This is a genomic window from Rossellomorea sp. ABR4_004, from assembly GCF_056159585.1.
This window is the reverse complement of the sequence record NZ_JBSWVM010000002.1, coordinates 113924-171594: the sequence shown is the minus strand read 5'-3', so window position 1 is coordinate 171594 and position 57671 is coordinate 113924. Positions and strand designations below refer to the sequence as shown.

Genomic DNA, 57671 nt, shown 5'->3' with positions numbered 1-57671 from the left:
TGTTTTTCTTATTGAGTAGATAATATCCAGATACAGCATAATGTAGACCGGTGCTTAAGAAATGGAGGGCTCACCATCACCAATCTTAATACATTATTTCGCAAAAGAATACATTATCCAACCCAAGCGAAAATAACCTTTCAACAATTAGATACCATTTTAGAAGAAACAGCTAAAAGCATCCCATTCGAAAATCTATGTGTTATCGAAAATAGATTCAACGATCTTACCAAAGAGAATCTAATGAATAAAATGCTCGTGAAGAACGAAGGTGGTCTATGTTATGAACTCAATTCATTATTTTATTTATTTTTAATCGAAAATCATTTCGATGCGGTTCTTGCTCGTGGAGTTGTTTACAATCAAGATAAAGAGCAGTACCAGACGATAGGAAGAACCCATGTAGTCATTTTAGTCTCTCATGAAGATACAACATATGTGGTTGATACGGGTTTTGGAGGAAATCTCCCGTTAAAACCAGTACCATTATCTGGAGAAGCGGTTGTCTCTTCAAATGGGGAGTTTAGAGTTAAAGAGCTCGACAGCGCACATGGAGATTATATCTTTGAAATGAAATTAAAGCATAAGCATTCGGAATGGAGAACAGGATATGCTTTCGATTCAGGTGATCACATAAAGGATGTCACTCAATTGAATGACATTCAAACGATTATTGCTAAACATTCAGATTCCCCTTTTAACAAGCATCCATTGCTGACAAGAAGGACTGATGACGGGAATGTAACGTTAACCGCTACGTCCTTTACACATTGGAAGGATGGAGAGCTGACAAAAGAGGAAATCGATCATGAGGGCTATAAAAAATTTCTTAACATCTGGTTTAAGTAATAAGCATAAAAAAAGACTCAGAAAAAAATCTGAGTCAATATTTTTACTTCCCGAGTATTTCCATGACGCCTTTATATATTAGGAAAAGAGAGAATATGAGAATTGCTAATATGCCAATGACGTCCGTTACCGGGGCAATGCTCGCTAGAAATGTCCCTGCTAAAGGAGCTTTCAACAATGCAAACCCGGATAAAATACTCGCTACTAACAAAAGAATAAAACGATCCATTCTGTCATACCTCCTCTCAGGGGTAGTATATGTCGGAGGGAAGGGGAAGTTGAACCCAAGATTCGCGAAGTTGCCTAATGGGCAAATTGACTATTTACACAGGCATAATGGAGACGATCTGTTGAATCCTTACGTAAACTATAGAGTCACCAGCTTTTAGGGAAATATGATCTGGTTGAACTTCAATCAAGTCACCTCGAATCGTGTCATTCGTTGTCTCCACAATGAGCATTTTCCCCATAACCGATTGCAGTCTACTGACGACGAATGGATCAATCAACGTGGTATACGAAGTGTTTACATTCATGCCCTGGTTACGATCATAAGGCTGATAATATCTATACATGAAGCACTCTCCTTCAAGATGAAGTTATTAAGGTATCCATTCATTTGTATGTAGGATGGGTGGTTTATAGTATTATTCAAAGCAGAAAGGAATGAACCCTGATGAAATGAGGGTTCATTCCTTTAAATTCTGGCATGATCTTTAGTTCAATCCTAATTCCTCTAAAATCGAATCCAACGTTTTTCCGTCGGCTGATTCAACTGGAGCAGGGGCATCCTTAACATGCTCATTCTGTAACAGATAGTTCTCTTGAACAAACTTCATGTCGTTCGCATCCACCACTTCATCGAAATTGATGTCGGCAGCACGATCATTTGTATTCCAGGCATCCTGAATGGCGATGGCATCATGGATGTCGATGACATTATCCTGGTTGACGTCTCCACCAACGGGTTTCATATTGCTCACTCTATGATATTTTCCGTAGAGTTTTTCATTGTACTCATAGCCGATTTGCTCATTATTCTTCTTGGTTAAGAAGTGACCAGGAAGTGTTACCGTTATCTCATAAGGGTCTTTGTTTAATGGAAGTTTCTCAATGGAGTACTCCCCATTATCCGTGATAGAAGATGGAATAAAGACGTCCCCGGTTGAGTTTTTGAATTCTACGTTTGCCCCTGCTTTTGTCCAATCCTTCTTGGCATTGTAGCCATTTCCGCTATCGAATCCTTCAGGGCTAATGAATCCCTTTATTGAATTAAAGTCAGGATTTACAGTGAATCCAGCACCAGCATGCAATAGGTTCATTGTTTCATTGTTAGAATTTGTAATGGTTACTGTTGGATCCAGAACGTCTTGTTTAGTGAACACTTCATCTTGAAGCTTTACTTGCACATCAACAATTGTACTATGATCAAATGATTGAACAGGTTCGTTGAACGTTACTTTGATTTGATTTCCTTCAAGTGTCAAGGACGCTTTATCTGAAAATTTCCCGGATAGTTTGGCGTCGATCACTTCAGGATTTTTTCCGTAGTAATCTTCAAATGTCCAGGTGGCTTCCTTAGCATCCTCAACATTATCAAGTACCAAAGCTGCCTTTACGGTTTCACCTGTTACAACGGTATCGACATCGGTTTGCAGGTAGGCATTCGGTGTACCTTCTTTAATGAAGAAATAGTTCTTCTCAGGAGTGTTGTTTCCTGCCATATCATACCCCTTCATTCTAAAGTTAAGAGCTTCCACGTTCTCATTCATCGCAATTTCTTCTACAAACTTACCGTTTTCATCCATATAAAGCGGGGAAGATGGGAACGGTGAATTCCAATAATAAATCATAAAGTTTTTGGATTGATCTGCGTCGACTCCTGCTGCTTGCATATCTTCAATAAGTGGATCTGTAATTTCAATCTCAAATGGATACGTTTCCTGACCTGGTTGATATTCAAGGAACGGGGAATCACCATCCAGGGAACTCTTGAATGTAGGACCCTCAATATCGATATAGAAATGCTCTGTTTTTGTTTTTACTTTGCCTTTTGGATCTGTCATCGCATATTTGATTTTATAGTGTCCAGGTTTGGCGATGGTCATTTCTTCTGAAACCGGATTCTTCTGATCACCTGTAAATGCGTAATAGCTTCCTTGGAATACTCTTAATAAATAGTTGTTATCGATCAGGGCATTCTCCAGATCAAGTGTACCGATCAGCCCCAAATCTTCCCCTGTTTCCCCATCCTGTAGGATAATGTCCATACTTTTCATCGGTGAACTCAGATTGAATTCAGCCATTGCCCATGGGTAGCGGAAAGGATCATATCCATGTGTATAATGAGAAGGGGAAAAGGCAGGTGATAATAATTCAAGTGTATTAAAGCCTTCTTCCGTCCTCTTCACACTAAATGGCACTCGATAACTTTCTGATGGATCATGACTGTTTGTAACTACCAGATACCCTTCATATATCCCCTTCGCAGCGGTTTTCGGCATCGTAAGGAATAGGTTTGAGGTCTTTTTCTTACCTCCATTTACCTTGATGGACTTATCAGTCGTTACTTGAACTCCATTTTCTTTAAGGCTAAGGGTTCCTTCCTGTACATTTTCTTCAAATGTTATGTCAAAGGTTTTCTTTTCATCGCTATTGTTGGTGATTTCAAAGCTTTTTTGAACGCGGAGGTGAGCGCCTTCAGCCACTACCTGATTACCAAAGCTCAATCCCCCAGTTGGATTATCGATTGCAATCAGTTCTTCGCCGCTAGGTAGCAACGTTTCATCTTTTATTTGGATCTTTGTCTGACTGTGAAGGGCCTGATATGGATCCACTCTTCCTGCACCAACCTCAAATACGCTGTAATCACCCTTCAAAGGATCAGATGAGTTCATGAGAATGGTTTTAATATCAGCAGGCTCGAGATCCGGATTTTCTCCTAAAAGTAAAGCTGCAACTCCCGCTGTGAAAGGAGAAGCCATTGAGGTCCCTGATAATCTTGAGTAAGCATACTGATAGTCATCGGTGTTTTCAGGATCGATCATAAAAGAAGGGAAAGTCGATAGAACGCTGACACCGGGAGCTACCACTTCAGGTTTCATATCCAAGCTCTTGTTGACGGGACCTCTTGAACTGAAATCGGCTAACTGGTCGCCATCTGTAAAGCTTTCTTCTAAATTCGTAAACGTGAAGCTTGATGTGCCACTGGCGATCGCTGCTTTTAATTCTTCACCGGCAGCCATTGTCATCGAGAAGGCCGGGATATAGTGGGTTGATTCACCAAGATTATATCCTACATGCCCTTCAGCATTGTTATACATGATCACGGCTTTGGCACCATGTTCCTTAGCAAATTTCACTTTGTCATTCAGTGCGAAATTTCCTCGCTGAACAAAGGCAATCTTTCCTTCAACATTTTTATTCTCATAGTCTTCTTCATACCCAAGACCAACATCTACTAATTCCAGTGATTGATCTTCGAGACTAGTGAAGGTGTGAGAGAATCCTCTAGCCATACTCACAATGCCGGTTGACCAGCCGTTTGTCGTTTGACCGGTAAAAGTGGTTTGGGAAACAGGGACATCACTCGCCCCGACTGTCAAAGCCAGAGCAGCTGTTCCAGGAGAACCAAGGGTAAAGTCATTTGGTCCTGAATTCCCTGCTGAAACAACGGCCGTCACACCATTTAATACGGCATAGTTAAGGGCGGTACTTGTAGGATAATAAGGATCATTGACACCTGCTCCCAATGATAGGTTGATGACATCCATACCATCTTGAACCGATTTCTCAATTCCTGCAAGGACGTCTTCAGTATAACCACTCCCGTAAGGACCAAGGACACGATATACATATAGGTCTGCATCCGGAGCAACACCTTCTACAGATACTTCACTATCATTTTCGTTTTGTCCTACGATGGTTCCGGATACATGAGTACCATGAGAAGTATAATAGGAACTTCCCGTATAACTGAACTCCGGTTCACTCGTACTCTCCCAATCTTCATACGTTGCTTCCATTGGATCCGCATCATCGTCAACAAAATCATATCCGCCTTTGTAGGCATCTTTTAAGTCAGGATGGTTATAATCAACGCCTGTGTCAATAACGCCAATTTTTATGCCGTCTCCTGTTATTCCTTCCTTATGTAATTCATCCACTTTTAAATAAGGAATGCTTTCAACAGATGTTGTGATTTCACGGTCAACATCATTTGGAAGGTCTTGTTGAACCGGATCGACTGTATAGGTCTGGTTTTTAAATACAGCTTTGACTGCTTCTGAGTTAAGCAGCAGTTCGACTTGGTTGGCTGGAAGGGTCATCGCCACACCGTTATATGCTTCTTTATAGGTTTGGGTGATTTTCGGCTCTATCTTTTTCCCTCTTCCAAGACTAGGTGATAGATGTTTCGCAACATCTTCTTTAAAAATCTTATGTTCTTTCTCCACCTTGGCTCTGGCGTCTTTTTTCTTTACTGTTTTTCCTTTTACTGCAGCCTCTAGTACAGCTACATGCCCAGGCTTGGATTGGAATTGGACGATAACCGAAATCTCTTCACTGGATGTCAATTCATTCGGTTGAAATCCTTGGAGACCCTCTGTGTTATTTAACGCAAGTTGATGCAGGGCTAGTCTCTGCTTTTCAGTCAAAGAAGATAAGATCGTTTCTGCTTTCCAATCCGCAGCGGTAGCTGTTGGAGAGGAGTAGCTCGATACAGGGGATAAGAGTAATCCAGTGGATAATGCAATGACAGCTGATTTCTTTGCTATGGAAGATCCATTCATCATTTCTACCTCTTTTCTGTAGTGGTTAGTGAGATAATTCTAAAGATTATTACAATTTTCATTGTAAATTCAATTTGGTCATGTTTGTATGGGGGTTTATTTAGGGACTATCTAACTACTGATTGGAGTTGAACGATTATTTATCTTCTGATTTTGAGAAGGGTGGTGGGAGGAAAGTTGTGAAAAAATGACGTTGGGTTGGGGTTGTAATTTGAACCAAACAACTAGAGTGACTTTACAATCAATGCGAAATCGGCCAAAAAAAAATGACAAAAGGAAAACTCCTTTTATCATTTGTAGCGGTATTACTCTAATTCATAATAACTGATTTCTTTTGACATCTTATCGGAAGCAAGTCTGAATCCTTTCTCTGTTTGCCCGGTTTTCACATAATATAAAAATAGTTGTCTTTCATAATGCTGATACATCAACTGGCTCCCCGTTTTTTCGAAGTGGGGGAGAGCTGTATGTTCAATATACTCATATAGTTCTTTTTCATCCTCATTTATGGTAAGTAAGTAAATCTCAAAGAATACATAGCTTGGATCCTGATGCTGAGTGGCCATATTCAATCCTTTTGTCGATAAGTGATTGAGTTCACGGGAAGATAGTAGACTCCCTTTCATGCAAGCAAGTATATATCCACTGAGCGTAACTAAATAATGTGATGCCGGCGTTTCGTCGTTGATAAGATTTAATGCTTCTTCATAGGATGCCTTTGATTCAGAATATCGTTTTCTCCTAAAATATTCGAATCCAAGATTATTATGTATCTTATGCGCCCGATCGTTTGAATTGACTGATTCACAGACTCTGAGGAGCTTATCATACTGTTGTTCTGTTTCTTCCATATCAAAGGGTTCCTTGGCATTCAATTGGATTAAAATTAAGGTTTCTGAATCGATGACCCTAAGGATATTCAATGTTTTCTGGAAAAATTGCAAAGCTTTTTGCCCATAATAATAGGCAAAGGTGTTTGAATGAATGGAATGATATGCTAATGCCAAATGAAAATAATATTCGGAGTTGGGATATTCATCGTCAATCTGTTTCAATACACTTATGCAAGTATTAAATTGTCTTGTTGAATGATAGTAGATCCCTTTGACATGAAGCAATAAATTTTGTTCGAAAGGGGATAGAGAATAGTTTTTATTTTCGAACATGCCCAGGATTTCCTTGGCTTTTCCATGCTTGTTCAAAAATAAATAATATCTTGCCAGGAAAAGGTTGTATTGAATGATGAAGTCAGATAAAAACCTTAAAGGTTCCTTTTCAATTTCCCCTTTAAGTTGATGGATGTCATTGGTTCGAATCATAATAATCGCATCGTTCCATTCTGATAGTTTTGCTTGTAAGGAATGATAGCGGGAACATTCAACATCCATATTGATTCCAAGCTTCCTGGCAAGTAAATCAGTAATTTCACTTGAATACTCCGTGATGCCTCTTTCGATTTTACTAAGATGTGTGGTGGAACAGATACCCTGAGCAAGCTGTTCCTGTGTCAATCCTGAATCTTCTCGATGAAATTTAATTAATTTACCTTCAATCATAGTACACCCCGAGTGAACAGTTTATTTATCATTATAGGGAAATATCTTTGTTTGTTCTATAGATGGGGGACAAGACGGAGGTCTGAAGGCAAAAACATCCAAATCCAATGGAATCTGCGTTTCTAAACTGATTTTCTCTCTTGTTCATCCAAATCAGTCTGCACTTCTTTCACCAATTGAGGAGAATCTTGTATGATCTTCCCGATATAAATGAAACCAGCCACGGTAATCCCGGTCATGATCCAGCTGAAGGCTTGGCGGAGAATGATCCCTTTATCGAATGCTTCAACCCCGTACTCCAGGATAAGCCATGCATTAACAATTGCCAGAATCCCGCTTCTTAAGGCAAAACACAGGGTGATTATTTGAAAGATTCGAAAGAGAGGCTTTTTGTAGTAGAGTCGCTTACTAAAGGTCCGGTCGTATCCTTGAAGCTCTGCGAAGTCAAGTCCAAAGAAAAGGGAAATCGGTTTTCTGAACAACATGGTGATGAAGAAAAAAAGACTTAAAGCAGCGGCATAGTATACATTATTCCATAGGAGTTGGATGGAGGAACCAGCCAGTACGTCAATCAGAGTACCGACAATCAATGTGACTAAAATGAACAAGCCAAACGTATTTACTTTCTTCATTTCGATAAATCGATAAACCGTATAGATGATTCCTGGAACAGAGGAAAGGAGCATGGCATAGTAATCTCCAATGTAATCCCTCATTATGTTCCATACGAAAAGAGGTAGTGCTACATAAATCAACAAGTCCAATAAGACAAAATTTCTTTTCAACTTTATCCCTCTTCCTTTTTTTTACTGTTACTATTCATACGGACAAAAAGGGGAAGAAGTTTCACAATATGAATAATCTTTCCAAATGCGTACCAATTCTCATTTGAAAGTTAGAAGATAATTTCTTTTAAAACACTCAGAGCTTAGAAAACTCTGAGCATTATTGTTATATGAGTTAGTCAGTGACTCAGATATTGTTTATAAAATAAGCGCGCGATTCTTTCTATGCTCTTTCCGCAACGGAGCCGTTTTGAATAGTCTCGTTTCTTCTTCCGTTTGAGGAATGACCTTTGGTACCGGCTTCGGTTTTCCATCTTCATCAACGGCGACCATAGTCAGGAATGATTCCGTTGTAAGGGTTTTGACACTCGTTACGAGATTCGTAGAGTACACCTTTACATACACTTCCATTGATGTCCTGCCTGTAGAAGTGACGTATGCCTCAAGGCTTAGAGCATCGCCGACGGTGGCGGATGATAAGAAGTCGACGGAGTCAATCGAGGCCGTGACGACGACTGAACTGGAATGTTTCATGGCGGATAGGGCCGCAATCTCATCAATATAGGATAAAACCTTTCCACCAAAGATGGTCTGCATATGATTGGTGTCAGGCGGCAATACCAATTTTGTTTGGATGGTTCGTGAACGTTCGACTGAATAGGCTTGTTCCATTTTCTCATCTCCCTTGTTGTATTATGAAACAAAAAAGCATCTTCTTTTGAAAAGAAGATGCGGCTATTCCTGGTAAACGTTCTGAGGACTGTGATTCCTCTTGTGACGTCTCATTAGCGCAACACCCTCCTATCTCCCGTAGGAACTCTGTGTTCTTCTCAATTGGCAGGTCTCCTGGCTCAGCGTCAGCGATTTCGTATTCCTTCCCATTTCAGTTCGAAACAGTGGATCCATACGAATTCTCAGCTTTACAGTGGCGGGACCGCGTTGGACTTTCACCAACTTCCCTTTTAAGAAAATGAACTAAAGGTCATCTTCACCAATGAGCAATGGTTAAATTGTGAACGCTTATATTTTATCATAACCCTTAGTGAGTGAGGAGAAGGATTATGGTAAAATTTATAAACAAGTGCTCTTCAAAAAGGTAGTGAGGTCTGAAAAATGCAACAAGACAAAATACAAAGAAATCAAATCGATAAAGTAGTAGAGTATATCGATCAACATCTAAGCGAAGATTTATCCTTAGAACAGTTAGCCAAAGTATCAACCTATTCCCCTTATCACTTTCAGCGGGTGTTTAAAGGGTTGATCGGTGAAACACCGGCAGGTTATGTGAAAAGAATGCGCTTGGAAAATGCAGCACATATGCTCATTTACGAGCCACAGCTTCCTATCACACAAATTGCGTTCATATGTGGTTTTTCATCGTTATCCTATTTCACCTATTCTTTTCATGCTTACTTTAAAGCGAGCCCCAAAAGCTGGAGGGGAGGTGCCTACTTAGATCGCTTTCCACGTGAATATTTAAATAGCAAGAAATCTAAACCTTTCAGCACAAAAGTGAAAGAATTCCATCAGGAAGAATCCTATAATGAGTTTAAATGGCTGGATTTATCAAAAGTGAAGATTGCTTATTTTCCAGAGTGTTCAACCGTCAATCGATATCATATGGGCTCCTATATCGAAGGCATTCCAGAAACCTGGCAGGACCTATATCGTTGGGGAAATGCAAGAAGTTTATTTGAGGAGAGTCCTTTAATATTCGGTATACCAAAGAGCAATCCTTATATTACCCCTCCTGAAAAAAGCAGGTATGAATGCCGCATGGCAATCAAGGGTCTGGACTACGTAATAGATGACGAAGAAGTATTTTGTTTTCGTGGTGGAAAGCATGTGGTGTATGAATTCGACGAACCTGTAGACTATCAGGAAAGAGGCAGATTAATCGAGTGCTATTCAGAGCTATATAGTTATTGGCTGCCCCAAAGTGGATACAGGTATCTGGGGAACCCGGTAGAACTAGTAGTGATTGACAAGGTGGCGGGAACTCTCGAAATTGGTTGCAAGATTAAAGCGATCGCTTTAGCCATTGAACCGAATTAATGGAGGAATAGGAATGGTATTAGATCTGAATTTGCCCGCACTTTTAGCTGGCGCAGTGTTGTATATGGTATACGGTGGAATTTATTATTCGATTCTACTAGGGAAGAAAGACCAAGGGGGAACGGGCCCTATTAAGTACATAGTTGCAGTATTGGTAGCAGTTGTCAGCTCGTTCCTGGTAGGATTTCTCGTTCAAAAGACCGGAGCAGGTGGAATAGCTGGAGGAGCTTTGGTTGGTGGAAGCATTGGACTGCTTATTACTTTCGTTTATTTGAAAAATACTTTATTTGGACTACTGTCAAAACGTATGTTTTTTATCGCAATAGGAGATCATCTTGTTATCTTTACCGGACTCGGGGCAGTACATGGACTGTTCTTATAGCTTGAATGCTTGAACCATTTACAGGTTCAGGCTTTTTTATATAAAATAGGGAATTCGCCCAATTTATTGAAACTTTTCGTAATCTTTTCCGTAGATAGTATTGTAGCTAGCACTTTTATTTTAAATTAAATCAGATTTCATGCTGGTTTAAACAAAATGTCGAGAGGGGTTGTCAGAATGCTAGGATCATTAAGTATTATCGGATTTTTCATGTTCCTTATTCCTGTTCTGGTTATCGCAGCGATTGCAGGAATTGCCTATTATTTCTGGATGAGATTTCGTTATCGGACAGCGAGATCGAACCAGGCACTGATCATTACCGGACCTAAACTGGGGGATCCTGAGAAGGAAACGAATATTTTCACCGACCAGGAAGGGCGTTCAATGAAAATCATCAGAGGTGGGGGGTACAGATTAAGACGTTTCCAAACATCCACACCTGTTAATCTTACATCCTTCCAATTAAAGCTATCGACACCGAGAGTATACACAAATGGCGGAGTACCGATCGTTGCAGACGCAGTGGCAATGGTGAAGGTGGCCGATACATTAAACGGGATTGCGAACTATGCCGAGCAGTTCCTTGGTAAGGATCAAAAAGAAATTGAAGATGAAATCATCGAGGTACTGGGAAGTAATCTTCGTGCGATACTTTCAAAAATGACTGTTGAAGACATTAACAGCAACCGTGAAAAATTTAACGCAGACGTATCAGAAATTGCCCAGAAGCAGCTGGATCTCATGGGCTTCAAAATTACGTCACTCGGGTTAACTGACATAAGAGATGCAGACGAAGAAAATGGATACTTAAAAAATCTTGGTCGTCCACGTATCGCCGAGGTTCGCAAGCAAGCTGAAATTGCAGAAGCAAACACCGAGCGTGAAACCCGTATTCACCGGGCCCAAACCGATCAGGAAGCGAAAGAGGAAGAATATAAGCGTCAAATTACCATTGCCCAATCGAAAAAAGAGAAGGACATCAAAGACGCTGCCTTCAAAGAAGAGACAGAGCGGGCAAGAGCAAAGTCCGAGCAGTCCTATGAGTTGGAAAAAGCCAAACTTACCAAGGAAGTGAAAGAAGAAGAGTTAACCCTTCAATTCCTTGAGCGTGAACGTGCCGTTAAGCTTGAAGCAGAAGAATCAAAAGTTCGTAAAACGAAAGCAGATGCCGAATACTACGAAACCACCCGTAAAGCGGAAGCCGAAGCGCGCAAGGCTGAAATTGACGGGGAAGCGAAAGCCAAGATCCGTAGAGAAGAAGGTTCTGCCGAAGCCGATGTTATCAGAGAACGTGGTAAGGCGGAAGCTGAATCCCGTAAGCTGCTGGCAGAAGCAATGGAGAAACATGGCGATGTCATCATTACCGAGAAATTAATTGAAATGCTGCCCGTTTTCGCAGAGAAAATTGCCCAGCCTCTTAACAATATTGACTCTGTTAAGATCATTGATTCCGGTAATGGCCAGGGAGTTCCTTCCTTTGGGAAAAGCATCACCAGAACGATGCTTGACATGCAGGAACCGTTAAGGGAAATGACTGGCATCGATGTAGGTGAACTACTGAAGTCATATGCAAACAGAAGCCAGGAGAGACCTTATCAACCTGCGATTTCGGAGTCAGCAGACAAGGAAGTTGCTGTTACGACTGAAGAAAAAGAGTTACAAGAAGAAAGTAAATAATGAGAAAAGAGATGTCTCAACAATGGAGACATCTCTTTTCTTTTGTAGTCTAATCGATTCCAATAAAGGAGTGCCAGAAACGGAATGCTCTATCTGAACCTGGCACCTATTGAATGAATGTACCTGGTACATAGTGTTAGTGTTGTTTGGGGTTCAGCTGCTGAATATCATGGAAAAATCAGCAGCTGAATATAGGAAGATTATTAACAGTTGAAATCAACGGGGAATTTGCCTGTTAAAATTCTTGAAAAGTTCAACAGTCAAATATCCGAAGAAATTAAGCAGTCAAATAAACTGCAATATTCAACCGCCAAACAACCCCCTCAACCCTCTACCCCAACCTCAATATGCCTCGAACCCTTAACATCAAACAGTCCTAAATCTGTCAGCTTCAACTCAGGGATCACAGGCAAAGTGAGAAAAGAGAGAGTCAGAAATGGATTAAAGTCCCCAGAGAATCCTAACTGTACAAACGCATTTTTCAACTCGTGGAGCTCTGATACCACTTCTTCAAATCCCTGATCGGACATCAACCCTGCAATCGGTAATGGAAGAGAAGCGATGATATTTCCGTCGCTCACCATCACCAGGCCGCCATTCATATCGTTAAGCGCACCGATGGCATGGAGGATATCACGATCATTTGTACCAGTTGCGACAATATTATGGGAATCATGAGCAATGGTGGTAGCGATGGCTCCCTTTTTCAATCCGAATCCTTTCACAATGCCCAAGCCAATATTCCCTGTCCCGTTATGTCTTTCAACGACAGCCATTTTAAGTTGATCTTGTTGAATAGAAGGGATAAAGAATTCATTTTCTACTTGAACCCTTTCAATCTGTTTATTGGTTCTAAGGTGGTTAGGGATGATTTCGATAATATGTGCTTCTTCTGTAACGCCCATTTTAATTTGGAGATGTTTTTCAGTTAGTTCCGGAATATGAACAGTTGAAGTGAGAGATGGTTTTGGCGCCTGTTTTACGATTGAGTCGCCGACAAACTGACCATGTGCAGCTACCTGTTTCCCTTCTTTCTACACCTCTGATATAGAGAGCGTTTTAATATCATCCAGGAAGACAAAATCCGCATCGTATCCAGGTGCAATTGCGCCTTTAGTGTGTAACCCATAACATTCAGCAGCATTCAAAGAGGCGATGCTAATCGCCAATAGAGGGTCGAGCCCTTCTTTGATTGCTAAGCGGATATTGTGATCGATGCTGCCTTCCTCGATTAAGTCATCCAAGTGCTTATCATCTGTACAGAATAGACAGCGACGGGCATTTCTTTCGTTAACAACTCCAATAAGTGATTTTAAATCTTTGGCCACGGATCCTTCACGAATGAGAAGGTACATCCCCCGGCGAATTCGTTCCAATGCTTCAGGGACTGTGGTGCATTCATGGTCGGTTCGAATACCTGCGGATTTATAAACATTGATCGCATTCGTATCAAGCCCTGCTAAATGTCCGTCTATATTGTGACTATACTGTGAAGTGACTGTGATTTTATCAACAATGGAATCATCGCCTTTTTGGAGGGAAGGGTAGTCCATTACCTCTGCGAGTCCAAGGACACGCTCATGCTTATAGAAAGGTTCCAGCTCTTTTGCTGTAAGCGTTGCTCCTGCATTTTCAAATGGAGTTGCCGGCACGCAGGATGGAAGCATGGTAAACACATCTAATGGAATGTCCCCTGCATCATCGAGCATGAATCCAATTCCTTCTTCTCCGGCTACATTCCCGATTTCATGAGGGTCTGTAATAACGGTCGTGACCCCATGAGGAAGGACGACTTTTGCAAATTCGGATGGTGTGACCATGGAGGATTCAATATGGACATGGGCATCGATAAAGGACGGACTGATATACCTCCCCTTGGCGTCGATTACCTGTTTCCCTTCAAATTCCCCAATTCCAACGAACATTCCATCAATAATTGCGACATCTCCATCCATGATGTCGAGATTAAACACATCTATTATTTTCCCATTTTTTATAACGATGTCTGCGAGGCTTTCTTTATTCGCAGTTGCAATCCTTTTTATCAATATATCTTTATTTGTACCCATGAGATCCTCTCCTTATCTAAATAAAAACCCCGGGATTCACCCGGGGTTTGACATAGAGAGAGAAGAGAAGGGACTCCTGCCCCTGCTCCCTCTCGTAGTCAAACCATTTACGGTAGTTTGGTAGAAACTTTTGGACCATATTTCCAATATTATACGAGTATGTGGATAAGATTATTTGTTGAAATGATTATTTCACATTTTATCTGCATCGGATGGGAGGTGTCAATGGTAATCAGTTTAAGTGCTTTATTGAAAATCGTCTTCCTTTTGTGAGTGAAAATGTCCTCAGAGAGTTGAATGTGCTAACAGGACAGTTTATTAATTGATTTATTTTTCTATTAGTTATACATTTTATATACAAGTAAACTACAAAACTTGTACAAAACAGAAAAGGAGTGGAAGAAATGAAAAAGATTTTCTCGATTTTGGCAACTGTCATGTTAATGTTATCACTGGCTGGAGGTGCGTTTGCGGCTGAGAATGATGCGATGGTGCGTATTGTCCATGCTTCTCCCGATGCTCCTGCAGTTGATGTGTATGTGGATGGAAATGCAGTGGTTGAAGGTGCAGAATTTAAAGCAGCAACAGATTATATGAATCTTCCTGCAGGGGATCATAAAGTTGAAATTTATGCAGCGGGAACAATGGGAAGTGAAGATCCTGTCATTTCTCAAGAATTAACGGTCGAAGCCGGAATGGCTTATACAGTAGCAGCTGCTAATACAGTGGAAAACCTTGAATTAGTAGTGGCACAAGATTCAATGGAAGTAACAGAAGGTATGACTAAGGTGCGCGTTGGCCATCTTTCCCCGGATGCACCTACTGTTGATGTTGGTCTTGTAGGTGGAGATGCGTTATTCAGTGGAGCTGAATTCAAAGCAATTACGGATTATCAGGAATTAGATGCAGGAACATATGACTTGGAAATCAGAACAGCAGAAGGAGATCAAGTATTGGATCTTTCAGGTACGATGCTTGAGGAAAACACAGTATACAGCGTGTTTGCAATCAATACAGCAGATCAATTGGAAGTACTTGTACTGAAAGATTATACGCTGATGCCTGGCAGCATGCCTGAAACAGGAATGGGTGGGGCGGCAGCTGAGCAATCATCTACTCTTCCTATAGTGCTGGCGGCAACGGTATTGGGTGGAGCGGCTCTACTATTTGTTACACGCAGAAAACTGCAAAAATAATGAAAAGACTACTATTGTCTATCCCTTTGATGGCTCTTCTGGCGGCTTGTGCTGCCGAAGAGCCTCAAAAAGTTACGGAAAGTGAGGTTCACTCAACCACCATTGAACAACCTGTTCAACCCGTTAAACCTGTTAATCATGCATCAAATGAGGAAACTAACAGTATTAAGCCATCCTCATTATCAATTCCTAAGCTGGATCTTGAAGCACCAATAAAAGAATTCGGTCTTGATAGGAAAGGAAATATGGAGCTTCCGGATAACGGAAAGGACGTTGCGTGGTTTGAACCGGGCTTTCAACCGGGGGAAAAAGGGAATGCCGTCCTTGCAGGACATGTAGATGATGAGAAAAAACCTGCTGTTTTTTTTGAATTAAATGAACTTGAGCCTGGGGATGAGATCCAATTACAAGATGAAGATGGAACAATCCTGACATTTGTAGTGAGGGAAAAAGTCGCTTATCAAAAAGATGACGCTCCTCTTAGAAGCATTTTTGGTCCCAGTGAAAAACGTATGCTTAATTTGATTACGTGCACAGGTTATTTTGACCGGGAAATCCATAATTACGTAGAACGATTGGTTGTCTATACAGAACTGGTCGAAGAGAATACAGGAACTTGAAGAGCTTATCTCCCATTACGTGGAAGATAAGCTTTTTCATTTCCATAAAAATCCTTTACACATCGCTGATTTCCTTTACTATTAATAGAGAGAGTTTTCTGAAAAACATTTTGGAGGTTAAGATGAAATTAAAAATTATTCATACCAATGATCTACACAGCCATTTTGAAGCGTTCTCGAGAGCAGCTTCCTTGATAAAGGCTCATAAAGACGAGAACACACTCATTCTTGATGGAGGGGACTTTGCTGATTTCAGAAGCGTCGAGCTTCAAGGAACGAGAGGAATGGCAGCTATCGAACTGTTGCAGTCTGTCGGCTATGATGCATTAACAATTGGAAACAACGAAATGTTCAATGGATTCGATACGCTTGAGCATATGGCAAGGAATACTCCCGTACCGTTTATTAGTAATAATCTTTATAGGAAAGATAAAACGTTGGCCAATGGGGTGAAACCAAGCGTCATTCTGGAAAAAAACGGTTTACGTATCTTGATTACAGGCTCGTCTCCGGACTTAGGAGGTTTCAATGACGGTTTGGGTGTGCATATCACCGATTATAAAAATGCAATCGTAGAGGAAATTGAGCGTAATCGTGGAAACTATGATGTTTGCATTCTTCTCAATCATGTAGGGACACTGGCAGATGATGAGCTGGCGAATGAACTTGATGGAGTAGATATCATCCTATCTGCTCATGACCACAAGCTTTATCCACAAGCAAAGGTAATAAACGGGATCGTGATGAATAGTGCTGGTTGTTATGGGGAATACGTTGGTATTGTGGAAGTGGATGTAAAAAAGGATGGTGTCAAATTACTTCAGAGTGGAACGATTGCTACCAGTTCTTCTCCTATCGATGAAGAGATCGTTGCCATTTTAAAAGAAAATAAAGAGAAAGCGATTGACGTATTAAGCAGGTCATTATATAAACTCGACCAGTCGCTCTGGCATGATGTGATGGAAGAGAACCCAATCACGAATTTAATCGCCGACGGGCTGCAGGACATGTTAAAATGCGATCTTGGCTTGATCAATAGTGGAATAGTGAACGCTGGTGCATTTGATTTTATCAGCAATAAAAAATTGATCGAAATCTGTCCATCTCCACTGAACCCTACGTCTTTTGACATTCAAGGAAAGCATATTCGTACGGCCATCCAGCAGTCTCTGGATGCTGGAGTTTGTTTAGCTGATGGAAGAGGTCCAGGATTCCGCGGGAAATACGTTGGAAGGCTCCATGTTTCAGGAGCAGAGATAACTCATGATGGTAAAAGAGTATCGGAAATCCTCATTGGGAATGTTCCGCTCGAAGATGAGAAGTGGTATTCCGTTGCATCCTCTGATTATTTGCAAAGAGGATCCGGCTATGAATCTCTCGCCCATAACCGGAATGAAAAATACCTGGCGGAAGAAATCCGCGATGTGATCCGGATGTATGCGGATCGGAAGGATTTTATCGAGAAAGCCCATGTGACCAGGTGGAAGGAAAGTAGTGACGTCATGGTTTAGAGTTCACACAGTGCCAGAGTGTCTGGGTGCTTTGAATGTGAATGTGGGAAAACTGCAGCGAAATAGCACATATGAATAGACCTTATTCTATGAAACCCACACCCGCTTCAAGTAAAATAGACTTACTACTTGTACGAAGGGGCCGTGTCATGAAAAAACGTATCGCATGGATCATGAGCAGTGTGTTGTTGTTATTGGTGGTAGGTCTAATTGTAGCCGGAAACTATTTTTATGATGTTGCAATCAATAGAAGTAATGAGGCAATAGAATTATATGGTGGAACGGAAGAAGCGGTTGAAGCCGTCAGCGCGTTGGAGGAAGAACAAAAAAGATTAGAAGAATTAAGGAACTGGACAAGTAAGCGGAACTTCGAATCGGTTGAGGTAGAAACAGAGGACGGCCTGACCCTTAGGGCTCAATACCTTGAAAATGAGTCACCGAATGGGAAATCCGTTATCCTCGCCCATGGGTATAAAGGGAACAGCGAGCAGATGCCTGAAATCACAAGATTCTATTACGAGGAAGGCTACAATATTCTCAAACCTGATGCGAGAGGGCATGGGGAAAGTGAAGGGGATTACATCGGGTATGGCTGGGACGATCGATTGGATTATAAAGAATGGATCAATCTCTTAATCAATGAAAAAGATGAAAAGTCCATTTTTTTGCACGGTTTTTCCATGGGGGCAGCAACCGTATTAATGACAAGTGGTGAGGACCTTCCCGAAGAGGTGAAGGGGATCATTGCCGACAGCGGATACACCTCTTTGGAAGAAGAACTGACTCATCAATTAAACTATCTTTACCGCTTGCCGGTATTTCCGATTATGGAAATAACGAGTGTGGTAACGAAGGTGCGAGCAGGCTATACGTTCAGTGAAGCCTCGGCACTCGACCAGGTGAAGAAAAATAGATTGCCATTATTCATCATTCATGGAGATCAAGACGAACTCGTTCCTACCGAAATGGCCAATCGTCTTTACGAAGCAACGAATAGCATGAAAGAATTATGGATAGTACCAGGGGCCGGTCACACAGAAGGTTTTACAATAGAAGAGGAGGAATACAAGAAACGAGTGAAGGGATTCATTGAAAAAGTGATGAACTCATAAAAGGGGGGCAAATCGATGAGAGAAAAGACATTATTGGAAGCGTATAAACAGACTGCTTATCAACTTCAGGGTCATGGGAAACGAAATCTGGATGTTCTTAAAGATGCTTTAGTAGATGTAGATGGTGATTTGGAAAGTGATATATACGGATCGGGTAGGATAATAGAAGACTTTCAAAAGAAGATAGTAAACTTCCTAGGGAAAGAAAGTGCCGTTTTTTTCCCGAGCGGAACGATGGCTCAGCAGATCGCTCTTCGTATCTGGTGTGATCAAAAAGAGTTGAACAGAGTGGCGTACCATCCTTTATGTCATTTAGAGATTCATGAAGAAGATGGGCTGAAGAAGTTACATGGAATTGAACCGATTCTATTGGCTGACAAGGAGCGTGTGATTGGACTGGAAGACGTGATTGGACTTGAAACGGACATTGCATGCTTACTGTTAGAGCTGCCTCAAAGGGAAATCGGTGGTCAACTACCAGACTACGAGATTCTTGAAGCTATCTCTGAATACTGCCGGGATAAAGGAATCAAGCTTCATTTAGACGGTGCCAGACTTTATGAAATTCTTCCTCATTATGGGAAAACAGCAGAGGAAGTCTGTGCCCTTTTCGATAGTGTCTATATTTCGTTCTATAAAGGGATCGGTGGAATTGCAGGTGCGATCCTGGCAGGAAGCGAGGAGTTTACGAAAGAATCAAAGGTATGGAAAAGACGCCATGGAGGAGATCTTATCAGCCTCTATCCATACATCCTGAGTGCAGACCATTATTTTGATCAACGAATCAAGAAAATGGAACAGTATTATGAAGGAGCAATAGAACTTGCCGGTCTTTTTAACGGCTGCCATTGTGTATCGACTCTTCCTGAAAAGCCTGTTTCCAATATGTTTCATGTCTTCTTTCACTATCCACAAAAAGAAGTAGAAACGATTTTAATAGATCTATATGACGAGACAGGTATTGGTTTAACGGGATATGTAAAAGAAGTGACTGAAAATGAATGTGCATATGAAGTAAGTATAGGGGATCAATACGAGAACGTTTCAAAACAAGAATTGACAAAGCTATTTGTGGTGTTGGATGAGAAACTGAAAAGATTGATGGAGAAATAAACGATTGTATTGCGGTACCGGATGATCCCGGTACCGCTTTTTTTGAGGGACGGACCTCTGCCAATACAGAATCCGTGCCAATATAGCATTCTTCTCTTTTTCGAGGTCCGTCCCTCACCGGAGAAAGAAATATCTTTTTTACTATTGAAATATTCAGATTATTAGGTATAATTCGTTACATTATACATTTTTTAGAAGGGGAGAGGGCATATGAGTGTGAAGGATAGTCGTTTGGTGGATGAACTGGGGGGAGTCGTAGATAGTCATCGGGTGACGGTGAATGAAACGATTTTAGAGCAGCATGGGAAGGATGAATCCTATCATAGGCCAAGCTCTCCGGATATAGTGGTGTTCCCTGAGAGTGCCGGGGAGGTGAGCGCGATTGTGAAGGTGGCAGCCGCTCATCACACACCCATTATCCCGTTTGGTCTGGGTACAAGCCTTGAAGGTCATGTGATTCCATATGATAAAGGAATCACCATTGATTTTTCCGGGATGAATAAAATACTCGAGGTGAGAGAGAAGGATTTTCTCGTAAAAGTTCAACCTGGTGTTACGCGTTCTCAGTTAAATAAAGAATTGAAGAAGTATGGTCTCTTTTTTTCAGTTGATCCCGGTGCTGATGCGACCCTTGGAGGCATGGCTGCTACGAATGCGAGTGGGACGACTTCTGTAAAGTATGGAGTTATGCGGGATCAAGTCCGGGATTTAGAAGTGGTGCTTCCGGATGGAGAAGTGATTCACACAGGAAACATGGCTCAGAAATCGTCGTCCGGCTATCACTTAAACAGTTTATTCGTAGGTTCAGAGGGCACGTTGGGATGTATTACGGAGTTGACCCTCCGCGTATATGGAATTCCTGAGCATATTGTGGCGGCACGTGCATCGTTTAATCATATAAATGATGCAGTGGAAGCGGTCGTGTCCATTTTACAAGCAGGCATTCCAATTGCGAGAGTGGAACTGGTGGATGAACCATCGATGATACAAGTGAATCGATTCAGTGAGACGGATTATAAAGAAAAACCTACTCTTTTTCTTGAGTTTCATGGTAATGAAGCAGGTCTCCAACAAGATGTGGAATTCACCAAAGAGATTATGTCTGATCATGACTGTGAAGAGATTGTGTTTGAAGAAGACACTGCAGGTAGGAATAGATTGTGGGAAGCGAGACATAATCTTGCCTATGCTTATGTACATGGAAATCCAGGAAGGAAGCTCATGGTGACAGACGTGTGTGTGCCCATTTCAGAATTGTCCGGTGCCGTGCAGCATGCACGAAAAAGGCTGGAAGAATTAGAGTTGATAGGGGGAATCCTCGGACATGTGGGAGATGGGAATTACCATACATCCCTCATGATCGATTTAAACGACCCTGAAGAGGTGAAGAGAGCGGAAATATATAACGAACAAATCGTGGAGTATGCCCTTGAACGTAATGGCACATGTACAGGTGAACATGGTGTAGGAGTCGGAAAGATGAAGTATCAACAGAGAGAACACGGTGGTGCTTTGCAGGTCATGGAAAAAATCAAGGCGGCCATAGATCCAAATGGAATCTTTAATCCTCACAAACTAGTACATAAAAAGAAGGAGGAGCAGAAATGAAACTACTTGAAACAATCAGCAATCTGGCAGGTAAATATTTCGCTGTTTGGGTCATCCTCGTAGCGGCGGTAGCCTATTTTGTTCCTGATCCTTTTCTGCCTTTGGGCGCGTACATAACGATTCTATTAGGTGTCGTGATGTTCGGAATGGGACTTACATTAAAGCCAGTCGACTTTCAGCTTGTTCTGAAGAAGCCGTTGCCGGTCATAACCGGAGTACTGGCGCAATTCATCATTATGCCATTGGGTGCCCTATTGATAGCATATATGCTGAATCTACCGAGTGAATTAGCGGCTGGATTGGTACTACTGGGGTCGGTTCCCGGGGGGACGGCATCCAATGTCATGGTGTATCTGGCAAAAGGAAATCTGGCATTATCCGTAGCCATGACATCACTGTCAACATTATTGGCACCGATTGCGACTCCACTGATTTTGTTAGCATTAGCGGGTCAATGGCTTCCTGTCGATCCAATCGCCATGTTTCTGTCCATCGTTCAAGTGATCATCGTTCCCATCACTCTTGGGTTAGTCATTCGAAAGCTATTCCCGAGCACAGTGGAAAAAAGTTTAAATGTCATTCCCTTAATATCAGTATTGGCAATCATTATCATCGTATCGGCCGTTGTTTCTGCAAATGTTGAAAATATCGCAACCTCTGGGGTGATCATTTTCACGGCTGTGATCCTGCATAATCTATTTGGACTTGGACTGGGGTATGGCACAGGAGTCCTTATGAAATTAGATGAAAGTAAGCGGAGAGCGATTTCGATTGAAGTCGGGATGCAAAACTCTGGACTTGGAGTGGCACTTGCAACTGCTCACTTTGGGCCACTTGCCGCACTCCCGAGTGTGATAGCAGCTGTGTGGCATAATATTTCAGGACCGATCCTTGCGACGATTTGGAGTAAGAAACCTGTGAAGGAAGGGAAAGAGGAGGAATTTGTAACAGGTGAAGTTAATCCCACAGTGAGGTAATGAAATGGAGAAAGGTACCGGAGAGTCCGGTACCTTTCTTTATATCGTTCTTATTTTTTCAACAACAAATACATGAAATAAGGAGCACCGATCAAAGCGATCATGATCCCTGCTGGGATGCCATCGGGTTCCAGGATATTACGGCCGACTGTGTCAGCGAGTAATAATAGCCATCCGCCAAGCAGTATGGCTATCGGGATGAACATTTGATTGCGTGGTCCCACCAATGCTTTGGCGATATGGGGAGCCATCAATCCGATAAAGGCGATTCCTCCTGTGACCGAAACAGCCGATGCTGCTAAGGCAACAGCGACCATCAGCATGATGAAACGTTCACGATTGATGGAAACTCCTACGCCTACAGAGACAGGTTCACTTAATCCCAGAAGATTCAACATCTGAGATTTATAGAGTGCAAATGGAATCAGAATCACGAGCCATGGTAGAAGCGCCAAGATGAACGGCCAGTCTGACCCCCAGATGTTCCCCGCCAGCCACATGGCAATGAAATCCACTTTTGCCCGTTCGGCACTTGAGATGAGAATGATCATGAGCCCCGATAGTGCCATGGAGAATCCGACCCCTACTAAGACTAACCTGACAGGCTGAATCCCATTACGCTTACTATACGAAAACATATAGATGAGGCAGGCTGTAAGAAGAGCTCCTGCGAAAGCAACAATCGGCAGCAGATAGGCAAATGAACCGGCATCTATCGGGAAAAATAAGAAGAAGATGGCAATGGAAACCCCTGCCCCCGAATTGATTCCGATTATACCTGGATCCGCTAAGTCATTACGTGTGATACTTTGTAAAATGCAACCGGAAAGTGCAAGTGCCATGCCGGCCAAAATCGTAATGATGATTCTGGGCAAACGAATGGAAAATAGGATGAATTCTTCTTTAAATGACCCTTCACCGAAAATAGTAGGCAGTAGACGATCATATGAAACAGAAGAATAGCCAAGTCCAATACTAATAAATGTTGTTGCTGCGATAAGGATTAGTAGTCCAATAAGAAGTAATCGTTGTTTTTTGATCAAATCCGGATGTATCATCAGAAGCCTTTCCCTCCTTTATGCACGATAAATAGGAAGAAAGGTAAGCCCATCATCGCGACGATCGCTGCCACAGGTGTTTCGTATGGGGCGTTGATTGTTCGGCCGAGCGTATCTGCGAGCAGCATGAATGTTGCTCCAAACAGGGTGGAGATGGGGATGATCAAGCGGTAATCTGTCCCAACCACAGCCCGGACCATATGGGGGATCATCAAGCCGATGAATACCATATTTCCGACAAGGGCAACGGCAGCGCCTGCAAGTAGAACGATCACGATAAAGAGAATGGTTTTCACAAAAGCCGTACGTTGACCCAATCCGACGGCAACTTCCTCATTTAAACTTAGGATGGTTAGTTGTCTGGATAAAAAGATTGAAACCACGATACCGAATAGAATAAATGGAACAATCACTTGAAGCTGATTCCACGTTGTCCCGATCATACCACCGGCCGTCCACATTGACACATCTTTGGAAAGCTTAAAATAGAGACCGATCCCTTCAGAAATGGCAAATAAAAAGGCGGAAACGGCAGCACCGGCCAATACAATTCTAAAGGGAGAAAAGCCGCCACGTTTCATTGAGCTGATGCCAAATACCAACAATGCCCCTACAGCAGAGCCGATGAAGCAAGCAATCATAATGCCGTAGTAGCTGATGGAAGGGGAAAAGGCAAGAGCAACGGCTAATGCTGCGTTCGCTCCCGCTGTCAATCCAAGTAACCCCGGGTCTGCAAGGGGATTTCGCGTCATCCCCTGCATGATGGCTCCCGATACGGCTAAGGAAGCTCCAACAACAATGGCGGCAACTTCTCTAGGGAAGCGGATTTCCCGCAAGATGGTTACCTTATCTCCGTCACCAGCAGGAGTCAATGCAAGCCATACGTCCTTCACGGTTGTCTCTGCAGCCCCATACACCACAGATATAAGAAAAGCAGCAACAAATAAGAAGGTGGCCCCGATTAATTTATAAAAAAATGGAATTCGCTGATTTTGAGTTTTCATAATCAATCATCTTTTCTTTATTGGAGTAGAAAGAAAGGGAATTCTTGTGATAAGAATCCCCTTTACGAATTAGTTGCCTAGAAATTTCTCTTTGAAGAAATCCAACTGGTAATCAAGTGTCAATGGATCATTAAAGTAGAATTCCATCATGTTCACTTCATATACTTGGTTGTTCTTTACTGCAGGAATGTTTTTGTATGTTTCTGTATCCATAAATGAGTTATCTGCTTTCGGATCTTTGCTTATAATCAGATAATCTCCGGCATACTCAGGCATAACCTCTGTTGAAAGAGCGAAATATCCAGGTTCCAACGCTTGTTCTTTTACTTTTTCAGGCATCTTCAGGTCCATTTCCTGATAAAGGATCTCGGTACCGCGACCCCAGTTGTTTCCATAAACGTATAATTGCTTATTGAAGCTTTCAATAACGGAAACGGTTGTATCTTCTCCAATTTTCGCTTTGATGTCTTCTCCTGCAGTCTGGGCACGCTTCTTGAAGTCATCCACCCATTCTGTCGCTTCTTTTTCTTTATTTAGTAGTTTACCAATTTCGATGTGCTGTGTTAAATAGTCTACTTTTCCATAAGTGTATGTAACAGTAGGGGCAATTTCATTTAACTTATCTACATTTTTAATATTGGATAGACCGACGATCAAATCGGGATCAAGCTCAATGATTTTCTCTAAGCTTTCGTCAGTTACTTCTTCCACATCTTTTAATTCCTTATCCCAACGAGGATTCATTTTTGACCATGAGTCCACACCTACAACATTCACATCCAATGCCATGACGTTACCGGCAAAAGAGGATAGTACGACTACGCGCTGTGGATCTGCCGGTACTTCAACAGGTCCATTTTCAGATTGATAGGTGATGGTATCAGAAGAGTTGTTTTCCTTTTCTTTTGAATCTGAACCTTCTTCTTTCGTAGAGCTGTTTCCGCATGCACTAACGAGCAGCACTAACAGCAGAGTAAACGGGATGAGCCATTTCTTCATGTTGATCTTCTCCTTTTAGTAAATTATATGTGTAACACATTGGCTTGTTTGTTCGAGGATCTCTTCCAATCTCAGCATCGATTTGGAATACTTTTTTCAGGACTTCATGTGTGATGACTTCCTCACAATTTCCGGCTTTCACGATTTCTCCTTCTTTTAGAGCAACGATGTAGTCGGCAAAACGTGCAGCTTGATTTAGATCATGGAGGACCATCACAATGGTGCGTTCCTGTTCTCTATTCAGCTTTTGTAAAAGCTCTAAAACTTCCAGCTGGTGTGCCATATCTAAATATGTAGTCGGTTCATCGAGGAAGATGATATCAGTTTCCTGGGCGAGGGCCATGGCAATCCAGACGCGTTGTCGCTGACCTCCTGATAAGGCATCGACTTCCCTGTACTTAAATTCCAGGGTCCCTGTCACTTCGAGAGCCCAGTTGATGACGTCATAATCTTTCTTCGATAGACGGCCCATTCCTTTTTGATGAGGAAAACGGCCATATGAAACCAATTCGCCAACTGTCAGTCCACTGGCACTCTCAGGGGTTTGCGGAAGAATCGCCATCTTCTTCGCTAATTCCTTTGTGTTTCCTTTAGAAATGTTTTCACCATCTAACAGGACGTTGCCGGAGTGATGGGGGATGATGCGGGTAATCGCTTTCAGTAAAGTCGATTTTCCACAACCATTTGAACCAATGATCGTTGTGATTTTTTTATCAGGGATGTCCACGCTTAGGTTTTTCACGATGAGGCGTTCACCGTAGCCAATGTTTAATTCGTTTGTATAGAGGCGAACCATTTTAAGACCTCCGTTTATAGATTAGTAAAGTGATAATGATTCTCAATCTCGAACAATCTTAATACTATAATCCTTTTTTACTAATGTCAATAGAAATTTGTATTGTCAAAGCATTAAAAAAGATGTAGGATGTAATTGAGAATGATAATCAATTATATCTTGGTTACTCAAGGAGTGGACGGAAATGGATAATCACGAACTATTTGATGTGACAGTCATTGGGGGAGGTCCAGCGGGACTTTACTCAGCTTTCTATAGTGGACTTAGAGAAATGAAAACAAAGATCATCGAGTTTCAACCAACATTGGGTGGAAAGATACATGTGTACCCTGAGAAAATGATTTGGGATGTAGGGGGACTCACTCCGATTCCCGGGGCGAAATTAATTGAGCAGCTTGTTCAACAAGGATTGACTTTCAATCCGTCTGTCGTCTTAAACGAAAAAGTTGAATCCATTAAACTCAATGAAGAAGGTATCTTTATATTAGAAGGTTCATCCGGGGAAAAGCACTACTCAAAAACGGTCATCATCGCAGTGGGAAGCGGAATCATCAATCCTCAGAAGCTTGATATCGAAGGGGCAGAACGATTTGAAGTTTCTAATTTAAACTACACAGTCAAGTCTTTAAAAAGGTTTAAAGGTAAGACGGTCATCATTTCAGGTGGAGGGAACTCAGCCATCGATTGGGCAAATGAATTAGAACCCGTAGCGAAGAAAGTGTATATTGCCTATCGGAAGGAAGCATTGAATGGACACGAAGCTCAATGTGCCCAGCTCATGAATAGCTCGGCCTCCTGCCTGCTCAACACATCGATTACCAAGCTGATTGCAGCCGCCGATCACGAAACCATTGAAAAGGTGCAACTGACCAATCATCAGTCTGGAGAGGTTTCCTATTTACCCATTGACGAAGTAATCATTAATCATGGGTATGAAATAGATACTTCCCTGCTAAAAAATAGTTCATTGAATATCGACATGATCGATCAGTATTACATAGCTGGTACGACTACCAGTGAATCATCGATAGAAGGTATTTACGCAGCGGGTGACATATTGAAACACGATGGAAAGGTGAACTTGATTGCAGGAGCATTCCAGGACGCGGCCAACGCAGTCAATAAGGCGAAGCAATTCATTCAACCAGAAGCTAATAAATTCGCCATGGTTTCCTCCCATAACGAAGTATTCAAGAAGAGAAATAAAGAACTGGTCAGGCAGATGATGAAATAATGAATAAAGCTCTCTCCAAATGCGGAGAGAGCTTTATTTATACAAATAGATTTTAATGTGCTCTTGTTTATCGATTGTGGCAAGTAATACATCGTGCACGGTGACATTGTAAGTGGTCTTTAGCTGATCATGCAGCCAGTGTTCATCCCTATCCAGCTTCAGTAAGAGAGAATGATTGATTTTCCGATCTTCAATAACGGGCTTGGGGAGATCGAACCCTTTAGGAGACAGGGCCAGATCTTTTTGAGTCACAGCCTGGTATTGTGGTTTAAGAAATATGGAGATTTCTCCACCGGTTTCCCACAGGGCCATCGCCACATTATCAACTTCTTCGGTCTGCTGTTTTCTTAGTTCAGATAAAAGGCTGTCTAAGGGTATTCGTGCTTTCTTGAGATTTTGATATAGGATTTCCCCGTTATCGATCAATGGTATAGGGGAAGGGTCGAGTATTTTTCGTATGAAAGTTGAATGCAGACTGAGGTATACACCAATCAGATAGAGTGCCACTAATGTGCCCATGGTGAGCATAGAGCCTTTCAATCCCAGCCCTTCGTCAGACAATGGGTGAGCCATGATGTTTCCTATTAGGAGGGCCATAACAAAATCAAGGAATCTTAACTGTGAAATCGATCGTTGTCCCATAAATTTAGCTATGATAATAAGAAAGACGAAGCCGAAAATTGCACGTAATATCCATTCCAGGCTAGTCAACGATTCCTGACTCATAAAGAAATCCAAACGAACACGTCCTCCCTTCGATCAACTGCCAATTAGTATCTCCAAAAGATTCCTCCACAAAACAAAAAGATGCCTACAAATGTAAGCATCTTTTGGAATTAAGCATTATATTGTTCAACGTTTTTATTGTGGTGTGAAACAGATTTCTTATTTACTAAGTATCCGATGAGTAAAACCCCAACCGTCAGACCGATTGTGATCAAATACGTAACAGGACCATGATGGATATTAAGTAAATGTAAGAATTTCTCGTCTCTGACAATCATTTCACCTGCTGTAAATGCCAGAATTCCTGCACCTAGATAGGCAATCCATCGATATTTTTCAAGTACTCTGACAATCGCCTTTGATCCGAAAATCATAATCGGAATCGAGATGAATACGCCCAGGGCGATCATACCGATATGCCCATGTGCTGCACCCGCAACGGCCACCACATTATCTAGGCTCATGACGGCATCTGCGATAATGATAGTCGTGATCGCTTGTCTAAGTCCGGTGTGAGATTTAATATTGGCTTCTTCTTCACCTTCAACCAGTACTTTATAGGCGATCCATAAAAGAAGGACCCCGCCGATCAGATGAACATAAGGAATTTTTAGTAAGTAAACAATAATGGCGGCAAAGAAAATGCGCAGGATGACAGCTCCTGCTGTTCCCCAGAAAATCGCTCTGTTTTGATGTTCTTTCGGTAACCCTCTCGTTGCCATAGCGATGACAATCGCGTTATCCCCGGATAGTATGATATCGATTGCAATGATTTTTAATAGTGCAATGATGGCTCCAGATGATATGGCAAGTCCAAGTGGAAATAAGAAATCCATATTCAGTTCCTCCTTGATTCTACTAATCTATGAACGAAACACCAACTAATCTATAGTATCACAATTGATGGAATTTTGAACTGCTATTATTTCTAAGATAAATATTTCCAATTTGTACTTGTACTATTTAATCAATGAAGGATAGGTACTTATAAAGAAAAGCTCCATCCCTTTTTTACTAAGAGATGGAGCTTTGTCATTATTTAAGATTGCGGGTAGGGAGGTGGATACGGATAAGGGTACGGATATGGGTAAGGGTAAGGGTAAGCTGGAACCGGTACAGGGTAAGGACCCGGTGAAGCAGCAGCCCCCACAGCTAAACCCGTCACCGTTCCCGCCGCAAATCCAGGATAGTAGCCACCTCCGTGATAACCCCAGTTGCCTCCGTGATTCCAATGTCCTCCCTGGTTCCAACTTGTTCCGTGTCCCCATGTGGCGTGTCCGTGTCCATTGCCCCAGCTCGCATGGCCTCCACCACCGTGTATGGGTCTGTACATACTGAATCGTTGATCAAACATCGCTCTCACCTTTCTCACAATAAGGAAGTTGCTTTATCATATGTTGATTGTTTAAAAGGGTTTAATAAGTTTTAGCTGGCAAATACAACAAGAGTCAATTCCATGAACTTTATAAACAATATACCCACAAAGTTCCTTTTGCCGTTTATTTACGATTTATTTTATTAAGTTTCTGAATTTTCTATAATGAAAGCGTTATCAATAATGTTTACAGGGGGAATAGGTTGATGAAAAAGAAAACAGGTATCATGGCTATCATTTTATCCAGTTTACTAGTTGTCATCACGGCATGCGGAGGATCGAATTCTGCAAGTAATTCTGAAAGTGATGGGGAATGGACTCCGTCTAAACCAATTGAAGTCGTTGCTCCAGCTGGTGCCGGCGGAGGTTGGGATACGACGGCCAGAACCGTTTCAAAGGTAATGGAAGAACAGAAAATCATTGAAGAGCGTATGGCTGTAGTCAATAAACCGGGTGGCGGGGGCTCTGTCGGCTGGTCATATATTAATAGTAAAAAAGGGGATAACCACACGATGTTCGTCACGTCTCCACCGATGTTCTTTGTTCCCCTTAATGGACAGTCGACATTGTCTCATAAAGACTTCACACCTATAGCAGGGGTGATTGCTGACTATGCAGCCTTTGTTGTGGACGCCGATTCACCTTATGATACGATGAATGATCTTGTCGATGCATTAAAAAAGGATCCTACATCAGTATCCATTGTAGGGGTATCTTCACCGGGAAGCATGGACCACATGCAGTTTGTGAAAGCGGTTAAGGCAGCAGGGGTAGATGTTAAAAAACTGAAATATGTATCCGCTCAAGACGGATCCGGTATGAGCATGCTCCTCGGAGGAAAAGTGGATGTGTACTCCACGGGACTTGCGGAAGCCTCTGAACAAGCACGTGCAGGCAAGGTGAAGGTTCTGGCGATTACAGCTCCCGAACGTTTGGAAGGAGATGCGGTTTCAGAGTTCCCGACGTTAAAAGAACAGGGGATTGATGATGAATTCGTGGTGTGGCGTGGATTCTTAGGACCAAAGGATATGGATCCCGAAGCCGTTGCTTATTATGAGAAAGCGTTTAAAGACATGATCGAAACGGATCAGTGGAAGGAAATGCGGGACAAGTTTGGCTGGACGGACAACTACATGTCTTCAGAAGAGTTCAGTTCCTTCCTGGATGAAGAGTACAAAGAAATTGAAACATTAATGGAGGAAATCGGCTTGAAAAAATAATGGGATCTGGAGCAGAAACATCTGCTCCTTCCTTTTCATGATTAGGAGTGAATCACATGAGAACAAAGCCAGATCGGATCATCTCAATACTTTTACTAGTTTTTGCCGGGGGCTATTTAACTCTCAGCTTTCGGCTTCCTGCATTTCCATACGCCATTATCGATAGTGACGTCCTTCCGAAAGGGCTTGGATTCCTGCTCATTATTTTAGCCGTTGTGTTGTTCTTCCAGGCGAAAGATGATACGGAAGAAGATAAGAAAAGACGTTATGTGAAAAAGGAAGATGTCATCATTCTGTTATCGGTATTAGGAGCATTGATCGTATATATTTTTTTATTGGAACCGATCGGATTTTTAGTATCTACTATTTTATTTTTGTTGGTCATCCCGTTTGTTTTGGGATTCAAAAAGAAACTTACAACGGTATTGGTAGCCTTTCTATTCTCAGGCATCATGTATTATTCATTTAACTATTTACTCAACATTACATTACCACAGGGGATTCTACCATTTTAGGAGGTGACGGGCATGATTGAAAGTATATTATATGGATTTCAAGTAGCATTCACCCCGGAAAACTTATTTTTCGCATTTATTGGGGTGTTGGCTGGTACGATTATCGGGATGCTGCCTGGATTGGGTCCGATCAGCGCCATTGCGATCATGATCCCCCTGAGTTATGGGATGTCTCCGGCTTCCGCCTTGATCCTGATGGCGGGGGTTTATTATGGTGCCGTGTTTGGCGGCTCGACTTCTTCGATTCTATTAAATGCCCCTGGTATTTCAGGGACAGTGGCAACAGCTTTTGACGGATATCCCATGGCAAAGCAGGGGAAGGCAGGCAAAGCACTCGCCATAGCGGCCATATCGTCTTTTGCAGGTGGAACGATAAGTGTGGTGGCACTTATGTTAGTCGCTCCTTATATGGCTAAGCTTGCCATTACGTTTGGGCCAACTGAGTATTTCGCTCTAATGCTTCTGGGACTGACAGCGATTTCGAGTTTATCTGAAGGGTCCACCAATAAAGCACTGATCTCGGCGACGATTGGATTGATCATCGCAACTGTCGGGATTGATCAGCAAACAGGTACACAACGCTTCACATTCGGGAACCCGGGTTTATTAGAAGGGATCGACTTTCTGATTATTGCTTTAGGATTATTTGCACTATCCGAGGTTTGTCAGTTAATTATCTCAAGAAATGAAAATACGTTGAAAGGGAAGAAGGCTGTAGGCAGCTTAAAGCTTGAGAAGAAGGAATTAAAGGAGATGGCAGGACCGATTGGCCGTCATTCCGTCCTTGGCTTTATTTTAGGAGTCCTGCCTGGAGCCGGGGCAACGATTGCCTCATTCCTTTCTTATATTTCGGAGAAACGTTTATCCAAAGATCCATCTTCTTTTGGGAAAGGGAATATCAAGGGGTTAGCCGCGCCAGAAACGTCTAATAATGCTGCGACAAGCGGGGCATTCGTTCCCTTGTTAACATTAGGGATACCAGGGTCTGGAACCACTGCTGTATTACTTGGTGCCTTACTGGTTGTAGGGGTGCAGCCGGGGCCTTTGATGCTTCAGGATCACCCGGACGTTTTCTGGGGAGTCATCGCAAGTATGTATATCGGAAATCTTTTTCTTTTGATACTTAACTTACCGCTCATCCCGGTACTGGCAAAAATCTTATATATTCCGAAGCAGCTGTTGATCGCATTGATCATTGTGTTCTGTTTAATAGGGGTATACGCAGTCAGCTTCAACACGTTCCATCTATACTTGCTTGTTGGATTTGGCGTGTTAGGCTATTTGTTGAAAATGTTCAAATTCCCTGCGCCTCCATTTATTCTGGCGTTTATATTGGGGGGGATGATGGAGCAATCCTTCAGACAGGCGATGACGATCTCGAACGGATCTTACAGTGTGTTTTTTCAAAGTAATATCACCATCGGATTACTGACCGTTTCAATCCTTTCACTTATTCTCCCTACTATTTTAGGGTTTACGAGAAGGGGGAAGGCCACGGAAAGTCAGGATCTGAAGAAAGAAGCATAATCATTAGAAAAGCAGTGAAGCCCACAGAGCCTCACTGCTTTTCTATTATTTTTGAAAGAAATATTTTCTCTGAGGTCTCCCGACACCTCCATATGTAAGCTCCACTATAATCTTCTTTTGTGAAACAAGATACTCCAGATAGCGCCTGGCCGTTGTACGGGTCACGCCGACTTCCCCTGCCATTTCCTCAGCCGTATAGCCTTGACCGAGATCAGTGGTTCCAATCCTTTTGAGTATGGAATCCAATGTAATCGTATCGATCCCTTTCGGGGGTTGTTGGACGGTTTGAATGTTACTCGTGCTTTTCTTTCTATTAAACAGGTTGTCCACTTCATGTTGATTTTCGACTTGAGAATCATTCATTCTCTCTTTATAGTGTTGATACTTTAGTAGAGTATCCTGAAATCGGTTAAAGATTATGGGTTTCAGGATATAATCGAATGCCCCGCCACGGATGGCATTTGAAATATGTTCGGTTTCCTTTGCTGCTGTGACCAGGATGACATCTGTACTTCGATAATGCTTTCTGATCTCCCAGAGAAATTCACTGCCGGTTCCATCAGGAAAGTAAACATCAAGTAAGATCAAATCAGGATTTACAACAGGTAAGACTTTCGTGGCTTCTGCGATGGTAGTGGCGATCCCGCCCACCTGAAATCTTTCCATTTGAGCAATGTACTGACTGTTGATCTCAGCTGTTTGAATATCATCTTCTATAATGAATACGTTCCACTTACGCAATACTTTCCCTCCCTAATGTTGCTTTGGAATACTAATCGTAAACAAAGTGCCCCCAAGTTCACTATTTTCCACTGTCATGTAGCCGTTCAGATGCTCCACACTTCGTTGCACCAGGTGAAGACCGATGCCCCTGTCTTTGCCGGCTTTTGTAGAATAGCCCCTTTCAAATATTGAGTCTATATCCTGGATTCCTGCACCGCCGTCTTCTATTTCGAAAATAAAATCATCACCTAAATCAGTCATAAACAATTGAACCCGCCTGTTATGGAATGGCTGGGACAAGACCTCTTCAAAGGCATTGTCAAGAACGTTCCCAATGATGGTAATCAATTTTTCCTGCTGTACATCTATAAGTGGTGTTGTAATGGAGCTATCAGGATGAATCGAGAACGAGACCTTCAATTCTTGAGACCGATTATACTTTCCAATGATCAAGCCTGCCAGGACAGGATCAGGAACCGCTTTCAATAGAAATTGAATTAAGTCTTCATACCCAGAGGATTCCTCCTGTATGAGGGCTAATGCCTCTTCATGATGGTGAAGTTGAATGAGACCTGCAATCGTATTCAGTTTGTTTCTGTATTCATGTGTCTGTGAGCGCAATATGCCTGCATATTCTTGAACCTGAGAAAGTTCTTTAGTGAGCTGGTCGATTTCATCTTTTCTCCTGAAACTGGCTACCACTCCGACGATTTTTTCCTCTTCCAAGATAGGGAGCCTGTTGACGATGAGATCATGATGATTTAATGAAATCTCATCATCGAGCTGGCTTTCTCGCGTTTCCAGGACATCCATCATTTTCGTATCGGGAATGACTTCCAGAATATGTCTCCCCCTATTGGAGGATTGGTAATCAAGAGCCAGGATACTGTGGGCTTTAGCATTTATTTCCGTAATCGATCCATGTTGATCGATTGCAATGATTCCCTCCCGGACCGATTCGATGATGGCCCGCTTTTCCTTGAACTGCATGGCAATTTCAGCAGGCTCCAAACCGAAGATCGCCTTTTTGATTCCTTTCCCAATGAAAAATGAACCTATGATTCCAATTAACAGAATAACGGTTACGAGTATCAGTACCTTTGTACGATAGGGAATGACAATATCACGGATACTGTCTTCAAGAAACCCGACTGACACTACCCCAATAATTTCGTTTTGGGGGTTTCTTATGGGAACCTTTCCTCTAACAGATGGTCCTAATGATCCCCTTGCATGAGAAACATAAGATTCACCCCTCATCAAGGCTCTTTCATTGTCTCCACCGACCATCTTTTTCCCGAGTCGTTCAGGCATGGGATGAGAGTAGCGGACAGAGTCTCTATTACCGACAACGATAAAGGTGGCCCCTGTTTCTTTTCGAATATCTTCTACCAGGGGCTGGATGATGTCTTCCGGTTGATTTGCATGAAAGGCCTCGATGACAGCCGGCATCTTGGATACAGATTGTGCCACTGCCAGTGCTTGTTTCCCTTTCAAGTCCGTTAATGTATCGGACAACATACGTAAAAAAATGATGGATAAGGATAAAATCAATAATGAAAGAAGTGCTAATACAATAACGATAATCTTGGATTGAAGTGAGAACTTTTTCATTGCAGGTTCCTTCTTTTCGGAAAATTCTATTATTACTAGAATAAAAGAGTTGAAGGGTTTGTACAAGGGGAGATGAGAATCTACTACAGTTGAGTTTTAAACATACAACACGTGGTATATGAAACATAGTACGTGAAAGAGGAGGATTCAAACGTTTTGGCGAGCATCGTTACAATCGGAGCCATCATTTACATCCTGGTCAACTTAATCTATTTCTTTAAGGATAAGCATTTCAAATACAGTTATTTTAGTACCACGCTTTTTTATAAGCTGTTTTTCGTACTTCTCAGCATCATGATCGCATTTGCTGTACTCTATTATGCCCTGTCGTTTGAAAATCCGATGCTGCGTGTCAGTTCACCCAGTGGTAAGCCGGTTGAGCATACGTTTCTCAATTATCTCTATTATAGCGGGGTGACGATCCTGTCTGTCGGGTACGGAGATTATATCCCGACAGGACATATCCGATTCTTTGCCCTGCTTGAGGCAGCCATAGGATTGTTGCTTCCGACAGCCTATTTCATGAAGGTTTTGGAGTCGAAGGGAAAAGAGGATAGCGAGGATGAATAGAAAAGAGGATTTGACTATGGTGTGAGTTTGCAGTACATGGTCAGGTTCTTTTTTTGTTTCTTGCCACCTTCTATCGTCATGAATAGAATAGAGAGGAATGAAGGGTTAAAAAGGAGTGGCCGTAATAGAGAAAATTAAGAAACTAATCTATCTTTTATTGGGATTCTTATTTATGGGATTAGGAATTGTCGGCATCGTGCTGCCACTCATACCAACGACACCATTACTATTGTTAGCATCCTTTTTCTTTGTGAGGGGATCCCAACGATTTGAGGTTTGGTTTAAAGGGACCAGTTTATATAAGAAACATTTGGAAGGTTTTATTCGTCATCGATCCATGACATTGCGTCAGAAGGTAACGCTGCTTGTTTTTTCTGACATCATGATTCTCATACCGTTGATTTTATCGGATAGTCTGGTGGTAAAGGTCGTCCTGAGTTTGATCATTGTGTATAAGTATTATTATTTTATTTTTAGGATAAGGACTGTAGAAGTTCGGGGGGATTGATGGTGATGGATCTCGTAGACTAGTTAGATTATCCTCAAAAATAGCGTGTACCAGGTACAAATGATATCCATTGTACCTGGTACACGCTATGAGTCGACTCCATTACATCCACAAATTCGGCTTCACGACCATAAACCACAGCATAGCCAGTAAAAGGATTAGATATATCCAAACGGTCCGATTCAGTTTCCCAACCAGCCAATCGCGGTCGGCGTCCTTCTCTGCAAACTTCCGTATTGTCGGTGAGAATGCTCTTGCGAGAAAGAACAGGGAGCAGAACATAATGACAAGGGTCATGACGATCCACGGTGTACTCCACGTCCAAGGTCCGAGTAGCACCAGGAGGATTCCTGTTCCGACGAGCACATGTCCCGCATGCTTGGAAAGTTGGACCGTGAAGCGGAACGTGTCCAGGTACGAAGGAAGAACGGAATCAGAAGCCGTCCGTAACTTCTTCATCATCGGCAATAGAATGAAAAATGGGCCGATGGAGGCCACGACGCTGATCACATGAAGATAGATGAGCGTTCTGTATAATAAATACTCCATCCGTCGTACTCTATTCGTTCACTAATGCGAATTCGTGCACCCATACTTTCATGCTCGGGTGCCATGGCATGCCTGGGTGATAAGAGAGGATGGCTTCTTTGTATTCCTCTACCGATTGAAACCCTTCTTGTTTGGCGTGGTCATCTGTCAATTCACCAAGTGATTGGGAGTAGACACTCTCTACTATGTATTTATTTCCTTGAAGCTCCATGATTTCTCCAATATCAGCGTATCGTCCATTTCTGCGGGTCGCCGTTTTCTGTCCCTTGATTACTTTTTCAACGTCCTCAGCTTTAGTAACCAGACGGTCAATCGTACACGTTTTTGGCGGTAATTGTTGGTTTGTCATTTTACAAAACCCCTTTCGACCTTTAACTATAGCATAGTCCGGGTTAAGGAAGATGGTCGATTACAAAAATTGTTTCACGAATCGAAATGTTTTTCTAGCAAGAAAAGTAACCTGGTGCTATGATGGTTGAATACTAAAATATAGAAAGAAGGCCTCAGGGAGAAGTGAAAAAGTGGCAAACGTATTTGATACTTGTGTTCATCATGTTGATTTGGGGCTTTAATGTTCCTGCACTAAAGGTTTTGGTGAGTGAATTTACGCCAGTAACGATTACATCTCTCCGCATCTTCACGGCAGGGATTACCGTATTTATCTTTCTTGGTATCATGGGTAAAGTAAGAAAACCAACGGCTAAAGAGTTCTTGTTCATTCTCTCTGGTGGCTTGTTGAATGTGGTCAGTCATCATTATTTTCTATCGGTTGGTTTAACCGGTACGTCGTCCACAAACGGGGGTCTGATCTTGGGAACCGGCCCGTTGTTGACTGCTTTAATGGCAACCATCATTTTGCGAAACAGGCCTACAGTGATTAAAATCCTCGGGTTTCTGTCTGGTAGTCTCGGGGTTGCCATCATTGTGTTATCAGGCGGAGAAGGATTAGCCGGACTAAAGACTGGTGATCTGTTTATCTTTATCTCCATCTTTTCACAAGCCTTAAGTTTCATTATCATCAGCCGGGCAGCCAAAACGATGGACCCCCGATTACTTACGGGGTATATGCTGGTGTTTGGTTCCATTGTTTTGTTTGCGATCAGTCTGTTCAAAGAGCCGGGGGCATTAAAAGAACTGGGAAGTGCCCCAAGCTCCATATGGCTATTGTTCTTTGCTTCTGCCATTTTAGCAACGGCAGTCGGGCACATGATTTACAACCATTCCATTGGGAAAATTGGAGCCGCCGAAACATCGATTTTCCTGAATCTCAATACCTTTTTCTCTCTCGTAGGAGCTGCCATTTTTCTTAATGAAACCGTGACGTATTATCACCTGATTGGACTTGTGTTCATCGTGCTTGGAGTAATATGTGGATCCGGTACACTTGAGGAAAACGTCATTAGAAGAAAGCAAAAGAGATTCCTTGAGGAAAAACAGAGCCATCTGATGTAGATGGCTCTGTTTTTTTTGTGAATTTTTTTCAGCTTTTTTGATGCTCATGCTCAGCATATTCTTCGCTTGTTAAGCTCATACTGTAATAAACGATTTTCAAGGGTGGTTCCCAATGATATATATTTATAATGACTTTGGTGGAACTCATACAACTTCCCTGGCAGCTGCCTATCATCTGCGTCTCTTAAAACTTTCAGCCCTGACAAAAAATGATATTCTTTCTGTTCCTTATTTCAACCAGCTAACGAAAAAAGAGGCGGGACAAATCCTCTATCGCGGGATGGATGAAGAGAATAATCCCGTGTATACGATTGGAAGGAGATCTTCAAAGTATGTTGTTCCTGCTCTAATTGATTTATGTACCATCCTGCTTAGAAGATATGGAGAAAAGGAGAAAGTCATCATTTCCAACACCTCGCCGACTGTTCCTCCCCTCATGACAGCCGGGGGCTTCCTATCAAGGGAGCTGGGAATCGATTCGATAGGTGTTCCCCTTCTCGTGAAAGGGGCACAGCAATGCCACGATCTCATCTATCATCTCGTTGAGGAAACAAAACAAGTTTCCAAAGATTCTCATCAGCAGGTAGTTGTGATGGAAAATAAAAAATATCAATTTAAGATGTGGAAAAAGGATAATCTCAGGAAATGAAGAATATATATTATAAGTAAATACTAATAGGTAAAAGGTTTGTATTAGTAAAGTTCAGAACGAACCGGATAGAACCATACATAAAGGTAATACTACAGTAAAAACGGAGGTGTCGACATTGGAAGGTAAACCATTTCACTATGATGGCAGTCACCATTTCGCAACAGGGGAAGCACAAGAGAACACTCCATTTGAACTAACAGATGAAATGAGAAAGAATATCGGGGGAAACCCTTTTGAAACAGCCGGGGAAGTTGAGTGAATAATCACTTGCCCCCGCTAAAACCAGGATGTTGTCTAGTAGACAGCATTCTTTTTTTTTGATATGACCAAACATGGGGATAATTCCATCATTTTCTCACAAAATAATAGAGTGGAAAATATGAGTAAAGGATGGATGGAAAATGGCAAAAGTACTATATATTACGGCACATCCCCATGATGATACTCAATCGTACAGCATTGCGGTAGCGAAAGCATTTATGGATACATACAAAGAAGTGAATCCTGACGATCAAGTGGTTCACATTGATTTGTACCGTGAACATATTCCCCATATTGACGCTGATGTGTTTAGTGGATGGGGGAAACTGCAAACTGGAAAAGGATTTGAGGAGCTTTCATCGGAAGAGAAGTCGAAAGTGAATCGTCTGAATGAGTTATCAGAACAATTTATTTCTGCAGATAAATATGTGTTCGTTACACCATTATGGAATTTCTCCTTCCCTCCGGTGATGAAAGCGTATATTGATTCTGTAGCGGTTGCCGGTAAATCGTTTAAGTATACGGAACAGGGACCGGTCGGATTATTGACAGATAAGAAAGCTATTCATATCCAGGCACGAGGTGGCATTTACTCAGAGGGACCTGCAGCCGGTATGGAAATGGGGCATCGTTATCTGGACATCATCATGCAATTTTTCGGCGTACCTTCCTTCGAGGGGGTATTTGTGGAGGGGCATGCGGCGATGCCTGATAAAGCAGAGGAGATCAAAGAGAATGCCATTGCAAGAGCGAAGGATGCCGCCCATACATTTTAAACAAAGGGAAGAGCCTGAACATATGCGTTCAGGCTCTCTTATTATACAATTGTAGGCTTCTCGATCTCATTTCCTTTCGGCTCAGGGACGAAGGCAAGAATGACAAGTCCGATGATAAAGAGGACGACGAGACTGAATACACCGCTATTGGATTCACCAGTCACTTGGGCGGTGACGGCCACTAATAATGGTCCGAGGATCGAGGCGAATTTACCAAAGATATTATAGAAACCAAAGAATTCATTGGCATTTTTCTTCGGAATTAATTTTGCAAAGTATGCCCGGCTCAATGCCTGGATGCCGCCTTGTGAAGAAGCGACGAGCATAGCGAGGATCCAGAAGTCCATAGTGGTCTCTAAAAAGTAAGCATAAATGCATACGATGATATAAACGAAAATCCCTACGTACAACATCTTTTTCCCCGTAAATCTCTCTGCCAGTCTCCCGTAAAGAATAGCAAAAGGTCCAGCCACCACCTGAGTAACAAACAGGATGATCAAGAGATTAGTGGATGTGATCCCAAGATCTGTTCCGTAGGCAGTGGACATCGTAATGATGGTGCCGACTCCGTCGATATAAAAGAAATAAGCAAGAAGAAACAAAAATAGTGCACGATATTTCCTGATTTCTTTCATCGTTTTACCGAGACGCTTGAAACTATTGGCAACGGGGTTCTTTTCACGCTCGATAAAGTAGCGCTGATGGACATTTTTTATTAAGGGGATGGTAAAGAGTCCCCACCATAAAGCAGTAATGACGAACGCAATTTTACTGGCCATGGTAACGGAAAAAGGAAGGACGCCATTTTGAGATAATATGATGATGGCGATGCTTATGATAAACGGAATCGTGCTCCCGATGTACCCGAACCCAAATCCACGGGATGACACCCTGTTCATTCTCTCTTCTGTCGTTACGTCGGTTAAAAAGGCATCATAGAAAACATTGGAACCAGCTGAACCTACCGCGGCCACTGTATAAAAAATTAACAGAAGCAGCCACTGATCACTTGGAACGAAAGCAAGCAGGGCAGTAAAGGTGACACCGAGGGCAAAGAAGAAGGTGAAAAATTTCTTCTTGTAGCCTTCATAATCGGCAATCGTTCCCAGAATCGGACCGATCATAGCGAGGATAAAGGTGGCAATCGCAATGGTGTACCCTAAATATGCAGTCGAATTGGCGGCACTGACCCCTGCATTAGTAGCGGCAGCCTTATAAAATAGTGGAAATACGGCTGTCGAAATGATAATGGAATACGCTGAGTTTGCCCAATCATAAAAAATCCAGCTGCTTTCTTCTTTTGAGAAACGCTTCATTATTTTTCCCCCTAAGGAAACAAAATCTCTTCTTTATATATCCAGCAAGTCATCAATCACTTTTCCATCTGTTGCTCCCAGGCTAAGCCCGAGCAGGCGTGCCAGTGTTGGGCCTTCATCTACTAAATGTATATAAGGAATTTCAACATTTGATCTGATCCCTTTTCCGGCAGCCATGAAGATGGTGGAATAGTCTTCCTTTTCAGGAGAGTATCCATGTGACCCATACGTGTAACGCTTTTCCTTCACATCTTCCGGGGTGATGGTGTGAATAAAGGATCCATCTAACGTATCTTTAAAGTAAAAACCGTGTCGTGCTTCAAGCATAAACGAGCAATGTTCATCTGCTCCTTTTCTCCCGGCTTCTTCGCCAGTGAGTATGTCTTCAATTCCGTTAGAAGGGTTACTTTGGAGCTCGTAAACAAGGGATTGGACAACTGCCATCGTTTCCTCATCTTTTGTGTACACGTAAGCTGATCCATCACATCCTTTGCAATATGCTTTCCAGTCGGTTACCTTTCCCCTGGCATTCACTGTGACTAACCCATTTTCCTTGAAAAGGACGTTCAATTGAATTGCTTTTGATTCATCCAGTGCACTATGATCTCCAAGAGCGACAATGGTTGACTGATCATAGATGCCGTTTTCCTTTAACGCCCGAATGATTTTCCCTAAACGGACATCATGACGACGAATGGCAGCATGTGCTTCTTCTGAAGAAAACCCATGGTAATGACGTTGTGTATCAAGATCGGTAAAGTGGACAAGCAATAGGTTGGGTTTCTTTTTGATCGTTGCTACCGTAGATTCCAGAACGAAGTCATCAAGCTCCGGTTGATTAAGGCCATTACGGATGTGACCAAAGAGACGGTTCATGTGTAATTGATAGAGAGGACTGCCGTTGAAAAGGGAAACAAGAATTTGGTTATGCCACGAGCGATTGGCGAAAATCTCAGGCATATGATAATCAATATCCCCTTTGGCTGTAACAGGCCACAGAAGAGCAGCCGTGGTCATCCGGGCTTTCTTTGCTTCGTCATATAAGGTGGTACCCTTAATAGCGCTTCGATGCCAATGCCAATCAGGAGAAACACGACCTGGCTGAAGGAGAGTATTGTTTATTACCCCATGCCGATTAGGGTACTTGCCGGTGACGATTGTTGCATGACAAGGGTATGTCACAGAAGGGTAAATGGTCTCGACATTTTTGCAGAAGGACCCGTAAGAAAGTAATTCTTGAAAGTGGGGAAGGTCCTTTAGAATCGGATAATCCAAAGCAGACAAGCAATCGAAAGAAATGACAATCAGGTGATCCGTAAGACGAGTCATAATGGCCTCCAGCTTTCGCGTAGGATTGTACTATATACCTATTAATATAGCAGAACATTCAGAATAAAAATATGAAATTTCGATTATGCTTGTTAATGAATCGTAAAGACGGATACTTACATAAAAAAACAGAGATGGTAAAACCCTCCCTGTCAATGGATAAGCTATCATTTAAATCTTCACTTTTTCCCCAATTCGGTTATTCTGCTTCACATCCAGGTTGCCTGAATATTCAACTGTATCGATGTCACAATTTTCCCCGATCACAACATTTTTACCGCGGACCAGTTTCGCCTTTGTGTTCTCAAGATACACCTCGTCACCTTCGATCAGTTCTGAAAATAAATAATCTTCCTTTTGGAGAAAGAAGTTGACCACTTGTTTAATCAGTCCGTTCGAGTTATGGTGTTTCACCGCAATCGTCTCGCCACCGATTTCTTTGATGGAGGATTCGTGATTGATTTCGATTTGAATCCGGTCAGCGTTGAGCAGCCCCTCGATATGGACAGAGCCGGAAGATGAGAAGGTTTCGACTTCACAATCCTTTTCTACTCTTAAAGAGCCGCTTGCTTTAATCGATCCTCCTTGAATCTTTCCTCCAACCTTACATGAACCGCTCACCTTGAAAGTCTTAAAGATAAGGTCTTTCACTATTTTGCTTGAACCACTTGTGTTCATTTCAGCAGCCATCACTGAGCCTTCATATTTGGAGCTTCCACTTGTTGTGATCGTTTCTGCTTTTGTATCACCTTTTATGGTAGAAGAACCGCTCGTTTTAATATATCCAGCTTTTACATCACCTGAAATCGTACCGGAACCTGAAATTTTAAGCTCGTGGCAGTCGATGTCGCCAGCGATTTTTCCGCTTCCACTGATCTTTACTGCATCAAATTTTCCTCCGCCGGACGTACCGGATCCACTGATCTTCAAGTCATGCAGTTCTTTCTTTTCCATTGTATTCATTTCATTTCTCCTCCAATTCAGGGATGTTAGATCCCTTTTGTATTCGTCAACGTGATTTTCAATTCTTCCATCATCTGTTGTAAATCGAATCTCAATACGGTCTGTGCTAAATGGTCAACAAGCAATTCGGAATGTAGAGGAAGGAGCATCCATATATATTGCTCTTCTTTACGAAGACCAACAAGTTCAAGGGAAGAATCTTTTAGTGGAGTGAACTTCTCATGAAGAAAGAGAAATAAGGTTTGCAGTTCTTCTCTTGGGACTTGTATCCTTTTCGCCTTCTCAATGATCAACATATTTAATATTTCAGGGAACTCAAATCCCTTTTTTACCGGTAGAAGTGCTGTGCAGAAGGATAAGGTATGTCCCGACAGGATGTTGTACGAAGGTAATTCATCTGCACTGACTTCAATCTTAGTTGGATTTGGTGAAAAGAAATCGGATAGTTCATCCAGTGAGTAGTCATCCTTCATTTCTTTGATTGTATCGATCCGTGAGAGCATTTTTTCCCTTGGAAAGAACGTTTCCTGACCCGTAAAGCTGGATTTCTTAATAAACCAACTCTCCGGAATAATGTTCTTTCGCTTCCAACGATAAAGCTGGCCATACGAAATGCCGGTCAGTTCCAATACATCCTTCTTAGATATAAGATCTGCCTCCAATGAGGGATCACCTCTTCTCTGTAACAAAACATTGTTACGTTACTTGATGACTAGTTTAACAGAACAATGTTACGTTCGTAAAGGTGAATTTGAAAAATTTTCAAAATAAATCTCAATCCAAACTATCGAATAAATGTTTAAATATGGGCATCAAGGGTACAAAACAAACAGAAATGTTTTACATAGTAAACATTAATAACCGTTGAGAGGGATGAAAGAATGGGAGACGATCGTCGTACGAAAGTGAATGAGAATAGCAAGGATGAACAGCTTGAACAGTATCGCGTGGAGGACGAAGGTAAGCATCTTACAACCAATCAAGGATTGAAGGTATCAGAAGATGAGTTTTCGTTGAAGGCCGGAGAACGCGGACCTACCTTAATGGAGGACTTCCACTTCCGTGAGAAGATGACTCACTTCGACCATGAGCGCATACCAGAACGGATTGTTCATGCACGAGGCTTCGCTGCACACGGAGAATTCGAACTCTATGATTCTATGAAAGAATATACCCGGGCTAAGTTCCTTCAGGATACTTCAACGAAAACGCCTGTCTTTGTACGTTTTTCAACTGTGGCCGGATCCAAGGGTTCCGCAGAAACAGTACGTGATGCACGTGGATTTGCTACGAAATTTTACACGGAAGAAGGCAATTATGATCTCGTCGGAAACAATATTCCGGTGTTTTTCATTCAAGATGCGATAAAATTCCCGGATCTTGTACACGCACTTAAACCGGAACCTCATAATGAAATGCCTCAGGCAGCTTCTGCCCATGATACATTCTGGGATTTCATTGCCAACAATCAGGAATCTGCTCATATGGTCATGTGGGCCATGTCCGATCGGGCAATTCCCCGTAGCCTGCGTATGATGGAAGGCTTCGGTGTTCATACATTCCGCCTGGTGAACGCGGAGGGGAAAGCCCATTTTGTGAAGTTCCACTGGAAGCCGGTGCTTGGAACGCACTCTCTCGTTTGGGATGAGGCTCAGAAGATCAACGGGAAAGACCCGGATTTCCACCGCCGTGATTTGTATGAATCCATCGAAAATGGAGATTATCCAGAGTACGAGCTGGGAGTTCAGCTCATTAAGGAAGAAGATGAGTTTACCTTTGACTTTGATGTTCTCGATCCTACCAAGCTATGGCCTGAAGAAGAAGTTCCTGTGAAAATTGTTGGGAAAATGACCCTTAATCGAAATGTGGACAATGTGTTTGCAGAAACAGAGCAAGCAGCTTTCCATCCTGGTTCCGTTGTTCCCGGGATTGATTTCTCTAATGATCCGTTATTACAAGGGCGCTTATTCTCCTATACTGATACACAATTGATCCGACTCGGTGGACCTAACTTCCATGAGCTTCCTATTAACCGACCTGTGTGCCCATTCCACAATAACCAGCGTGATGGATATGGCCGTCAAACGATTAACAAGGGTCAGGTGAGCTACCATAACAACTCACTTGCTAAAAATACACCAGCACCTGCAAGTCAGGAAGAAGGAGGCTACACTCATTACCAGGAGAAGATGGAAGGGCGTAAAGTCCGGGCAAGAAGTGAAAGCTTCAAAGATCACTTCTCGCAAGCCACCATGTTCTGGAATAGCATGAGTGAGCCTGAGAAAGAGCATATCATTCAAGCCTTCAGTTTCGAGCTTGGAAAAGTGAAGAACAAATCGGTCCAACAGCAGGTAGTCGACATGTTTGCCAATGTAAGCATGGATCTGGCAAAAGGCTTTGCAGAAGCGATAAGTGCGAAAGTTCCTAGCGGAGAAGGCTCAAAAGTAACTAAATCCTCTCCAGCCTTAAGCCAGGAAAATACGATCAAGAAACCTGCTACACGTAAAGTAGGGGTCATCGTAGGAAACGGATTTAAAGGGGAAGAAGTGAAAATGGTACTATCCGCTCTTAAAGAAGATGGCATCCAGCCTGAAATCATCAGTGACAAGCTAGGGATGAGAAAAGGGGATGACGGTACGGAGCTTGAAGTGGACCATACCTTCTTAACAGGGGAATCCGTGTTATTTGATAGTCTTTACGTAGTTGGCGGAGAGAATGTAGATAAAAAGTTCTCTCAAGATACAACCTATTTTGTCAAAGAAGCGTATTCTCACTTCAAACCGATTGGTGCAACCCATGAAGGGATACACTGGTTGGAAGAAGCGGGTGTCAGCGGCTCTGGTGTGGTAACTGGGGAAGACATGAAGTCATTTGCAAAAGAGTTCACGGTAGCCATTGCAGAACATCGTCATTGGGATCGCGAATTAGTATAATATTTAATAGAAAGACATGGGAGTGATTCTCTCTCTTCTATTTGAGAAGTGTCAGATCTGAATATTCAGGTCTGGCCTTTTTTATATTATCCCAAGGTAAATCCTACTATAATGTCCAAATCAATCACTTGATCTACTTCGATACACCTACTTTACTCTTCAATCAAAAGGCCTGTCATTGAAAATGAAAAAATTCCCATAAGCAAAAATGTTGAAAGTCAAAAAAGGTCAAAGTATACTATGTTTGTAAGGTCAAAGAAAGTCAAAGTCAAACTTAGTGTAATCAATTCGTCAAGAAGCTGACCTTATCCATAAACCAATTGAAAAAATAATCTATATAAAAACCAAAGCCACAGGAGGTCATGTTTAATGAAATGCCAAGTATGTCAACACAACCAAGCAACAGTTGAAGTGTATAAGCAAGTGAATGGTCACAAGTCCAGTATGAAGATGTGTTCAGCTTGCTTTCAAAAGCAGCAATCACCTTCTGGAATACATGGAGGATTTCCGCTTGATGAGTTGTTTAAAGGGATGAGCATGAGTGGAAACTCAAATCATGGCTTCCACGATCAGCAATCATCTCCACAAACCCAAGTTGGAAATGGAGGAAATGGCGTTCTCGATCAGTTTGGACGCAATGTGACAGGGGCAGCCAAAGCTGGATTGATTGATCCTGTTATCGGCCGGGACAAAGAAGTGGAACGCGTCATAGAAATTTTAAATCGCCGTAATAAGAATAACCCGGTATTCATCGGTGAGCCCGGGGTTGGTAAAACGGCTATCGCTGAAGGGTTGGCCCTTAAGATCGTAGCAGGTGATGTTCCATCCAAATTATTAAATAAAGAAGTGTATGTAATGGATGTTGCTTCACTAACTGCCGGTACAGGGGTTCGCGGTTCTTTTGAAGAACGTTTAAAAGCCATCATCAGCGAACTTCAGAATAGAAAGAACGTGATGCTATTTATTGATGAGATTCATCAATTAGTTGGGGCAGGTTCCGCTGAAGGCTCCATGGACGCAGGAAACATTCTAAAACCTGCTTTAGCCCGGGGTGATTTGCAAGTAATCGGGGCTACGACATTGAAGGAGTACCGCCAAATTGAAAAAGACGCAGCACTCGAGCGTCGTTTCCAGCCGGTTATGGTTAACGAGCCGACACCTGAAGAAGCTGTTGAGATCCTTAAAGGATTAAAAGATAAATATGAAAACTATCATGGAGTCGAGTTTACAGACGAGGCAATTGAGGCTTGTGTGAAACTATCCCATCGATATATTCAGGATCGATTCTTACCGGATAAGGCCATTGATTTAATGGATGAAGCAGGTTCTAAAGTCAATCTACAGTCAGAGGGGAAAGACAAGACTGCCCTTCTTAAAAAATTGAACGATGTAAGAGAGAAGAAGGATATGGCAACAAAAGAAGAGAATTATGAACAAGCTGCCATCCTTCGTGATCAAGAAGCAGAACTAGAAAGACAAGTCAGTGAAGGAGGGGCAGACTCTAAAGCACTTGTAGAAAGAGAACTGATCCAGACGATCGTTGAATCGAAAACAGGTATTCCTGTTGGGAAGCTGCAAAGTGATGATCGGAAACGAATGAAAGCACTGGAAGAAAACCTGGCGGGTAAAGTAATCGGACAGGAAGAAGCAGTGAGAAAAGTAGCGAAAGCGATTCGCCGCAGCCGTGCAGGATTGAAGGCGAAGCATCGTCCAATCGGCACTTTCCTCTTTGTAGGACCAACAGGTGTAGGTAAAACAGAATTAACGAAAACATTGGCAGAAGAGTTATTCGGTTCTAAGGGTTCGATGATTCGATTAGACATGAGTGAGTATATGGAAAAACACTCTGTTTCAAAACTGATCGGTTCACCTCCAGGCTATGTAGGCCATGAGGAATCCGGTCAATTGACTGAAAAGGTAAGAAGAAACCCTTATTCAATCATTCTCCTGGATGAAATCGAGAAAGCCCATCCGGATGTTCAGCATATGTTCCTGCAAATTCTTGAAGATGGACGTCTCACCGACAGTCAAGGTAGAACGGTCAGCTTTAAAGAGACTGTGATCATCATGACAAGTAACGCAGGTGTGACGGACAAGAAGGAAGCAGTGGTCGGTTTTAACACAGGTGGCACAGATGCGATTAAAGAAACGAATATTCTTCAATCACTAGGTGCCTACTTTAAGCCTGAGTTCCTGAACCGTTTTGACAGCATCATTGAGTTTGAATCTCTTGACAAAGGAGAGCTTCTTCAAATTCTTGACCTTATGCTTGACGAGTTGAAGGTTGAACTTAAAGAACAGGGGATTACTGTAACCATCGACGAAGATGCGAAGAGTAAACTCGTTGAACTGGGATATCATCCTGAATTCGGTGCACGCCCTTTACGTCGTGTGATCCAGGAAAGAGTGGAAGATAAAATCGCAGATTTACTTCTTGATGAAGAGGGCATAACAAACGTAGTCATTTCACTCGAAAACGACAAGATCCTTGTTAAATAAGATAAGAAGCATCCTTTATTGGGTGCTTCTTTTTCTATTCTTTCCTTTTCAAAAAAGTGATATATATTGCCATAGCCAAATAAACTCCTAAAACTAAGACAATAAATAAAGGGGTCGAAAAGGAAGTCATAGAAACACCCTCACTTTAATTCATGGTACGTAGGATGGAATATCATTAAAAGGATAGCGATAATAGGAATGGATAATATGATGGCAAGTAATGGCCTTTTATGGTGCAATCCTAACATTGAAAACATGATGACATTAAAAATTGCAGACCATCCTAAATTCCAGCCATTTTCATAAAGAAACAGTCCTTTTTTATGAAATAAGTATTCCAAAAAGGTGAAGTAAGCAATCCAGCAGGCAAGATACAGCCATTTCTTTCTTCTATATGGAAAATAACGAAGAAAGATCATGATGACGACAGGAATGATAAAAAAAGTGAAAACGAGATCAATTAACGTATGGTTAAGCCAATCAACCGTCACAGCTTTATATTCCCAAAGTGTGTGATTATAAAAAATCACGTTATAGGAGAGATTGCAAATAATATAATATTGAACCGTTGGATAATACTCTCTCCAACGTTTCCAATCAATAAAGAGCTTGGCGAAAATAAGATACACAACCACTACCAGAATTAGATACATATTGAGTACAATCCTTGTTTTTGTTACTCAGTATGGACGTAACGTAAAAAGAATAGACATCCTGGACAGATTTAGTGCCTGATTCACATTGAATCAGGCACTTTAATTGGAGTATCTATTCCTTTTCTGACAGTACTTTATCAATCGCCTGGGCAACACCATGATCTGTATTGATGCCAGTGACCCAATCTGCGGCTTCCTTCACGGCTTCCTGTGCGTTCCCCATCGCAACTCCGAAACCGGCTTCACGAATCATGGCTATATCATTCATACTGTCCCCGACCGCCATGACTTGTTCCATGGACAGGTCCAGCCATTTGCAAACCTTCACTAAAGCGGCTGCCTTATTGACACCTGCAGGATTGATTTCAATATTTGTCGGCGAAGAATTTGTGATTTCCAGTGCTTCATTTTTCACCAGCTCGTCCATCATGACTTTGCGGACGTCATCATCCTGAATATCGAAACCAAACTTCAGCCAGTTATAGGTATCGATTTCCTGATCAAAAGGATTATTCGTATTGAAAAGTCCTTGGGAAGTGGAAGACCAGAAGTAGACATCATGCTCTTCTTTTAATTTCCAAAGCTGTTTCACAAGATCAAGATCAAGTGGGATGCTGTCTACCAGATTGTATTCATGATCGTAAATTTCCCCGCCATTCACGGTCACCAGATAAGATGAACGTCCAAGCTCATCCGAAATGTCGCGGCACGTGAAAAGGGAGCGGCCAGTACTTAACACCACATGAATACCTTTCTCCTTAGCACGCTGAATGGCTTGTGCGTTTTCAGGAGATACCTCTCCTTCGTGATTGACCAGTGTCCCATCCATATCCAGGGCAATTAATCTAATATCCATTATATCTATCACGTCCTTCTATTCATTCATATCCAGTGTAATATAATTCGAGCAAATCTTCTAGGAAGCCGACTTGATGGAGGTATTATTTCCTATGTAATGCACTTCATATTACAATAGGAATGAGTATATATTTGAGAGGAAGAGAACAATGGAGTCTACATATGAAAAAGGTAAGTGGAAGCAGCTTATTACTTTAATAAAGGAAACCGATCCACCGAAAACCCTGTTTGGCATTTCTTTATTCTTGAGCCTGCTTACAACGATTGCGGGACTTGCTATACCATTATTAACAAGTAAGTTGATCGATGACTTCAGTTTAGATTCGTTAAGCAAAGGGGTCATCATAGGGATGATTGCTGCCTTTTTTGTTCAAGCGATAGCAGGAGGAGTGTCTGTTTACATATTGGCGAGGGTCGGGCAGCATGTGATTGCCTCCTTGAGAGAGAAGCTTTGGAGAAAGTTGCTGGTTCTGCCCGTTCCTTATTATGATTCACATGAAACGGGTGACTCTGTCAGCCGTATGACCAGTGATACGGGAGTGATCAAGAACCTGATCACCGAGCACCTGACAGGCTTTATTACAGGGATCATTTCTGTAATAGGTGCCATCATCGTACTGTTTTATTTAGATTGGCCTCTTACCCTGGTGATGTTTTCAATCATACCACTGTCACTCTTGTTTCTTATCCCGATTGGCAAAAAGATGGCTGACATCTCAAGGGGATTGCAAACAGAGACTGCAAGCTTTTCGGCTATATTAACGAGAGTCCTTTCGGAAATCCGTCTCGTGAAGTCATCCAATGCGGAAGAGATCGAATTTCAAAAAGGACAAACAGGTATCAAGAAACTCTATGCCCTCGGATTAAAGGAAGGGATCATTCAAGCGTTAATGTCTCCGGTCGTTTCATCTTTAATTATCATCGTCCTTGTACTCATTATTGGATTCGGCGGTATTCGAGTGACCTCTGGAACCATGACGGCCGGGGAGCTTGTTGCTTTCTTCATCTACCTCTTTCAGATAATCATGCCGATCACCCAGATCATCGTGTTCGTGACTCAGTTCCAGAAAACAGTGGGGGCAACAGAGAAAGTGTTATCGATTCTCAATCTAGACGAAGAAAACCTTGAGGAAGGAAGGTCCGTCCCTCAAACGGATCGTGCCCTGGTCCTTGATGGGGTGACGTTTGGGTATGAAGAGGGGGAGAAAGTGTTAAAGGATGTGACGATAACGGCCGAAAAAGGGAAAGTGACGGCCATCGTTGGTCCGAGTGGGAGTGGGAAAACGACACTGTTTTCATTAATTGAGCAGTTCTATAAGCCACAGCAAGGAGACATTCTATTGGGGGAAGAGACGATCAGTTCATATTCGCTAAAATCATGGAGGGAACTTCTTGGCTACGTCTCCCAGGATAGTCCGATCTATTCGGGAACGATCGGGGACAATATCTCTTACGGGCTCCATGGAGATATAGCAGAGGAAAAGATGATAGCCGCTTCAAAAATGGCTTATGCCCATGAATTTATTAAGGACCTCCCTAACGGTTATCAAACAGAAGTGGGAGAAAGAGGAATCAAGCTTTCAGGAGGACAGCGGCAACGACTTGCCATTGCAAGAGCACTATTGAGGGACCCGGATATCCTCATGCTGGATGAAGCCACTTCAAGCCTGGATAGCCAATCGGAAATTGTCGTTCAGGAAGCGCTAAAGAACTTAATGAAGGGACGGACCACCCTCGTGATTGCCCATCGCTTATCCACCATCGTGGATGCTGATCAGATCGTCTTTTTAGAAAAAGGAAAGGTGACTGGGGTCGGTACACATGAGGAGTTGTTTACATCCCATGCTTTATACCGTGACTTTGCGAGACAGCAGTTAAGAATAGGGGATCAGCCTGATGCGGGAAGTGAATTAGCATGAAACCTTTTACTGAACGAGTGGTGAAAATCATACAGGGTATCCCTTCTGGAAAAGTGATGACGTACGGTCAAATCGCTTCATTGGCAGGCAGTCCTAGAGCTGCCAGACAGGTCGTGCGGATTCTTCACTCCATGAGTGAAAAGTATAAGCTCCCCTGGCACCGGGTTTTGAATAGCAAGGGGGAAATTGGGTTCGGGGATGAAGAGCAAGCGATGCACCAAAGGCTATGTTTGGAAGCTGAGGGGGTTCATTTCATTGGGAAGAATCGGATTAGGTTAGAGGAGTATCGGTATTTGTCTTAACACTTACATTGATTGTAAAAAAGGAAAGGTAACCAATATTCAAGGTTACCTTTTTTTGTTAATTCAGCTGTCCATTCCTAAGTCTCTTCAGCCAACGTTTTTGTCGGGAACTGATAAAAAAATAACCAACTACACTTAATCCAGATACTGCGAAACTAGCTTGCGAAATGAGGTTCAAATCCAACCCTAATCCTGTGAAGGCACCAACGCCACCGAAGAGCAGAAGGATGAAAGCCTGCTTCTTTTGGTTTTCAAATACCACAAACTGAAACTCATTTTGCTGATGATGGTCCTTTTGTTCAAGCGCTTTTTCTGGTACATCCAACAACTGTCGGACTTTCTGAACAGTCTGAAAGAGAGGTTGGGCACTGACCCATTTCATAAGGAGCTCCCACTTGTTTGTGTTACTATCCTTTACCCAATCCATGAAGGCGGGATTGACGACATCAAGGATTTCTTCATCGGGACTCAATGTATGAACAATTCCTTCTATAGTTGCAAAAGACCGGCCTAAAAAGATAAAACGGGTAGGCACTTGTACAGGTAATGATTTCACCATATCATTAATTTCTTTCTTAACGGTTAGCAGATCCATCTGTTTGAACTGCTCCATATCGAGTGTGACAAATTCCTTCAGCACGGGTTCGATCGTTTTCGGACTTGCATCAGGAAGTAAAAAACCTAATTGAGCCAGCGCTTCTGCTGCTTTCCGGAAATTCTTTAGAAGGATACCTTCCAGAAGATCTTGAAAGTGAGTGGAATCTCTTTTGGAAATTTCCCCAATCATTCCGTAATCCAATAGAATAAAGGTACCATCCGGCTGAAGCAGTATATTTCCTGCATGTGGGTCGGCATGAAAGATGCCCGGCTCGAGCCATTGGGGGAGGAAGAGGCGAAATAATTCCTGAGCTAACTTCTGCCCGTCCAACCCATAAGATTCTAACGCATTTCTGTCATTCAATCGAACACCATCCACCCACTCCATCACCAATACTTTATCTGTACAAAGTTCAGGATACATAGCAGGAATCTTCACGTTTGGATGGTCTTTGAAACGTTGTTTGAACGAAAGAGCGGTGCTCATTTCTTTAGAAAAGTCGAGCTCTTGTTCGATGACTTGCTTTAATTCCTGATAAAGCATTTTGAAATCAATGAACCCCTTGGGAACTGGAGCGAAACGTCGGGCGAACCAAATAATGATGGCAAGGGAACGGAAATCCGTCTTCACCAGGGACGGAATCTCAGGCCGCTGCACCTTTATAGCCGCTTGGGTACCGTCTAATAGTGTCGCTTTGTAAACTTCTCCTATTGAAGCGGAAGCAACAGCTTCTGATTCGATGGCCAGTACCTTGGTAGTCACCGAGCTTTTCCATTCACGTTCCAGAACCTTTTCAATGTCCTCCCATGGTGAAGGAGGAACATGATCGACCAAATCCTGTATTTGATTGATAAACCCTCTCGGAAGCAAATCCTCACGTATACTGAGGAGCTGACCCACCTTAATTAGAACACCATTTAACTCAAATAATGTTTCTTTAAACTCTTTTCCAATGCGCTCCCAGAGCTTCTCTTTCTCCCATTGGGACTTACCGCGGATACGGTACCAATAGACTCTCACCACGATTGAAAGCGCCAGTGATAATACTTTCCACATTCTCCAAAGCTTTTTCTCTGATTTCATCGTTTCATCCCCCGTAACTGGACTGTCTAGTTCTATTATGTAATACGGATAAAGAAGAAGAAAGTTTCTCTGCATTATCATCAAAATAGTTCATTTTTCGTTGGATTTTCATGGTAATATATTGAATAATATCAGAGAAAGGATTCTAACGATACCAAAGGATATGAATCACAGAATGAGTGGGATTTAATATAATTCATCAGGCAAAAGATAATAGGGAATGGTTCAAAAAATATGAAATTGAGGTGGAGTATATGAAACTGGCTTTTCTATGTCATCCGGTTAAAAATTTAACGGAATCTCTCAATTATTATCGTGATACATTAGGGTTTGAAGAAGCATGGCGAGAGGGGGATCACACGATTGCTCTCAATTTACCAGGTACGGATGTTCAATTGATGATCGAAAATGACGAGCCTGATTTAGTACCCGGTGGAATTTTCATCGTAGACAGCGTAGACGAATACTATGAACAACATCAGGAAAAACTTCATTTCATAAAAACTCCATGTGATATTCCTCCAGGCAGATATGCCATATATCAAGATGATAGTGACAATTTAATCCGGATTATTGACATGAGTCGCGGGCGCTGACGTAGATGATTGGTTGGCGAGGATTGTTCACCTGTTCGAATATCGATGATTTTTGACAAGTGAATGTGGCTTTGGATTTGACAGTTAATCATCGATGGATAGTAACAGTTGAAATTTTCCTGAAAGATAGAGGGAATTCATTTTTCGCCAAAAAATTTATTAAGAAATATACAACAAACTTTCCGATTTTGACACCTTTGTGAACTGCTTAAACGCCTATTGCAATAAGGATGGAGAAGGGGTATATTATAAGTGTAAAGAACATGTGAAGCATTTCACAAAAAACAGCTATCATACCAAAACCATCACAAACTTTGATCAACTGTTTTTTTAACCATTCTTGTGAAATATTTCACAATATACACCCAAAAGGAGATGATCCATTATGAGATGGTGGGAAAATCAAAAGGTGAGCATGGTTTGGACAGTGATTAGAATTTGGTTGGGCGTTCAGTGGCTGGAAGCGGGTTGGCATAAGGTGAACGATGGTTTTGATGCAAGCGGCTTCTTGCAAGGAGCATTGGCGAAGGCGGCAGGAGATCATCCAGCCGTTCAAGGGTGGTACGCAGAATTCCTAAAAGGTTTCGCAATACCGAATGTCGATTTATTCAATATTTTGATACCTTGGGGAGAAGTACTGGTGGGAGTTGGCTTGATAGTCGGATTCATGACAATACCGGCACTACTCGCAGGTGCATTCATGAACTTAAATTTCTTATTAGCGGGAACAGTGAGCACGAATCCAATTCTCTATACAGTTGCCATCATCCTTCTTTTTGCCGGCAGAGGGGCAAACTGTTGGGGAGTTGACCGCTGGGTGATGCCATACCTGAAACAGATGGTCCTACCTAAAGACAAGCAGCATAAAAAGCCGATCGTGGTAGGATAGTACGTTTAATTAAAACCACCCATGCAGTCACTGCATGGGTGGTTTCTTAATGAATTCCTCATGACCTATCTTTTTTACCTACCGGGATTACTCTATTGGTTTTTCTTCACTCGTGCACGCTGGTTGGCAGCGTTGGCGCGAGCTTGTGCTTCCATATCAGCCTGGTCGGCAAGTTCACGTGAGAACTCTTCGTCAACACCGTCAGATTTGAGCTGAGCGGGTGTTTGAGGCAAGCTGTTTTTGTTTCCTCGTTTACTATTTCCGCGTGATCTGCCCAATATGAACATCCCCTTTTCAGTTGGTTAAAAAATAAAGGTACAGACTAAGGAGTCTGTACCTTTATTCTTCTTCAAAGTAAGGGGTTTTAGTTAGGTAATAATTGTCTATCTATGGGGTTTGGAACTGAAGCCGCCTGCACGATCGGCTGCTTTGAATTCTCGTGAATACGTTACTTCCTGCGCACTGGAAAGAACCGATTTGTTTTTGTCTTTCTTTTTCTTATTATCCATTCGTATGTACATCCCTTCTTTTCAAGATTAATACTATTTTTGCCTTGAAAAGAAAGGGGCATACCTGTGATTTAATGATAAATGTCAATCAGTGCACTTTTTAATTCAGGGTACTCAAATTGAAAACCGTTTTCTGAAAGGACACTCGGAAGTACTTTTTGGCCTTCTAGCACTAAGGCGCTCATTTCACCCATTGTTACTTTTAAAGCAAGGGATGGGACAGGGATCCAGTGTGGCCTGCCAAGCACGGCTCCGAGGGTTTTCCCAAACTCTTTCATGGAAACAGGAGAAGGTGCTGTCACATTGACCGGTCCCGAGATGGATTCTGTTTCAACAATGAAATGCACAGCTCTTGCGATGTCTTTTATATGGACCCACGACATCCATTGGTCCCCGGATCCAACCGTTCCTCCCACGAACATTTTATATGGAAGAGCGATTCGGGGGAGGGCGCCTTCGTCTTTCCCGAGAATAATTCCAAAGCGTGCATATGCAACCCGGATGTCCAGATGATGCGCTTTGCTCGCTTCTTTTTCCCATATTTGAACCGTTTCTCCTAAAAAGTTGTCTGCCGTTTCCGTTGAGGCTTCCGTATACGTATTCGTTTTGGAAGAAGGATAGTAGCCGATTGCACTTGCGTTTATAAGACACGCGGGTTTTTCTTTCAATGCTTTAATAATGTTCATTACCTCTTGGGTTGAGTTGATTCGGCTATTGATGATTCGTTTCTTTCGCTCATCCGTCCAGCGGCCGCTGTTGATGGATTCCCCTGCAAGGTTAATGAAGGCTTGGATTCCTTCGAGCTCTTCTTCGGGTTTCGCACCGTCAGATAGCCATTTTACATAGGTAACACCTGAACGATTGTCGTATTTATCCGGATTTCGGGTAAGTATCATTACTTCGTGATGGTGTTCGAGAAGTTCCTCCGTCAGAGCCTGACCGACAAAACCCGTACCACCTGTTATAGCGATCTTCATCATCATCCCTCCAATATACTTATTATTTTACCTATCTACAGAATAAAAAACATATGCTGAATGTGTTAGGATTACTATGAGGTGGAAAAAATGGGTAAGATTACGAAAATAACGAAGCAAGTAAAGAACGATGAACGTTACAATTTATTTATAGATGGAAAATATTCTTTCAGTGTCGATGAAGCAGTATTGGCGAAGTTCCAGCTCAGAAAAGGCTTGGAAGTCGATGAGCTTGAGATTTCGGAGCTTCAGTACGAAGACGATGTAAAAAAAGCATTCAATAAAGCCATTCAGTATTTAGCCTATCGAATGCGTACTGAAAAAGAAATCAGGGACCATTTACAAGAAGGTGATCCTGAAGATGGCGTCATACAGGAAGTGATTC

55 protein-coding genes, 1 pseudogene and 2 riboswitches (1 of these 58 cut by a window edge) are annotated in these 57671 nt (G+C 42.2%); of the genes and pseudogenes, 28 read left to right on the top strand and 28 right to left on the bottom strand.

Annotated elements, in window-relative coordinates; translation table 11 throughout:
- Positions 1 to 75 precede the first annotated feature (75 nt).
- A complete protein-coding gene (locus ACXAF2_RS13750; protein WP_475140397.1) occupies positions 76 to 849 on the top strand; it encodes an arylamine N-acetyltransferase family protein in 774 nt (257 codons plus the stop codon).
- Positions 850 to 892: 43 nt separating this feature from the next.
- On the opposite strand, the gene ACXAF2_RS13745 is transcribed toward ACXAF2_RS13750, so the two are convergent.
- The 6 genes from ACXAF2_RS13745 to ACXAF2_RS13720 form a co-directional block, all read right to left on the bottom strand.
- Entirely contained in the window at positions 893 to 1078 is a 186-nt protein-coding gene (locus ACXAF2_RS13745; RefSeq protein WP_315635638.1) for a hypothetical protein, read from the bottom strand.
- 94 nt (positions 1079 to 1172) lie between these two features.
- Positions 1173 to 1424 carry a DUF2642 domain-containing protein gene (locus ACXAF2_RS13740; protein WP_475139423.1) on the bottom strand — a complete coding sequence of 84 codons (252 nt, stop codon included), beginning with the start codon at positions 1422 to 1424 and terminating at the stop codon, positions 1173 to 1175.
- Positions 1425 to 1565: 141 nt separating this feature from the next.
- Entirely contained in the window at positions 1566 to 5642 is a 4077-nt protein-coding gene (locus ACXAF2_RS13735) for a S8 family serine peptidase (protein WP_475139421.1), read from the bottom strand.
- A 302-nt stretch (positions 5643 to 5944) separates the two neighbouring features.
- Entirely contained in the window at positions 5945 to 7195 is a 1251-nt protein-coding gene (locus tag ACXAF2_RS13730; protein WP_475139419.1) for a helix-turn-helix domain-containing protein, read from the bottom strand.
- A gap of 122 nt (positions 7196 to 7317) precedes the next feature.
- Positions 7318 to 7980 (bottom strand): VC0807 family protein, encoded by a 663-nt coding sequence (locus ACXAF2_RS13725; RefSeq protein ID WP_475139417.1) that lies wholly within the window; start codon positions 7978 to 7980, stop codon positions 7318 to 7320.
- Positions 7981 to 8178: 198 nt separating this feature from the next.
- Positions 8179 to 8652 (bottom strand): acyl-CoA thioesterase, encoded by a 474-nt coding sequence (locus ACXAF2_RS13720; protein WP_148994368.1) that lies wholly within the window; start codon positions 8650 to 8652, stop codon positions 8179 to 8181.
- 147 nt (positions 8653 to 8799) lie between these two features.
- A riboswitch (cobalamin riboswitch) is annotated at positions 8800 to 8991 on the bottom strand.
- 102 nt (positions 8992 to 9093) lie between these two features.
- Between ACXAF2_RS13720 and ACXAF2_RS13715 the strand changes: the two genes are divergently transcribed.
- From ACXAF2_RS13715 to ACXAF2_RS13705, 3 genes are all read left to right on the top strand, one after another.
- Positions 9094 to 10035 carry an AraC family transcriptional regulator gene (locus ACXAF2_RS13715; RefSeq protein WP_475139415.1) on the top strand — a complete coding sequence of 314 codons (942 nt, stop codon included), beginning with the start codon at positions 9094 to 9096 and terminating at the stop codon, positions 10033 to 10035.
- A 13-nt stretch (positions 10036 to 10048) separates the two neighbouring features.
- Positions 10049 to 10417 (top strand): DUF1761 family protein, encoded by a 369-nt coding sequence (locus ACXAF2_RS13710; protein ID WP_475139413.1) that lies wholly within the window; start codon positions 10049 to 10051, stop codon positions 10415 to 10417.
- A 177-nt stretch (positions 10418 to 10594) separates the two neighbouring features.
- Positions 10595 to 12094 carry a flotillin family protein gene (locus ACXAF2_RS13705; RefSeq protein ID WP_148994365.1) on the top strand — a complete coding sequence of 500 codons (1500 nt, stop codon included), beginning with the start codon at positions 10595 to 10597 and terminating at the stop codon, positions 12092 to 12094.
- Between the two features lie 323 nt (positions 12095 to 12417).
- On the opposite strand, the pseudogene ade reads toward ACXAF2_RS13705, so the two are convergent.
- Positions 12418 to 14163, bottom strand: a pseudogene (gene ade, locus ACXAF2_RS13700) (adenine deaminase).
- Positions 14164 to 14238: 75 nt separating this feature from the next.
- Positions 14239 to 14340: riboswitch (purine riboswitch) on the bottom strand.
- 227 nt (positions 14341 to 14567) lie between these two features.
- On the opposite strand from ade, the gene ACXAF2_RS13695 reads away from it, so the two are divergent.
- The 7 genes from ACXAF2_RS13695 (at position 14568) to ACXAF2_RS13665 (ending at position 22300) form a co-directional block, all read left to right on the top strand.
- Positions 14568 to 15359, top strand: coding sequence for a DUF4397 domain-containing protein (locus tag ACXAF2_RS13695; RefSeq protein ID WP_475139411.1), 792 nt, complete (start codon positions 14568 to 14570; stop codon positions 15357 to 15359).
- On the top strand, positions 15359 to 15979 hold the full coding sequence (locus ACXAF2_RS13690; RefSeq protein WP_475139409.1) for a class F sortase: 621 nt from the start codon (positions 15359 to 15361) through the stop codon (positions 15977 to 15979). Before ACXAF2_RS13695 ends, ACXAF2_RS13690 begins: the two co-directional genes overlap by 1 nt.
- Before the next feature lie 122 nt (positions 15980 to 16101).
- Positions 16102 to 17490: a bifunctional metallophosphatase/5'-nucleotidase gene (locus ACXAF2_RS13685; protein WP_475139408.1), complete on the top strand. Its 1389-nt coding sequence runs from the start codon at positions 16102 to 16104 to the stop codon at positions 17488 to 17490.
- A gap of 149 nt (positions 17491 to 17639) precedes the next feature.
- Positions 17640 to 18602, top strand: a complete 963-nt coding sequence (locus tag ACXAF2_RS13680) for an alpha/beta hydrolase (protein WP_475139406.1) — start codon at positions 17640 to 17642, stop codon at positions 18600 to 18602.
- A 15-nt stretch (positions 18603 to 18617) separates the two neighbouring features.
- A complete protein-coding gene (locus ACXAF2_RS13675; RefSeq protein ID WP_475139405.1) occupies positions 18618 to 19715 on the top strand; it encodes a threonine aldolase family protein in 1098 nt (365 codons plus the stop codon).
- A gap of 210 nt (positions 19716 to 19925) precedes the next feature.
- Positions 19926 to 21323 (top strand): FAD-binding oxidoreductase, encoded by a 1398-nt coding sequence (locus ACXAF2_RS13670; RefSeq protein ID WP_475139403.1) that lies wholly within the window; start codon positions 19926 to 19928, stop codon positions 21321 to 21323.
- Positions 21320 to 22300, top strand: coding sequence for a bile acid:sodium symporter family protein (locus ACXAF2_RS13665; RefSeq protein ID WP_475139402.1), 981 nt, complete (start codon positions 21320 to 21322; stop codon positions 22298 to 22300). The genes ACXAF2_RS13670 and ACXAF2_RS13665 overlap by 4 nt, the downstream gene beginning before the upstream one ends.
- 50 nt (positions 22301 to 22350) lie before the next feature.
- Here ACXAF2_RS13665 and ACXAF2_RS13660 read toward each other — a convergent pair whose 3' ends face one another.
- From ACXAF2_RS13660 to ACXAF2_RS13645, 4 genes are all read right to left on the bottom strand, one after another.
- Positions 22351 to 23358, bottom strand: coding sequence for a FecCD family ABC transporter permease (locus tag ACXAF2_RS13660; RefSeq protein ID WP_475139400.1), 1008 nt, complete (start codon positions 23356 to 23358; stop codon positions 22351 to 22353).
- Positions 23358 to 24362, bottom strand: coding sequence for a FecCD family ABC transporter permease (locus ACXAF2_RS13655; protein ID WP_475139399.1), 1005 nt, complete (start codon positions 24360 to 24362; stop codon positions 23358 to 23360). The genes ACXAF2_RS13660 and ACXAF2_RS13655 overlap by 1 nt, the downstream gene beginning before the upstream one ends.
- Positions 24363 to 24431: 69 nt before the next feature.
- Positions 24432 to 25361 carry an iron-hydroxamate ABC transporter substrate-binding protein gene (locus tag ACXAF2_RS13650; protein ID WP_475139397.1) on the bottom strand — a complete coding sequence of 310 codons (930 nt, stop codon included), beginning with the start codon at positions 25359 to 25361 and terminating at the stop codon, positions 24432 to 24434.
- Positions 25312 to 26157: an ABC transporter ATP-binding protein gene (locus ACXAF2_RS13645; RefSeq protein ID WP_428975820.1), complete on the bottom strand. Its 846-nt coding sequence runs from the start codon at positions 26155 to 26157 to the stop codon at positions 25312 to 25314. Before ACXAF2_RS13645 ends, ACXAF2_RS13650 begins: the two co-directional genes overlap by 50 nt.
- A 184-nt stretch (positions 26158 to 26341) precedes the next feature.
- Between ACXAF2_RS13645 and ACXAF2_RS13640 the strand changes: the two genes are divergently transcribed.
- Positions 26342 to 27391: an NAD(P)/FAD-dependent oxidoreductase gene (locus ACXAF2_RS13640; protein ID WP_475139395.1), complete on the top strand. Its 1050-nt coding sequence runs from the start codon at positions 26342 to 26344 to the stop codon at positions 27389 to 27391.
- Positions 27392 to 27424: 33 nt separating this feature from the next.
- On the opposite strand, the gene ACXAF2_RS13635 is transcribed toward ACXAF2_RS13640, so the two are convergent.
- The 3 genes from ACXAF2_RS13635 to ACXAF2_RS13625 all read right to left on the bottom strand — a co-directional run bounded on the left by ACXAF2_RS13635 (position 27425) and on the right by ACXAF2_RS13625 (position 29471).
- Positions 27425 to 28129, bottom strand: a complete 705-nt coding sequence (locus ACXAF2_RS13635; protein WP_475139394.1) for a DUF421 domain-containing protein — start codon at positions 28127 to 28129, stop codon at positions 27425 to 27427.
- Positions 28130 to 28227: 98 nt separating this feature from the next.
- Positions 28228 to 28953, bottom strand: coding sequence for a TerC family protein (locus tag ACXAF2_RS13630; protein WP_475139392.1), 726 nt, complete (start codon positions 28951 to 28953; stop codon positions 28228 to 28230).
- Positions 28954 to 29156: 203 nt separating this feature from the next.
- Positions 29157 to 29471 (bottom strand): hypothetical protein, encoded by a 315-nt coding sequence (locus ACXAF2_RS13625; RefSeq protein WP_475139391.1) that lies wholly within the window; start codon positions 29469 to 29471, stop codon positions 29157 to 29159.
- A gap of 227 nt (positions 29472 to 29698) precedes the next feature.
- On the opposite strand from ACXAF2_RS13625, the gene ACXAF2_RS13620 reads away from it, so the two are divergent.
- From ACXAF2_RS13620 to ACXAF2_RS13610, 3 genes are read left to right on the top strand one after another with little or no spacing between them, the layout of a single operon-like run.
- The gene (locus tag ACXAF2_RS13620) at positions 29699 to 30712 is read left to right on the top strand and encodes a tripartite tricarboxylate transporter substrate binding protein (RefSeq protein ID WP_475139389.1); all 1014 of its coding nucleotides are present in this window, start codon (positions 29699 to 29701) and stop codon (positions 30710 to 30712) included.
- A gap of 56 nt (positions 30713 to 30768) precedes the next feature.
- On the top strand, positions 30769 to 31227 hold the full coding sequence (locus ACXAF2_RS13615; protein WP_475139388.1) for a tripartite tricarboxylate transporter TctB family protein: 459 nt from the start codon (positions 30769 to 30771) through the stop codon (positions 31225 to 31227).
- A 12-nt stretch (positions 31228 to 31239) separates the two neighbouring features.
- Positions 31240 to 32754 carry a tripartite tricarboxylate transporter permease gene (locus tag ACXAF2_RS13610; protein ID WP_475139386.1) on the top strand — a complete coding sequence of 505 codons (1515 nt, stop codon included), beginning with the start codon at positions 31240 to 31242 and terminating at the stop codon, positions 32752 to 32754.
- A 45-nt stretch (positions 32755 to 32799) separates the two neighbouring features.
- On the opposite strand, the gene ACXAF2_RS13605 is transcribed toward ACXAF2_RS13610, so the two are convergent.
- Positions 32800 to 33495: a response regulator gene (locus ACXAF2_RS13605; RefSeq protein ID WP_475139385.1), complete on the bottom strand. Its 696-nt coding sequence runs from the start codon at positions 33493 to 33495 to the stop codon at positions 32800 to 32802.
- A 12-nt stretch (positions 33496 to 33507) separates the two neighbouring features.
- A complete protein-coding gene (locus tag ACXAF2_RS13600; protein WP_475139383.1) occupies positions 33508 to 35091 on the bottom strand; it encodes an ATP-binding protein in 1584 nt (527 codons plus the stop codon).
- Between the two features lie 156 nt (positions 35092 to 35247).
- Between ACXAF2_RS13600 and ACXAF2_RS13595 the strand changes: the two genes are divergently transcribed.
- Positions 35248 to 35661 carry an ion channel gene (locus tag ACXAF2_RS13595; RefSeq protein WP_475139382.1) on the top strand — a complete coding sequence of 138 codons (414 nt, stop codon included), beginning with the start codon at positions 35248 to 35250 and terminating at the stop codon, positions 35659 to 35661.
- Between the two features lie 115 nt (positions 35662 to 35776).
- On the top strand, positions 35777 to 36169 hold the full coding sequence (locus ACXAF2_RS13590) for a DUF454 family protein (protein ID WP_475139380.1): 393 nt from the start codon (positions 35777 to 35779) through the stop codon (positions 36167 to 36169).
- A gap of 102 nt (positions 36170 to 36271) precedes the next feature.
- On the opposite strand, the gene ACXAF2_RS13585 is transcribed toward ACXAF2_RS13590, so the two are convergent.
- Both ACXAF2_RS13585 and ACXAF2_RS13580 read right to left on the bottom strand, forming a co-directional pair.
- Positions 36272 to 36718 (bottom strand): hypothetical protein, encoded by a 447-nt coding sequence (locus ACXAF2_RS13585; protein ID WP_475139379.1) that lies wholly within the window; start codon positions 36716 to 36718, stop codon positions 36272 to 36274.
- Between the two features lie 10 nt (positions 36719 to 36728).
- The gene (locus ACXAF2_RS13580; RefSeq protein ID WP_475139378.1) at positions 36729 to 37067 is read right to left on the bottom strand and encodes an ASCH domain-containing protein; all 339 of its coding nucleotides are present in this window, start codon (positions 37065 to 37067) and stop codon (positions 36729 to 36731) included.
- 164 nt (positions 37068 to 37231) lie between these two features.
- Between ACXAF2_RS13580 and ACXAF2_RS13575 the strand changes: the two genes are divergently transcribed.
- The 4 genes from ACXAF2_RS13575 to ACXAF2_RS13560 all read left to right on the top strand — a co-directional run bounded on the left by ACXAF2_RS13575 (position 37232) and on the right by ACXAF2_RS13560 (position 39859).
- Positions 37232 to 38170: a DMT family transporter gene (locus ACXAF2_RS13575; RefSeq protein ID WP_475139376.1), complete on the top strand. Its 939-nt coding sequence runs from the start codon at positions 37232 to 37234 to the stop codon at positions 38168 to 38170.
- A gap of 112 nt (positions 38171 to 38282) precedes the next feature.
- Entirely contained in the window at positions 38283 to 38819 is a 537-nt protein-coding gene (locus ACXAF2_RS13570) for a DUF3189 family protein (RefSeq protein ID WP_475139375.1), read from the top strand.
- A gap of 118 nt (positions 38820 to 38937) precedes the next feature.
- Complete coding sequence (locus ACXAF2_RS13565) at positions 38938 to 39081, top strand: hypothetical protein (RefSeq protein ID WP_475139374.1); 144 nt, start codon at positions 38938 to 38940, stop codon at positions 39079 to 39081.
- Positions 39082 to 39223: 142 nt separating this feature from the next.
- Positions 39224 to 39859, top strand: coding sequence for an FMN-dependent NADH-azoreductase (locus ACXAF2_RS13560; protein ID WP_475139372.1), 636 nt, complete (start codon positions 39224 to 39226; stop codon positions 39857 to 39859).
- Positions 39860 to 39900: 41 nt separating this feature from the next.
- Here ACXAF2_RS13560 and ACXAF2_RS13555 read toward each other — a convergent pair whose 3' ends face one another.
- From ACXAF2_RS13555 to ACXAF2_RS13540, 4 genes are all read right to left on the bottom strand, one after another.
- On the bottom strand, positions 39901 to 41178 hold the full coding sequence (locus ACXAF2_RS13555) for an MFS transporter (protein ID WP_475140395.1): 1278 nt from the start codon (positions 41176 to 41178) through the stop codon (positions 39901 to 39903).
- A gap of 30 nt (positions 41179 to 41208) precedes the next feature.
- Positions 41209 to 42507: an alkaline phosphatase family protein gene (locus tag ACXAF2_RS13550; RefSeq protein ID WP_475140393.1), complete on the bottom strand. Its 1299-nt coding sequence runs from the start codon at positions 42505 to 42507 to the stop codon at positions 41209 to 41211.
- Between the two features lie 168 nt (positions 42508 to 42675).
- Positions 42676 to 43467, bottom strand: a complete 792-nt coding sequence (locus tag ACXAF2_RS13545) for a polymer-forming cytoskeletal protein (protein ID WP_475139371.1) — start codon at positions 43465 to 43467, stop codon at positions 42676 to 42678.
- Positions 43468 to 43493: 26 nt separating this feature from the next.
- The gene (locus ACXAF2_RS13540) at positions 43494 to 44129 is read right to left on the bottom strand and encodes a DUF4004 family protein (RefSeq protein WP_475139370.1); all 636 of its coding nucleotides are present in this window, start codon (positions 44127 to 44129) and stop codon (positions 43494 to 43496) included.
- Positions 44130 to 44348: 219 nt separating this feature from the next.
- On the opposite strand from ACXAF2_RS13540, the gene ACXAF2_RS13535 reads away from it, so the two are divergent.
- Together ACXAF2_RS13535 and ACXAF2_RS13530 are read left to right on the top strand one after the other, a co-directional pair.
- A complete protein-coding gene (locus ACXAF2_RS13535) occupies positions 44349 to 46400 on the top strand; it encodes a catalase (protein ID WP_475139369.1) in 2052 nt (683 codons plus the stop codon).
- Positions 46401 to 46769: 369 nt separating this feature from the next.
- Positions 46770 to 48899 carry an ATP-dependent Clp protease ATP-binding subunit gene (locus tag ACXAF2_RS13530; protein WP_475139367.1) on the top strand — a complete coding sequence of 710 codons (2130 nt, stop codon included), beginning with the start codon at positions 46770 to 46772 and terminating at the stop codon, positions 48897 to 48899.
- 140 nt (positions 48900 to 49039) lie between these two features.
- Here the strand turns inward: ACXAF2_RS13530 and ACXAF2_RS13525 are convergent, their stop codons facing one another.
- Both ACXAF2_RS13525 and ACXAF2_RS13520 read right to left on the bottom strand, forming a co-directional pair.
- A complete protein-coding gene (locus tag ACXAF2_RS13525) occupies positions 49040 to 49552 on the bottom strand; it encodes a CBO0543 family protein (protein ID WP_475139365.1) in 513 nt (170 codons plus the stop codon).
- Between the two features lie 115 nt (positions 49553 to 49667).
- Positions 49668 to 50411: a Cof-type HAD-IIB family hydrolase gene (locus tag ACXAF2_RS13520; protein WP_475139363.1), complete on the bottom strand. Its 744-nt coding sequence runs from the start codon at positions 50409 to 50411 to the stop codon at positions 49668 to 49670.
- Positions 50412 to 50562: 151 nt separating this feature from the next.
- Between ACXAF2_RS13520 and ACXAF2_RS13515 the strand changes: the two genes are divergently transcribed.
- Complete coding sequence (locus ACXAF2_RS13515; protein ID WP_475139361.1) at positions 50563 to 52332, top strand: ABC transporter ATP-binding protein; 1770 nt, start codon at positions 50563 to 50565, stop codon at positions 52330 to 52332.
- Complete coding sequence (locus tag ACXAF2_RS13510; RefSeq protein ID WP_475139360.1) at positions 52329 to 52634, top strand: MGMT family protein; 306 nt, start codon at positions 52329 to 52331, stop codon at positions 52632 to 52634. Before ACXAF2_RS13515 ends, ACXAF2_RS13510 begins: the two co-directional genes overlap by 4 nt.
- 58 nt (positions 52635 to 52692) lie before the next feature.
- On the opposite strand, the gene ACXAF2_RS13505 is transcribed toward ACXAF2_RS13510, so the two are convergent.
- Positions 52693 to 54315: an ABC1 kinase family protein gene (locus ACXAF2_RS13505; RefSeq protein WP_475139358.1), complete on the bottom strand. Its 1623-nt coding sequence runs from the start codon at positions 54313 to 54315 to the stop codon at positions 52693 to 52695.
- 254 nt (positions 54316 to 54569) lie between these two features.
- Between ACXAF2_RS13505 and ACXAF2_RS13500 the strand changes: the two genes are divergently transcribed.
- Both ACXAF2_RS13500 and ACXAF2_RS13495 read left to right on the top strand, forming a co-directional pair.
- Entirely contained in the window at positions 54570 to 54911 is a 342-nt protein-coding gene (locus ACXAF2_RS13500) for a VOC family protein (RefSeq protein ID WP_475139356.1), read from the top strand.
- A 385-nt stretch (positions 54912 to 55296) separates the two neighbouring features.
- The gene (locus tag ACXAF2_RS13495; RefSeq protein ID WP_475139355.1) at positions 55297 to 55800 is read left to right on the top strand and encodes a DoxX family protein; all 504 of its coding nucleotides are present in this window, start codon (positions 55297 to 55299) and stop codon (positions 55798 to 55800) included.
- Positions 55801 to 55892: 92 nt separating this feature from the next.
- Here the strand turns inward: ACXAF2_RS13495 and ACXAF2_RS13490 are convergent, their stop codons facing one another.
- The 3 genes from ACXAF2_RS13490 to ACXAF2_RS13480 form a co-directional block, all read right to left on the bottom strand.
- Positions 55893 to 56078: a YfhD family protein gene (locus ACXAF2_RS13490; protein ID WP_044339722.1), complete on the bottom strand. Its 186-nt coding sequence runs from the start codon at positions 56076 to 56078 to the stop codon at positions 55893 to 55895.
- A 105-nt stretch (positions 56079 to 56183) separates the two neighbouring features.
- Positions 56184 to 56309, bottom strand: coding sequence for a YfhE family protein (locus tag ACXAF2_RS13485; RefSeq protein ID WP_315635613.1), 126 nt, complete (start codon positions 56307 to 56309; stop codon positions 56184 to 56186).
- 71 nt (positions 56310 to 56380) lie between these two features.
- Positions 56381 to 57286: a TIGR01777 family oxidoreductase gene (locus ACXAF2_RS13480; protein ID WP_475139353.1), complete on the bottom strand. Its 906-nt coding sequence runs from the start codon at positions 57284 to 57286 to the stop codon at positions 56381 to 56383.
- A 90-nt stretch (positions 57287 to 57376) separates the two neighbouring features.
- Here ACXAF2_RS13480 and recX point away from each other — a divergent pair, with 90 nt between their 5' ends.
- Positions 57377 to 57671, top strand: partial view of a recombination regulator RecX gene (gene recX, locus ACXAF2_RS13475; RefSeq protein ID WP_475139351.1) — the beginning only. The gene runs 512 nt beyond the window's last position; 295 of the gene's 807 nt are visible here — the first part of the coding sequence; it begins with the start codon at positions 57377 to 57379; the stop codon falls past the right edge of the window.

Bases quoted from the DNA above. Each gene is read 5' to 3' on its own strand.
- ACXAF2_RS13745 (WP_315635638.1), bottom strand. From the start codon at position 1,078: ATGGATCGTTTTATTCTTTTGTTAGTAGCGAGTATTTTATCCGGGTTT.
- ACXAF2_RS13740 (WP_475139423.1), bottom strand. From the start codon at position 1,424: ATGTATAGATATTATCAGCCTTATGATCGTAACCAGGGCATGAATGTA.
- ACXAF2_RS13735 (WP_475139421.1), bottom strand. From the start codon at position 5,642: ATGATGAATGGATCTTCCATAGCAAAGAAATCAGCTGTCATTGCATTA.
- ACXAF2_RS13730 (WP_475139419.1), bottom strand. From the start codon at position 7,195: ATGATTGAAGGTAAATTAATTAAATTTCATCGAGAAGATTCAGGATTG.
- ACXAF2_RS13720 (WP_148994368.1), bottom strand. From the start codon at position 8,652: ATGGAACAAGCCTATTCAGTCGAACGTTCACGAACCATCCAAACAAAA.
- ACXAF2_RS13715 (WP_475139415.1), top strand. From the start codon at position 9,094: ATGCAACAAGACAAAATACAAAGAAATCAAATCGATAAAGTAGTAGAG.
- ACXAF2_RS13710 (WP_475139413.1), top strand. From the start codon at position 10,049: ATGGTATTAGATCTGAATTTGCCCGCACTTTTAGCTGGCGCAGTGTTG.
- ACXAF2_RS13705 (WP_148994365.1), top strand. From the start codon at position 10,595: ATGCTAGGATCATTAAGTATTATCGGATTTTTCATGTTCCTTATTCCT.
- ACXAF2_RS13695 (WP_475139411.1), top strand. From the start codon at position 14,568: ATGAAAAAGATTTTCTCGATTTTGGCAACTGTCATGTTAATGTTATCA.
- ACXAF2_RS13690 (WP_475139409.1), top strand. From the start codon at position 15,359: ATGAAAAGACTACTATTGTCTATCCCTTTGATGGCTCTTCTGGCGGCT.
- ACXAF2_RS13685 (WP_475139408.1), top strand. From the start codon at position 16,102: ATGAAATTAAAAATTATTCATACCAATGATCTACACAGCCATTTTGAA.
- ACXAF2_RS13680 (WP_475139406.1), top strand. From the start codon at position 17,640: ATGAAAAAACGTATCGCATGGATCATGAGCAGTGTGTTGTTGTTATTG.
- ACXAF2_RS13675 (WP_475139405.1), top strand. From the start codon at position 18,618: ATGAGAGAAAAGACATTATTGGAAGCGTATAAACAGACTGCTTATCAA.
- ACXAF2_RS13670 (WP_475139403.1), top strand. From the start codon at position 19,926: ATGAGTGTGAAGGATAGTCGTTTGGTGGATGAACTGGGGGGAGTCGTA.
- ACXAF2_RS13665 (WP_475139402.1), top strand. From the start codon at position 21,320: ATGAAACTACTTGAAACAATCAGCAATCTGGCAGGTAAATATTTCGCT.
- ACXAF2_RS13660 (WP_475139400.1), bottom strand. From the start codon at position 23,358: ATGATACATCCGGATTTGATCAAAAAACAACGATTACTTCTTATTGGA.
- ACXAF2_RS13655 (WP_475139399.1), bottom strand. From the start codon at position 24,362: ATGAAAACTCAAAATCAGCGAATTCCATTTTTTTATAAATTAATCGGG.
- ACXAF2_RS13650 (WP_475139397.1), bottom strand. From the start codon at position 25,361: ATGAAGAAATGGCTCATCCCGTTTACTCTGCTGTTAGTGCTGCTCGTT.
- ACXAF2_RS13645 (WP_428975820.1), bottom strand. From the start codon at position 26,157: ATGGTTCGCCTCTATACAAACGAATTAAACATTGGCTACGGTGAACGC.
- ACXAF2_RS13640 (WP_475139395.1), top strand. From the start codon at position 26,342: ATGGATAATCACGAACTATTTGATGTGACAGTCATTGGGGGAGGTCCA.
- ACXAF2_RS13630 (WP_475139392.1), bottom strand. From the start codon at position 28,953: ATGGATTTCTTATTTCCACTTGGACTTGCCATATCATCTGGAGCCATC.
- ACXAF2_RS13625 (WP_475139391.1), bottom strand. From the start codon at position 29,471: ATGTTTGATCAACGATTCAGTATGTACAGACCCATACACGGTGGTGGA.
- ACXAF2_RS13620 (WP_475139389.1), top strand. From the start codon at position 29,699: ATGAAAAAGAAAACAGGTATCATGGCTATCATTTTATCCAGTTTACTA.
- ACXAF2_RS13615 (WP_475139388.1), top strand. From the start codon at position 30,769: ATGAGAACAAAGCCAGATCGGATCATCTCAATACTTTTACTAGTTTTT.
- ACXAF2_RS13610 (WP_475139386.1), top strand. From the start codon at position 31,240: ATGATTGAAAGTATATTATATGGATTTCAAGTAGCATTCACCCCGGAA.
- ACXAF2_RS13600 (WP_475139383.1), bottom strand. From the start codon at position 35,091: ATGAAAAAGTTCTCACTTCAATCCAAGATTATCGTTATTGTATTAGCA.
- ACXAF2_RS13585 (WP_475139379.1), bottom strand. From the start codon at position 36,718: ATGGAGTATTTATTATACAGAACGCTCATCTATCTTCATGTGATCAGC.
- ACXAF2_RS13580 (WP_475139378.1), bottom strand. From the start codon at position 37,067: ATGACAAACCAACAATTACCGCCAAAAACGTGTACGATTGACCGTCTG.
- ACXAF2_RS13570 (WP_475139375.1), top strand. From the start codon at position 38,283: ATGATATATATTTATAATGACTTTGGTGGAACTCATACAACTTCCCTG.
- ACXAF2_RS13560 (WP_475139372.1), top strand. From the start codon at position 39,224: ATGGCAAAAGTACTATATATTACGGCACATCCCCATGATGATACTCAA.
- ACXAF2_RS13545 (WP_475139371.1), bottom strand. From the start codon at position 43,467: ATGAATACAATGGAAAAGAAAGAACTGCATGACTTGAAGATCAGTGGA.
- ACXAF2_RS13535 (WP_475139369.1), top strand. From the start codon at position 44,349: ATGGGAGACGATCGTCGTACGAAAGTGAATGAGAATAGCAAGGATGAA.
- ACXAF2_RS13530 (WP_475139367.1), top strand. From the start codon at position 46,770: ATGAAATGCCAAGTATGTCAACACAACCAAGCAACAGTTGAAGTGTAT.
- ACXAF2_RS13525 (WP_475139365.1), bottom strand. From the start codon at position 49,552: ATGTATCTAATTCTGGTAGTGGTTGTGTATCTTATTTTCGCCAAGCTC.
- ACXAF2_RS13520 (WP_475139363.1), bottom strand. From the start codon at position 50,411: ATGGATATTAGATTAATTGCCCTGGATATGGATGGGACACTGGTCAAT.
- ACXAF2_RS13515 (WP_475139361.1), top strand. From the start codon at position 50,563: ATGGAGTCTACATATGAAAAAGGTAAGTGGAAGCAGCTTATTACTTTA.
- ACXAF2_RS13510 (WP_475139360.1), top strand. From the start codon at position 52,329: ATGAAACCTTTTACTGAACGAGTGGTGAAAATCATACAGGGTATCCCT.
- ACXAF2_RS13505 (WP_475139358.1), bottom strand. From the start codon at position 54,315: ATGAAATCAGAGAAAAAGCTTTGGAGAATGTGGAAAGTATTATCACTG.
- ACXAF2_RS13500 (WP_475139356.1), top strand. From the start codon at position 54,570: ATGAAACTGGCTTTTCTATGTCATCCGGTTAAAAATTTAACGGAATCT.
- ACXAF2_RS13495 (WP_475139355.1), top strand. From the start codon at position 55,297: ATGAGATGGTGGGAAAATCAAAAGGTGAGCATGGTTTGGACAGTGATT.
- ACXAF2_RS13485 (WP_315635613.1), bottom strand. From the start codon at position 56,309: ATGGATAATAAGAAAAAGAAAGACAAAAACAAATCGGTTCTTTCCAGT.
- ACXAF2_RS13480 (WP_475139353.1), bottom strand. From the start codon at position 57,286: ATGAAGATCGCTATAACAGGTGGTACGGGTTTTGTCGGTCAGGCTCTG.